At 36.1% G+C, this 57,671-nt stretch carries 51 protein-coding genes and 1 tRNA gene (1 of these 52 only partly in view); 14 read left to right on the top strand and 38 right to left on the bottom strand.

The annotated features are described in order from the left end of the window. Positions 1-20 precede the first annotated feature (20 nt). The 9 genes from HF964_RS03795 to HF964_RS03755 all read right to left on the bottom strand — a co-directional run bounded on the left by HF964_RS03795 (position 21) and on the right by HF964_RS03755 (position 8,492). Positions 21-446: a type II toxin-antitoxin system PemK/MazF family toxin gene (locus HF964_RS03795; protein WP_168721732.1), complete on the bottom strand. Its 426-nt coding sequence runs from the start codon at positions 444-446 to the stop codon at positions 21-23. A gap of 1 nt (position 447) precedes the next feature. Beyond that, positions 448-1,569: an alanine racemase gene (gene alr / locus HF964_RS03790; protein WP_168721731.1), complete on the bottom strand. Its 1,122-nt coding sequence runs from the start codon at positions 1,567-1,569 to the stop codon at positions 448-450. A 25-nt stretch (positions 1,570-1,594) separates the two neighbouring features. Further along, complete coding sequence (gene acpS / locus HF964_RS03785; RefSeq protein WP_168721730.1) at positions 1,595-1,951, bottom strand: holo-ACP synthase; 357 nt, start codon at positions 1,949-1,951, stop codon at positions 1,595-1,597. Positions 1,952-2,266: 315 nt separating this feature from the next. Continuing rightward, on the bottom strand, positions 2,267-3,868 hold the full coding sequence (gene cshA, locus HF964_RS03780; protein WP_168721729.1) for a degradosome RNA helicase CshA: 1,602 nt from the start codon (positions 3,866-3,868) through the stop codon (positions 2,267-2,269). A 419-nt stretch (positions 3,869-4,287) separates the two neighbouring features. Further along, complete coding sequence (locus tag HF964_RS03775; protein ID WP_168721728.1) at positions 4,288-4,818, bottom strand: phosphatidylglycerophosphatase A family protein; 531 nt, start codon at positions 4,816-4,818, stop codon at positions 4,288-4,290. A 60-nt stretch (positions 4,819-4,878) separates the two neighbouring features. Then, the gene (locus HF964_RS03770; protein WP_168721727.1) at positions 4,879-6,120 is read right to left on the bottom strand and encodes a sensor histidine kinase; all 1,242 of its coding nucleotides are present in this window, start codon (positions 6,118-6,120) and stop codon (positions 4,879-4,881) included. Then, entirely contained in the window at positions 6,113-6,802 is a 690-nt protein-coding gene (locus tag HF964_RS03765) for a response regulator transcription factor (protein WP_168721726.1), read from the bottom strand. The genes HF964_RS03770 and HF964_RS03765 overlap by 8 nt, the downstream gene beginning before the upstream one ends. Before the next feature lie 145 nt (positions 6,803-6,947). Continuing rightward, positions 6,948-7,886 (bottom strand): nucleoside hydrolase, encoded by a 939-nt coding sequence (locus tag HF964_RS03760; RefSeq protein ID WP_168721725.1) that lies wholly within the window; start codon positions 7,884-7,886, stop codon positions 6,948-6,950. A 102-nt stretch (positions 7,887-7,988) separates the two neighbouring features. Then, positions 7,989-8,492, bottom strand: coding sequence for a TetR/AcrR family transcriptional regulator (locus HF964_RS03755; protein WP_168721724.1), 504 nt, complete (start codon positions 8,490-8,492; stop codon positions 7,989-7,991). Positions 8,493-8,600: 108 nt separating this feature from the next. Between HF964_RS03755 and HF964_RS03750 the strand changes: the two genes are divergently transcribed. Next, a complete protein-coding gene (locus HF964_RS03750) occupies positions 8,601-9,338 on the top strand; it encodes an RND transporter family protein (protein WP_168721723.1) in 738 nt (245 codons plus the stop codon). Next, a complete protein-coding gene (locus HF964_RS03745; protein ID WP_168721722.1) occupies positions 9,311-11,203 on the top strand; it encodes an efflux RND transporter permease subunit in 1,893 nt (630 codons plus the stop codon). Before HF964_RS03750 ends, HF964_RS03745 begins: the two co-directional genes overlap by 28 nt. A 255-nt stretch (positions 11,204-11,458) precedes the next feature. Here the strand turns inward: HF964_RS03745 and HF964_RS03740 are convergent. The 4 genes from HF964_RS03740 to HF964_RS03725 all read right to left on the bottom strand — a co-directional run bounded on the left by HF964_RS03740 (position 11,459) and on the right by HF964_RS03725 (position 16,493). After that, positions 11,459-11,542, bottom strand: a tRNA-Leu gene (locus HF964_RS03740). 83 nt (positions 11,543-11,625) lie between these two features. Then, on the bottom strand, positions 11,626-12,075 hold the full coding sequence (locus HF964_RS03735) for a SprT family protein (RefSeq protein WP_168721721.1): 450 nt from the start codon (positions 12,073-12,075) through the stop codon (positions 11,626-11,628). Continuing rightward, complete coding sequence (locus HF964_RS03730) at positions 12,068-14,227, bottom strand: Tex family protein (protein WP_168721720.1); 2,160 nt, start codon at positions 14,225-14,227, stop codon at positions 12,068-12,070. Before HF964_RS03730 ends, HF964_RS03735 begins: the two co-directional genes overlap by 8 nt. A gap of 88 nt (positions 14,228-14,315) precedes the next feature. After that, positions 14,316-16,493 carry an LTA synthase family protein gene (locus HF964_RS03725; RefSeq protein ID WP_168721719.1) on the bottom strand — a complete coding sequence of 726 codons (2,178 nt, stop codon included), beginning with the start codon at positions 16,491-16,493 and terminating at the stop codon, positions 14,316-14,318. A 97-nt stretch (positions 16,494-16,590) separates the two neighbouring features. Here HF964_RS03725 and HF964_RS03720 point away from each other — a divergent pair, with 97 nt between their 5' ends. The 3 genes from HF964_RS03720 to HF964_RS03710 all read left to right on the top strand — a co-directional run bounded on the left by HF964_RS03720 (position 16,591) and on the right by HF964_RS03710 (position 19,738). Continuing rightward, a complete protein-coding gene (locus HF964_RS03720) occupies positions 16,591-17,022 on the top strand; it encodes a GNAT family N-acetyltransferase (RefSeq protein WP_168721718.1) in 432 nt (143 codons plus the stop codon). A gap of 62 nt (positions 17,023-17,084) precedes the next feature. Next, positions 17,085-18,761: an adenine deaminase gene (ade, locus tag HF964_RS03715; protein ID WP_168721717.1), complete on the top strand. Its 1,677-nt coding sequence runs from the start codon at positions 17,085-17,087 to the stop codon at positions 18,759-18,761. A gap of 104 nt (positions 18,762-18,865) precedes the next feature. Further along, a complete protein-coding gene (locus tag HF964_RS03710; RefSeq protein WP_168721716.1) occupies positions 18,866-19,738 on the top strand; it encodes an NAD(P)-dependent oxidoreductase in 873 nt (290 codons plus the stop codon). A 56-nt stretch (positions 19,739-19,794) separates the two neighbouring features. On the opposite strand, the gene HF964_RS03705 is transcribed toward HF964_RS03710, so the two are convergent. Then, positions 19,795-20,640, bottom strand: a complete 846-nt coding sequence (locus tag HF964_RS03705; protein WP_168721715.1) for an undecaprenyl-diphosphate phosphatase — start codon at positions 20,638-20,640, stop codon at positions 19,795-19,797. 228 nt (positions 20,641-20,868) lie between these two features. Between HF964_RS03705 and HF964_RS03700 the strand changes: the two genes are divergently transcribed. Next, positions 20,869-22,227, top strand: coding sequence for a hemolysin family protein (locus HF964_RS03700; protein WP_168721714.1), 1,359 nt, complete (start codon positions 20,869-20,871; stop codon positions 22,225-22,227). A gap of 268 nt (positions 22,228-22,495) precedes the next feature. Here HF964_RS03700 and gnd read toward each other — a convergent pair whose 3' ends face one another. After that, positions 22,496-23,401 (bottom strand): phosphogluconate dehydrogenase (NAD(+)-dependent, decarboxylating), encoded by a 906-nt coding sequence (gnd, locus tag HF964_RS03695; protein ID WP_168721713.1) that lies wholly within the window; start codon positions 23,399-23,401, stop codon positions 22,496-22,498. 166 nt (positions 23,402-23,567) lie between these two features. Between gnd and HF964_RS03690 the strand changes: the two genes are divergently transcribed. Further along, positions 23,568-24,416 carry a MurR/RpiR family transcriptional regulator gene (locus HF964_RS03690; RefSeq protein ID WP_168721712.1) on the top strand — a complete coding sequence of 283 codons (849 nt, stop codon included), beginning with the start codon at positions 23,568-23,570 and terminating at the stop codon, positions 24,414-24,416. 170 nt (positions 24,417-24,586) lie between these two features. On the opposite strand, the gene HF964_RS03685 is transcribed toward HF964_RS03690, so the two are convergent. The 5 genes from HF964_RS03685 to HF964_RS03665 all read right to left on the bottom strand — a co-directional run bounded on the left by HF964_RS03685 (position 24,587) and on the right by HF964_RS03665 (position 29,578). Then, on the bottom strand, positions 24,587-24,829 hold the full coding sequence (locus HF964_RS03685; RefSeq protein WP_168721711.1) for a type B 50S ribosomal protein L31: 243 nt from the start codon (positions 24,827-24,829) through the stop codon (positions 24,587-24,589). Positions 24,830-24,955: 126 nt separating this feature from the next. Further along, positions 24,956-26,230, bottom strand: a complete 1,275-nt coding sequence (locus HF964_RS03680; RefSeq protein ID WP_168721710.1) for a UDP-N-acetylglucosamine 1-carboxyvinyltransferase — start codon at positions 26,228-26,230, stop codon at positions 24,956-24,958. A 470-nt stretch (positions 26,231-26,700) separates the two neighbouring features. After that, positions 26,701-28,314, bottom strand: a complete 1,614-nt coding sequence (locus HF964_RS03675) for a CTP synthase (RefSeq protein WP_168721709.1) — start codon at positions 28,312-28,314, stop codon at positions 26,701-26,703. A 184-nt stretch (positions 28,315-28,498) separates the two neighbouring features. After that, positions 28,499-29,095 carry a DNA-directed RNA polymerase subunit delta gene (gene rpoE, locus HF964_RS03670; protein ID WP_168721708.1) on the bottom strand — a complete coding sequence of 199 codons (597 nt, stop codon included), beginning with the start codon at positions 29,093-29,095 and terminating at the stop codon, positions 28,499-28,501. Between the two features lie 48 nt (positions 29,096-29,143). Then, positions 29,144-29,578 (bottom strand): YwiB family protein, encoded by a 435-nt coding sequence (locus HF964_RS03665; RefSeq protein WP_168721707.1) that lies wholly within the window; start codon positions 29,576-29,578, stop codon positions 29,144-29,146. Positions 29,579-29,690: 112 nt separating this feature from the next. Here HF964_RS03665 and HF964_RS03660 point away from each other — a divergent pair, with 112 nt between their 5' ends. The 4 genes from HF964_RS03660 (at position 29,691) to HF964_RS03645 (ending at position 34,632) form a co-directional block, all read left to right on the top strand. Next, positions 29,691-30,518: a lipoate--protein ligase family protein gene (locus HF964_RS03660; protein WP_168721706.1), complete on the top strand. Its 828-nt coding sequence runs from the start codon at positions 29,691-29,693 to the stop codon at positions 30,516-30,518. Continuing rightward, a complete protein-coding gene (locus HF964_RS03655; RefSeq protein WP_168721705.1) occupies positions 30,503-31,870 on the top strand; it encodes an HD domain-containing protein in 1,368 nt (455 codons plus the stop codon). The genes HF964_RS03660 and HF964_RS03655 overlap by 16 nt, the downstream gene beginning before the upstream one ends. 14 nt (positions 31,871-31,884) lie before the next feature. Further along, complete coding sequence (gene yidA, locus HF964_RS03650) at positions 31,885-32,688, top strand: sugar-phosphatase (protein WP_168721704.1); 804 nt, start codon at positions 31,885-31,887, stop codon at positions 32,686-32,688. A 270-nt stretch (positions 32,689-32,958) separates the two neighbouring features. After that, positions 32,959-34,632, top strand: a complete 1,674-nt coding sequence (locus tag HF964_RS03645; protein WP_168721703.1) for a glycosyltransferase family protein — start codon at positions 32,959-32,961, stop codon at positions 34,630-34,632. A gap of 186 nt (positions 34,633-34,818) precedes the next feature. On the opposite strand, the gene HF964_RS03640 is transcribed toward HF964_RS03645, so the two are convergent. Beyond that, the gene (locus HF964_RS03640) at positions 34,819-35,982 is read right to left on the bottom strand and encodes an AI-2E family transporter (RefSeq protein WP_168721702.1); all 1,164 of its coding nucleotides are present in this window, start codon (positions 35,980-35,982) and stop codon (positions 34,819-34,821) included. Positions 35,983-36,239: 257 nt separating this feature from the next. Next, positions 36,240-38,804, bottom strand: a complete 2,565-nt coding sequence (locus HF964_RS03635) for a YhgE/Pip domain-containing protein (RefSeq protein ID WP_168721701.1) — start codon at positions 38,802-38,804, stop codon at positions 36,240-36,242. Positions 38,805-38,946: 142 nt separating this feature from the next. Here HF964_RS03635 and HF964_RS03630 point away from each other — a divergent pair, with 142 nt between their 5' ends. Further along, positions 38,947-39,564, top strand: a complete 618-nt coding sequence (locus HF964_RS03630) for a TetR/AcrR family transcriptional regulator (protein WP_168721700.1) — start codon at positions 38,947-38,949, stop codon at positions 39,562-39,564. 244 nt (positions 39,565-39,808) lie between these two features. Here HF964_RS03630 and HF964_RS03625 read toward each other — a convergent pair whose 3' ends face one another. The 9 genes from HF964_RS03625 to HF964_RS03585 all read right to left on the bottom strand — a co-directional run bounded on the left by HF964_RS03625 (position 39,809) and on the right by HF964_RS03585 (position 48,649). Beyond that, a complete protein-coding gene (locus HF964_RS03625; protein WP_168721699.1) occupies positions 39,809-40,660 on the bottom strand; it encodes a metallophosphoesterase family protein in 852 nt (283 codons plus the stop codon). A 17-nt stretch (positions 40,661-40,677) separates the two neighbouring features. Then, on the bottom strand, positions 40,678-41,547 hold the full coding sequence (gene hisJ, locus HF964_RS03620) for a histidinol-phosphatase HisJ (RefSeq protein ID WP_168721698.1): 870 nt from the start codon (positions 41,545-41,547) through the stop codon (positions 40,678-40,680). 3 nt (positions 41,548-41,550) lie between these two features. Beyond that, on the bottom strand, positions 41,551-42,573 hold the full coding sequence (locus tag HF964_RS03615) for an ABC transporter ATP-binding protein (protein ID WP_168721697.1): 1,023 nt from the start codon (positions 42,571-42,573) through the stop codon (positions 41,551-41,553). A gap of 9 nt (positions 42,574-42,582) precedes the next feature. After that, positions 42,583-43,380 carry an ABC transporter permease gene (locus tag HF964_RS03610; protein ID WP_168721696.1) on the bottom strand — a complete coding sequence of 266 codons (798 nt, stop codon included), beginning with the start codon at positions 43,378-43,380 and terminating at the stop codon, positions 42,583-42,585. A gap of 1 nt (position 43,381) precedes the next feature. After that, entirely contained in the window at positions 43,382-44,203 is an 822-nt protein-coding gene (locus HF964_RS03605; RefSeq protein WP_168721695.1) for an ABC transporter permease, read from the bottom strand. A 17-nt stretch (positions 44,204-44,220) separates the two neighbouring features. Further along, complete coding sequence (locus tag HF964_RS03600) at positions 44,221-45,312, bottom strand: ABC transporter substrate-binding protein (protein WP_168721694.1); 1,092 nt, start codon at positions 45,310-45,312, stop codon at positions 44,221-44,223. Positions 45,313-45,694: 382 nt separating this feature from the next. Then, the gene (locus HF964_RS03595; RefSeq protein WP_168721693.1) at positions 45,695-46,396 is read right to left on the bottom strand and encodes an NAD-dependent protein deacylase; all 702 of its coding nucleotides are present in this window, start codon (positions 46,394-46,396) and stop codon (positions 45,695-45,697) included. A 19-nt stretch (positions 46,397-46,415) separates the two neighbouring features. Next, entirely contained in the window at positions 46,416-47,411 is a 996-nt protein-coding gene (locus tag HF964_RS03590; RefSeq protein ID WP_168721692.1) for an IpaB/EvcA family protein, read from the bottom strand. Beyond that, positions 47,411-48,649 (bottom strand): hydroxymethylglutaryl-CoA reductase, degradative, encoded by a 1,239-nt coding sequence (locus tag HF964_RS03585; RefSeq protein WP_168721691.1) that lies wholly within the window; start codon positions 48,647-48,649, stop codon positions 47,411-47,413. The genes HF964_RS03590 and HF964_RS03585 overlap by 1 nt, the downstream gene beginning before the upstream one ends. Before the next feature lie 142 nt (positions 48,650-48,791). Between HF964_RS03585 and HF964_RS03580 the strand changes: the two genes are divergently transcribed. Beyond that, the gene (locus HF964_RS03580) at positions 48,792-50,720 is read left to right on the top strand and encodes an elongation factor G (protein ID WP_168721690.1); all 1,929 of its coding nucleotides are present in this window, start codon (positions 48,792-48,794) and stop codon (positions 50,718-50,720) included. A 306-nt stretch (positions 50,721-51,026) separates the two neighbouring features. On the opposite strand, the gene HF964_RS03575 is transcribed toward HF964_RS03580, so the two are convergent. The 5 genes from HF964_RS03575 to HF964_RS03555 all read right to left on the bottom strand — a co-directional run bounded on the left by HF964_RS03575 (position 51,027) and on the right by HF964_RS03555 (position 54,933). Next, positions 51,027-51,563, bottom strand: a complete 537-nt coding sequence (locus tag HF964_RS03575; protein ID WP_168721689.1) for a hypothetical protein — start codon at positions 51,561-51,563, stop codon at positions 51,027-51,029. A gap of 168 nt (positions 51,564-51,731) precedes the next feature. Next, on the bottom strand, positions 51,732-52,421 hold the full coding sequence (locus HF964_RS03570) for a hypothetical protein (protein WP_168721688.1): 690 nt from the start codon (positions 52,419-52,421) through the stop codon (positions 51,732-51,734). A 157-nt stretch (positions 52,422-52,578) separates the two neighbouring features. Beyond that, positions 52,579-53,634, bottom strand: a complete 1,056-nt coding sequence (adhP, locus tag HF964_RS03565; RefSeq protein WP_168721687.1) for an alcohol dehydrogenase AdhP — start codon at positions 53,632-53,634, stop codon at positions 52,579-52,581. A 150-nt stretch (positions 53,635-53,784) separates the two neighbouring features. Further along, positions 53,785-54,543 (bottom strand): tyrosine-protein phosphatase, encoded by a 759-nt coding sequence (locus tag HF964_RS03560; RefSeq protein ID WP_168721686.1) that lies wholly within the window; start codon positions 54,541-54,543, stop codon positions 53,785-53,787. A gap of 12 nt (positions 54,544-54,555) precedes the next feature. Beyond that, entirely contained in the window at positions 54,556-54,933 is a 378-nt protein-coding gene (locus tag HF964_RS03555; RefSeq protein WP_168721685.1) for a hypothetical protein, read from the bottom strand. A 215-nt stretch (positions 54,934-55,148) separates the two neighbouring features. On the opposite strand from HF964_RS03555, the gene HF964_RS03550 reads away from it, so the two are divergent. Then, complete coding sequence (locus tag HF964_RS03550; RefSeq protein WP_168721684.1) at positions 55,149-55,976, top strand: metallophosphoesterase family protein; 828 nt, start codon at positions 55,149-55,151, stop codon at positions 55,974-55,976. Between the two features lie 412 nt (positions 55,977-56,388). Here HF964_RS03550 and HF964_RS03545 read toward each other — a convergent pair whose 3' ends face one another. Together HF964_RS03545 and HF964_RS03540 are read right to left on the bottom strand one after the other, a co-directional pair. Next, on the bottom strand, positions 56,389-57,024 hold the full coding sequence (locus HF964_RS03545) for a FadR/GntR family transcriptional regulator (protein ID WP_168721683.1): 636 nt from the start codon (positions 57,022-57,024) through the stop codon (positions 56,389-56,391). 272 nt (positions 57,025-57,296) lie between these two features. After that, positions 57,297-57,671: the 3' portion of a 2,3-diphosphoglycerate-dependent phosphoglycerate mutase gene (locus HF964_RS03540; protein ID WP_168721682.1), read on the bottom strand. The gene runs 321 nt beyond the window's last position; 375 of the gene's 696 nt are visible here — the last part of the coding sequence; the start codon falls outside the window, past its right edge; the stop codon is at positions 57,297-57,299.

Genomic DNA, 57,671 nt, shown 5'->3' with positions numbered 1-57,671 from the left:
TAACTATGGAGTTTAGTGATTTATTTATTATCTGGTGTGTCAACCATTTCTAAATGTTCGTTAGATTGATTGACTTCCTCATATGTGCGACTGTCTGGTACTAAGCCTAAACTAATTGCCAAACCAACATCAACTTTAGTCATCACTTCAGTATCTAAATGTGAAACTCGATCCTTAAGGCGGCTTTTATCAATTGTTCGCAACTGTTCTAGCAAAATGACTGAATCTTTAGCGATTCCTTCTTCTGTCGGTAATAGAATGTGCGTTGGTAATTTAGATTTTGATGCTTTAGCTGTAATAGCTGCTACAATTACCGTTGGTGAATAATAATTTCCCATGTTATTTTGCACAATCACAACCGGACGTGTTCCGCCTTGCTCAGAACCAGTTACTGGTGAAAGGTCAGCATAATAAATATCGCCGCGTTTGATTTCAGTCTTTGCCATCCTATTTTACCTCACGCTTAATTCTTGTTGAAAGATTCGTTACGATTTCATAGGGAATAGTATTAGCATATGTTGCTAATTCTACGAGTGATAATTGTTGATCCCCACTTTGACCAACGATTGTTACCTTAGTACCAACAGGATATTTTTTAGGTAGCCGAATCATCATCTGATCCATTGTAACTCGCCCAATAATCTCAGCTGGTTGACCGTCTACTAACACGTGATAACCTTGCATTCGGCGTAAAAAACCATCAGCATAACCAATCGGCAGGGTAGCAATCCATTCATTTTCGCTAGTATGATATGTAGCACCGTAGCTAACTGACTTCCCCTTAGCCAATTGCTTAACAAATACCACTTCTGTAGTTAATGATAACACGGGTTTTAACATTGGTGCATCTAAATCTGTACCTGATGGATTAAACCCATACATTCCAGCACCTAAACGTAAAACATTAGTTTGTATTGCATTAGGATGCCAAATAGTTGCTGCTGAATTAGCTGCGTGGACATATTTTGGTAAAGGATTAACAGCTGCAATAGCTGCGTCCCAATTAGCCACTTGGGTCTCAAAATAATCCGTAGTTGGTGCATCTGCTGTTGCAAAATGCGTAAACATTCCTTCAAAATTAAACTCACGCGTGTGCTCACGTAAGAATTTAACCATATCCTTTAAATCGGCTGGTGTTTGGACACCTATTCGTCCCATCCCAGTATCAACTGCAATATGTACTCTTAACGGTGGAATTTCTTCACTATCTAGGATTGGTTGGGCTGCTTTAAGCCATTCCAAGTAACCAACGGTTAATGAGATGCCATTAATCGCAGCATCTACAATATATTCAATTGATGTAATACCTAACACTAAAACTGGTTCTTTTTCATAACCAAGTTCACGTACTTCAAGTGCTTCGTCTAAAATTGCTACTGCAAACCCAGTTACTCCAGCTTGTTTAGCCATTTGTGTAATTTCACGTATTCCATGACCATATGCATTAGCTTTAACAACTGCAAAAATATTAATATCATCTGCAAATGGTGCTTTCGCAACATTGATGTTGTGAACTAATGCATCTCTATCTAATGTAATTTTGGTTGGCCGATGAATCCCAATTGCCATGTCTTTATTTCACCTCTATTTATTACTACACTTGTTCTAAAATAACTTCTGTCATTACTAATTTATTTGTATGTGTAATCGACACATGTACGCGTCCTGCAAACGGATGCTTTGTAAATTCTGGTCGTCCAGCAGCATTATTAATCAATTCAAGGTCTAAAAAACTCAATTCATGCCCAATACCAGTACCATAAGCTTTACTATAAGCTTCTTTGGCCGACCAGCGTCCTGCAACAAATTCAGCCGCATGTATACCTTTGAATTTGGTCAGTTCACTTTGTTCACGAGGAGTTAAAAACTTAGCAATAAATTCTGGTTTACGAACTGCTAAATCCCATACACGATCAATATCTGCTAAATCAATTCCCAATCCATAAATCATGGTTACTCCAACATCATTATATCTTTATTTTTTAATATCAGTTTATTATACCAAACATCAAAACTATAACATAATATTAACCTAAATTTTATCATTCAATATCTTTTCTAAAAAGAACGTACGTCAAAAAGCAGATAATATTGAGAATATCCTAGCAAAAAATCCCAGGAAAAATGAATTTTCCCTGGGATTTATATATATTTTTTTGAATATAGTAGGTTTTGAGACCCTTTGCAGTTACAAATTACTACTAAAAAATAGTTATATCACAACATCTTTTAAATATTCATTATCAATTAACGCAGATAAATTTAATTAGTCGTTGTTATTTTCGTGAATAGTGAATGGACGACGACCGTGTGATCCGTTACCGTTACCACGGAATCCACCACGTTTTTCGCCATCGCGACCACCACGGTAGCCGCCTTCACGACGGTCACCACGTCCACCTTCACGACGATCTCCACCACGACGTTCGCCATCGCGACCACCTTCACGGCGACCACGGTAGCCACCTTCGCGACGATCTCCACCGCGACGGTCTCCGCCACCACGACGGTTACCACCACGGTAACCACCGCCGCCATTCCCCTTCTTACGAGGCAATGGACGTTCTGGAGTAATCTTAACTGGGACAGCTTCTGAATCTGGACGGGCTGCTGCAGTCAATAAAGCAGCGGCCAATGTTTCAGAATCGTATTGGTTAACCAAGTTAGCGATTTGTTCTTCAATACCTTCAGTCTTAGTACGACCAATGATATTTTCAACTTCACCAAGTGCAGTTGCGATACGACCAGCTAAAGCTTCTTCCTTAGTAGGTGGCTTCAATGGTAGCATCCGCTTCTTAGTTAACTTTTCAATATCACGTAAGTAATCAATTTCACTTGGTGATACGAAAGTCAATGAAGTTCCGTGAGCACCCGCACGACCAGTACGGCCAATACGGTGAACATAGCTTTCTGGATCTTGAGGAATATCGTAGTTGTAAACGTGAGTAACATCCTTGATATCCAAACCACGAGCAGCCACATCAGTTGCTACAAGGATGTCAAGTTCGCCACCCTTGAATTGACGAAGAACCTTCATCCGCATTTGTTGTGATAAGTCACCGTGGATTCCAGCTGCACGGTAACCGCGCGCTTCAAGACCCTTAGCCAATTCGTCAACACGACGCTTAGTACGACCGAAGATGATTGTTAAGTTAGGGTTTTGAACGTCGAATAAACGTGTCATCACATCAAACTTTTCAAATTCTTTTGTCTTAACGTAGTATTGATCAACTAAGTCAGTAGTTAATTCTTTTGCTTCAATTTTAATGTGCTTAGGATCTTGCATAAATTGCACACCGATGCGTTTGATAGCAGGTGGCATTGTAGCTGAGAACAACATTGTTTGACGTTCTGCAGGTACAGCTTTCAAGATTGATTCAATATCATCTAAGAATCCCATGTCAAGCATTTCATCGGCTTCATCAAGAACCAAGTTCTTAATTGAGTCAAGCTTAACTGTCTTACGGTTCAAGTGGTCAAGTAAACGACCAGGAGTACCAACTAAGATGTTGGGGTGGTTTTTCAAACCATTGATTTGTTTACGGATGTCAGAACCACCGTAAACTACTTGTACTTTAACCCGCTTATCGCGACCAAGTTGGTACAATTCTTCTTGTGTTTGAATAGCCAATTCACGAGTTGGTGAAATGATTAAGGCTTGCAAACCACCTTGTGGATCGATGTTTTCTAAGATTGGTAACCCAAAGGCAGCTGTTTTACCAGTACCAGTTTGGGCTTGTCCAATCACATCGATTCCTTGTAAAGTCAACGGAATTGTTTGTTCTTGGATTGGGGTTGCTTCAACATAGCCATGTTTTTCGATGGCTGTTAACAGGTCTTGTGTAAGACCAAGTTCTGAAAATTTCAAAATATTTCCTCCATATACATGAAGCTTGCATTACTAACTGGCTACGAAAAATCCGTTCCGCTTAAAGCGCACAGCAGCTGAGCTTGCTTCAACTTACAACATATAACTTATCAAGTATACTTTTGTTTACGACAGATAGCAAGAAATTAAAATTATTTGTTAATAATTATTAATTTTTACTGCCTACGTTCATTTTACAATTTAGGCCAATTTAAATGCGAATATTTTAAATCAAAATAAACATATAGCTGATATTTATAATCAAGTAACCTTTATAATTGTAACCAAAACGTGCGACACCCCCTCAAAATACTGCACCTACCACCACATAGCATTAGATGCATAACCCGCATCATACGCTATGTGTCAGTAGTGCTCGCATTTTCCCGAGGGGGTGTCGCACTCTGCACTCTGCACTCTTATTCTTTTATCCCAAAATTATCATGCACTTCCTGTGGATGTGCATGGGCAATTCGTGCTGCTGCAGCTGCCGCAATTGCACCAACTAAATCATCAGCAAACGTATTGACTCGGCCACCTTTATGTTGGTTAAGTCGCCCAATTAATTTAGGTTTAACCTTATCAAGATAGCCATAATTAGTAATCCCAATTGATCCATAAACCGACGTAATTCCCATTGCGATTTGTTCATCAATCCCATACAAACCTTCATCGTTTTCAACAATCGTTTGTAATGGCTCTGGTAATAACTTGTCATTGGCTAGCGTATCTAACGCCAAGCCCGTTAAAATTGCATTTTGAACTTCCCGCTTTGCTAATACATGTTCAACTGCCTCAGTTGCAATTACTGGTGTTAACTGTAAAATATAATCTTTTTGCAAATCATATACAATTTCACCAATTTCACTAGGTGTAATATCATGGAGTGCCAATTGTTGAATTACATGATCATGCAATTCTAAATATGGTTTAGTTTCAGTTTTATTCATTAAATACATCCTTTCATTGTAATAAAATTGGACTGCCAATATAAAAAATTTTTAGGAAGTCTACTTTATTGGCAGTACCACTTTAAACGTTGTTCCTTGTGGTTTGAAATCTTCTACTGTGATTTTACCTTTATGGATATCAACAATCCATTGTGCAATTGTTAATCCTAAGCCAGTCCCACCAGTTGCTCGTGATCCTGATTTATCTTCACGATAGAAACGATCAAAGACGTGTTTTTTAGCTTGGTCAGAAATTCCTCGACCAGTATCGTTAACCATAATAATTAACTGCTTATTTTTAATCATAGTATCTAGGCTAATTGCTTGACCAGACTCAGTATATTTTAATGCATTATCTAGCAAAATTACTAATAATTGGTGAATACGTTGCCGATCAATTAATACTATTCCAGTGGCCATCAAATTAGTTGTAAATTGCTTGCTATCTAGTTCAGCAATTTCACTATAGGGCTCAATTACTTGATTAATAAACTCCGATAATTCAACTGGCTCACGATTAATCACGGCCATATTTGAATGTGCTTTTGCTAAAGTTAGCATATCAGCAGATAATGAATTTAATCGTCTAATTTCCGATAAAGCCATGATTACCCCATCATATTGATCTTTAATTTGTGCATTGGGCTTGGTTAATAGAAGCTCTAATTTATTTTGAATAATTGTTAATGGGGTTTTTAATTCATGAGCAGCACTATTAACAAAGTCTTGTTGCTGTTGCCAAGCTTTTAATACCGGTCGCATGTAACGTTGTGATAATTTCCAACTAGCAAAAATTGTTAGAGTTGTAAAAGCTAAAAAGGCGATAAATAAAACCTTAGCAAAGCTTGAAACACTCTGGCGCTCGCTCGTAATATTTTCCATCAGTAGCGCATAAGTAGCTGTCTGAAGTCCATCGGTTACTGGACTAGGTAACTTAACTAAAACTGAACGAAAATACACAGACCCATTGAGCCGAATATTATGAATTTCATTAACACCATCTTTATCCATCCGAATTTTGGCTAATGGCGTACTACGATCACCTAATGCATTGAAGTTCACAATATTACCTTGATCGTTAAAAAGTAAGGATAATGTTTTAAAATTGGCCGGATTTGGTAGTATATGTTCAGTCCGTAGATTATACGCAGCACTCCTTAAATCATTATCAGCCGTTCGATATAACATTTGTCGAAAGGTTAATAAAACAATCATCCCTAGCACGGCAAAAATCATTGAAAATATTACTGCTTCACTGATAAACATTCTTAAACGTTGCTTATTATTAACTAGTTCACTCATCATTTTCCTCAAGAATAAATCCGATATTGCGTAATGTTTTAATCAAATGTTCTTCACCAACTGACTCTAATTTACGCCGCAAATTATTAATATAAATATTTACTACGTTCATTGTGGTATCCGAATCAATCCCCCAAATACGGTCAAATATTTGTTCACGGGTAACTATTATATTCTTATTTTGAATAAGGTAAGCTAAAATATCAAATTCTTTTCCGACTAGCTTCAAATTTTCGTTAGCAACCGTCACGCTTCGATTTTCAAGGTTCATCTCTACGCGTCCTGTTCGTAACTGATGATCATCTGAGTACACTCCTGCACGTCTTAATAGCGCCTGTACACGCACAATTAATTCTTCACGATGAAATGGTTTAGTTAAATAATCATCAGCACCAATATTAAAGCCTGTAATTTTATCATCTAAACTATCTTTAGCTGTCAAAATCAACACGGGCGTTGAAAGTTCACGTGAGCGAATTTGTTTGATTACATCTAACCCATTTTGAAGTGGCAACATTAAATCACAAATAATTAAATCATACGGTACTTCAAGTGCTTGATATTCACCTTCTTCACCATCAAAGGCTTGGTCAATATCAGCAAAATCACCTAACATTGCCTTAATATCATTTGATAAATCATGTTCATCCTCAATTAGTAATATTTTGATTGCTTGCTTCATTTTATCTCCTACTCCAATTCTGTGATTACTATTCATATTTTACCGTATCTATTAATAAAAAACTGTCTTTATATATATTGTTTTAAGGGTACGGTGATTAAATTAAAGGAATATAAAAAAACATGCATGTATGCATGTTTTTTTATTATTTAGCTCTTTTAATCACACTTTCTAGAAATGCAAAAAAAGCATCATGATCAACATCATATACAAAATTAACTGGTCGACCCGTTGGAGTCATAAATGTTCGACCACGACTTTGGCCAGTCGTAATAACATCGCAGTTAACAACTTTAGTTTTAGTTAGTGTTGGATTTAACATGTGTGCAGTTGTAAGGACATCCCACAAGAAATATGTTGAATTAGTTTCAAAGTGTGTCAAAGTCGGAACAATTGCATATCCTTGTCCAATAAAATCAAGCCCTATATATTGCCGTTGTTTAGCCCAACGTAAACGATCAGCATTAGTCAATGGAACCTGATGGGTACTTTCAAGTGCAACCATATCAATTTCTATATTTGTATCCCATACACGCTTAACTGCTTGAGGATCCCAAAAGGCATTCCATTCAGCTGTATTGTCTTGTTCTGGCTCAGCGATATTTCCAACACCAAACGTCCCGCCCATCCAATATAGCCGGGCAATTTTAGCTTCAATAGCGGGATTTACATCTAATGCTGCTGCTAAGTCACTTAACGGACCCGTAAATAGCAATGTTACAGGTTCCTCAGCTAGTAATAACTTATCAACTAAGTCCAAATGTGCTGCTTTGGGTGCTATTTGGACCTCACCAATCCCAAATTCATTTAAAATTGGTAACGCATCAACTGTAAAAGAGTCCATTCTCCATTCTTTTGGAAAAGGGTCATTAGTCTTAGCTGATGAGGCGGCAACTGTAATTTGTTTGTCATTACCGAATCTATTAATTATTTTTTGACTCGCTGCTATCCCCGGTTCAAGGTAAGAATCGGCTGGTACATCCCCAACACCAATTAATTTAATTTCTGGCGACTCTAATAACATCAAAAGTGACACTAAATCATCCACACCCGCATCGTGATTGAAATAAACGGATTTAAGCATTAAAATTAGACCTCTTTTTTCATTTTAAGGTTAATTATACTTTAAACACTAACTTTTATCCACAAAACAAGAATAAAGTTCGTTTATATTACAATTTTGATATTACGCCAAATAATACTTCTGTGCAAATGTAATAACATCTTGTTTAGTAATAGAGTTTGAATTTTCTAACCATGTACTAAACATTGCTACCACTGCACAGTACAACAATTCTGTTTCCGCCGAATTGTTTAAATTAATATTTTTAAATTTAGCTAAGCCAATATAGCGTATTCGTTCAACTAAAAGATTTTGAAATAAGTATTTAAAATTGTCTACGTGCATGATGATATGTTGAAATAATTTATAATTATCTTCAATTACACTTACAATATGCTCCAACTCATCCATCGGATTATTGGGTACAGCATTGATAGCCTGTAATTTTCTTTCAACAATTTCAACAATTAAATTTTGATATGTTGGAAAGTGACGGTAAAAGGTGCTGCGATTAATACCTACGTAACTAGTAATTTTCTCAACACTAACTGTTGTCATCACGTTATTTGTTAATAAGTATTCTGCTGCTTGAATTATCTTTTGATGGGTTTGCTCATATTTTTTCATCTCCATATACCATAAAATGCAACAAATGTCGCATTTTGTTGCTTACATCCTTCCTTTTTTACTATTAAACTATTTATTATTAATTTTAAATTAGGAGCGTTTTTTATTGTGATTCATAAAATATTTAAACAATGTGCTAACAAATTGATGCACTATCCCAAGTCAATTATTGCTATTGTGGCAATAATTACTATAATATTAGGCCTTGGATTACCTAATATTCAAATTAAAATGGGCAATGATGTCTTCGTTAATCCACATTCAACAGTCTATAAAAATACTGAAAAAGCACAAAAAGCTTTTGGTGGTGATAACGCTTATGTTCTATTCAGTGCTAAAGATACTGATATTATTAACCACAGCACATTTGCTAAAATTGCCGAAGTAGAAAAAAGCATTCAAAGTAATGACCACGTTATTCGTACTACTAGTGTAATTAGCCTCTTAAATCAACAACTAAAATCAACCGGTGTTGAAAAATTAATGGGTGACCAGCAACTATCTACTAAAAGGCAACAATCTTTACAAGTAGATATTATGGCAAATTTAAACACTAAAGCCAAATCAGCTATTCAGCAAGCTACACTAACTAGTCTTTCAGATACTCAAAAGCAACAAATTCAAACATATATATTAAGTATCTTAACTGATCAACAAAAACTAGCGTTAGCTAAAAATAATGCAACAACGAATTTGAATAGTATTCTAACAAATGACCAACAAGATAAAGTTAATCAGTATACTCAAAGTATTTTAACAGTCTCACAACAGCGTAACTTAGCTAAATTAATGTTACAAAATTTACCGAGCGTTGAAAAATGTCTACAGCTCTTCTTCGTGATTTGATTCTAGAAAATGGGCATGTTAATAAGAATATCGCTACTTTATTACCAAAAGATGGTCGCCACTTATTGTTATTAGTTACCATCGATAAAGCCGATATGGATACGGATGTTAAACTAGTCCATGATTTAAAAACTACAATTAATAATCACCCAATTAAAGGTGTCAATATCCGTGTAGCAGGTCAACCAGCTATTTTAGGGAATATCTCTGGTGAAGTAATGACTACTATGGCAATCATGCTTTCCTTAGCTGTGATTATGATGATTATTATTTTAGCCCTAGTCTTTCATGTTCGCCGCCGTTTATTATCATTACTTTTTGTATTAATTGGTCTCGTCTGGTCATTTGGGATTATGGGATGGTTAAATATCTCATTAACCTTAGCAACCATGGCAACTTTACCAATCTTAATAGGTTTAGGAACTGATTTTGGTGTTCAATTCCAAAATCGTTATGAGGAAGAATACCGTAAGCATGCTAATGTAATGACTGCAATTCAACAAGCAGTTATCACAATGGGCCCAGGTATTGGAAGTGCCTTAGTAGTCATGATTTTTACTTTTCTAACGATGTTTCTTTCAAAAGCCCCACTAATGCAACAATTTGGTTTAACATTAGCGATCGGTGTATTTGCCGTATATATTGTTGAATTCTTATTAATGTTTGCTACACTGCGACTTCTTGATCGTAATAATCATCCGATTAAACAAGTTCATCAAAATAATTTTATTGGTAATCTTTTAGGTAAATATGCACGTTTTGTAATTAAACACGCGAAATTAATTGCTGTGTTTGGAATTATTATTGGTTTAGCTGGTTTTACAGTAGAACATAAAGTACCTATTGAAACTGACTTAATGAATATGATTCCTAAAAACATGCCAGCACTTAAAGATACAAAATATTTACAAAAACAAGTTGGCTCAACTAATTATTTAACCTATTTAGTTGAAGCCCCAAATGTTACTAAGAAACCAATTTTAATTGCAACTGATAAACTTGCACATAAGATTGATAGCAAATATGATAATGTTGTTGATTACACTACAATTACAAGTGCCTATACACAAATGTTTGGTTCCCTAGCTAATGCTTCGCAACAACAAATCAATCAAAATATTAGCACCTTACCAAGTGCATTACGTGAACAAATGCTTAGCAATAACAAGCAATATGCGATGATTCAGTTTAAAATCAATGAACGGTTATCATCTGATGAGCAAAACAAACTAATGAAACAAATTAATCACGATGTTAAACAAGCAACAATCGGGCACGACTATCAAATTGTTCCTGCCGGACCACAAGTCTTAATGCTAGTTGGATTGGATAACATCGCTTCTAATCGTATGCTTATGATGATTGCTGGTATTATGGCGATTATTATCTTGTTGACTTTGCTATATCGTCGTTTAAGCCATGCTCTTTTACCAGCTTTCCCAATTGTCATTGTGTTAGGTATTTCACCATTGACGCTATATCTTTTAGGTCAATCATACAATCCACTTACATTAGGCTTAAGTGCCTTAGTACTTGGTATTGGTACTGAGTTTACAATCTTGATCATTGAACGTTATCGTGAGGAAGTAATGAACGGTCATACTGTCCAAGAGGCTGTTGTCCAATCTGTTCAATCTGTTGGTCAGGCAATCACTGTTTCTGGTTTGACCGTTGTGGGGGGCTTCTTTGCAATCATTTTCGTAAGCTTCCCAGTATTGAGTTCATTTGGTTTAATTACTGTGCTTGACACCGCCTTTTCATTGATTGCTGCTTTAACTTTATTACCAGCAATCATTGTCCTTACTCAAGGTAAAATCGATAATCGATTACGGCAAAAAGGTGTTATGAGTAAAGCCAAGCCTTAATATAAGTCAAAGTATAGTAACTTCAAGTAAAACACCACATCCATGAGCTGTCCTATAACTATTTTTAGTAGTAATTTATAGCCAAAAGGTGTTTCAAAAGTCCGCTATATTCTAATATGAAAATACCACCCTGAAGAAAATTCTTCAGGGTGGTATTTTAGTTATATTATCAATACCGCTATCGTTTGGCTTTTGTCATAATCACCAGTTAGAAATAAAAAACACCAACCTTTTTAGGTTGGTGTTTTTTTATGATGCGGGTGAGAGGGTTCGAACCTCCACGGTATTTCTACCACAGGATCCTTAGTCCTGCGCGTCTGCCAATTCCGCCACACCCGCATGTTGCGTAGCTAAGTTGTTATGTTTTAACAACATATATAAATGTACCAGACGTACTTAAACTATGCAACACTTTTTTTAAATTAAATTGCAATTAATTGCAATTTTCCTTGGCATTGACCACACACATACTTTTTTAGATTAATTTGGCGTTGCCGATAATAATCCATCGCACACTTTTGACAGGTGTAATGATACTTATAGACCTTAGCATTTACTGCATTCCGCGGAGCAAATCTTAAACCACCGACTTGTTTTAGCAATTGTTTAAATGTCGGACTGCCATGTTGATATGGTTGCCCACTTAAATGCAGATGATAATGTACAAGCTCATGTTTAATAACACCAACTAACGTGACCATATCATGTTCAGTCAGCATTTTAGGATTAATATCAATATTATGGTCTTGTAACCGATATCGGCCCCCGGTCGTCTGTAAGCGGGCATTAAAGGTTACGTGGTGTAAAAATGGTTCATTAAAATGATGCAATGAGATTACTTCAACTAGCGCTTGTAATTCCTCATTAGTCATCAACTACCTCCAATGGTAGTAGCGACAAGCCAATTCGATCACGCTTTAAATCAATATCAACTACCCATACTTTAACAACATCCCCCACTGCTAACAATGCACTTGGGTGCTTAATTCGTTGCCTACTCATTCTTGAAATATGCACTAAGCCATCGTGTTTTACGCCAAGATCGATAAATGCACCAAAGTCAGTCACATTTCGAACAGTCCCTTCTAGTTCCATCCCCGGTTTTAAATCTTCAATGTGTAAAACATCTGAACGTAAAATAACTCCTGGTAGATCATCACGAACATCACGTCCAGGTTTTAATAAACTAGCAATAACATCAGCAACCGTTTGTTCCCCGGCTGCTAATTGATTTGCCAATTGTTTAGTATCAATAGTCGTTAATTTTTGTATCGTTGGCGTATTAATATCTGCCACCGTCAAATTAGCTGCTGCTAAAATTGCTTTAGCTAATGGGTAACTTTCAGGATGAATATCCGTATTATCAAATAAATTCTTTCCTTCAATAATTCTTAAGAAACCAGCTGCTTGTTCATACGCTTTGGCTCCTAAGCGTGGAACTTTCTTTAATTTGCTACGTAAATTAAATTCACCATTTTCATCACGATAAGTCACAATGTTTTGCGCTATTGTTTTATTCAAACCAGAAATATGTGTTAGTAAAGCAGCACTAGCGGTATTTAAATTAACCCCAATTTGGTTAACTGCTGTTTCAATAACCGTTCCTACCGCCATATCAAGCTCTTTAGTCGGTAAATCATGTTGATATTGACCAACACCAATCGCTTTAGCATCAATTTTGATTAATTCTGCTAATGGATCTTGTAATCGCCGACCAATAGAAACTGCTGATCGCTCTTCAACATGAAATTCTGGAAATTCTTGGCGGGCTTCCTCACTAGCTGAATAAACTGAAGCTCCTGCTTCATTTACGATTACATAATGAACACCTTTTGGGATATTAGTAGCTACAAATTCTTCTGATTCGCGACTCGCCGTGCCATTCCCAATCGCAATTAATTTGACGTTATTATCAGCAATTAATTGTTTGAAATTTTCCCCAGCAGCTGCACGCTCTTTGGCATTAGCTGGTTTATGCGGATAAATAACCGTTTTCGCTAAAAATTTACCATTAGCATCAATAACAGCTAACTTACATCCTGTCCGAAAGCCTGGATCAAAGCCCATTACTACTTGACCCTTAATTGGTGTTTGCATTAATAAATGATATAAATTTTCTCCAAAGACATCAATCGCTTGCTGACTTGCATCATTGGTTAAACTAGTACGAATCTCACGTTCGATTGCCGGGCCAATAAAGCGTTTGTATGCCTCTTGAATCGCATTATCAACGATTTGCCCAGCTTCATTTCTTATTGTTCCAATTTCTTTAAAACGTAAACGATTTAAAATATCATCAGTATTAATTACAACCGCAACTTTTAATATTTTTTCGCGTTCGCCACGATTCAATGCTAAAATCTGATATCCGTTCAAAGCTTTTAAAGGAGCCCCAAATGCATAATATTGTTGATAAACGCCTTTACCATCAAGGTCTTCACCCCCAGACTTAAGGGTACTTTCTAAACGTCCTTGCTTCCAAGTTAAATTTCGAATCCAATCGCGATGATGGGCATTCTCACTGACTTGCTCGGCAATAATTTCAATGGCACCAGCTAATACATCTTGTATTGTTGGTAATTGTGTATTCAGATACTTTTGAGCAACAATTGAAACATCCTCATCTGATAACTTAAGGAGCCATTGTGCAAAAGGTTCTAAGCCTTGTTCTTTAGCAATCATAGCTTTGGTACGGCGTTTTTGCTTATATGGCAAATACAAATCTTCAACAGCTTGCATTGTCCTTGCCGTTTTAATAGCTTTATCTAAAGTAGGTGTCAACGCCCCTTGTTCCGTAATTGCTTTAAGTATTGCTGTTTTACGCATGTTTAAATCATTTAAAGTCTTAGCAATATTCTCAATATCACGAATTGCAACTTCATCAAGATTTTGTGTGCGTTCTTTTCGGTAACGGGCAATAAAAGGTACTGTATTCCCTTCAGATAGCATTGTCAAAACATTATTTACTTGGCTAAGTTTTAAATTAAGTTGTTGTGCCACTTGGGCATTAATTTCCGTATCCATAATAGCTCCTTAATTAGTTTGGTACTCTGATTATACCATTAAAAAAAAGCCGAATGGCCAATAGGCCCATTCAGCTTTTTTCATTGTGTTAATTTGAATTATCATTTGTCGAACTAGAACTTGCACCACCATCATTTGTATCTGTTCGGCGTGTTTGTTGAATTCGTGAACCACTCATATCTTTGTGGTTAAGTTCAGGTGCGTTTGTCTGATATAATCCAACGGTTGATTGATTATGATTTTGTGAAAAAATACTTGTTGATTTCAGATGAAGTTTAGCTTCAATTTTATCAGCCTGTTTAATCCCCATCGGGAAGACATAATTGTAATTATCAGGATTGATTTTAGGCAATCCTGCTGGCTGATAGAATCTTAATAAGTTTTTCTCATTTAACGAATCTGATAGACTCAAAGCTTCTTTAACCTTAGCATCCCAATCATTAATCTTCTTCATTAAATCATCGGTTTGATTTAAGACATTACCCGTTTTAGTATCATACACCGTTCCATTAATATAGTTATACCATGGCGAGACAAAGTCCCCATTACGGAATGCTACAATTTGACTATGCTGTGGTGACATTAAGTCTTGTCCAAATTGAACATATTCCCGATTATCAATACCTAATAAATGTTCAAGCGTTGGTAATACATCAATTTCACCACCATATTGATTTTGTACCCCACCATCTTTAAGCCCAGGAATATGAATAATCAATGGTACGCGTTGCAATTCGGCATTATCATTATCATTCCAATCAGTAGCAGTTTTACCTAATACCGGTGCTAAGCTTGGATTTTCACTATCAGAAATACCATAGTGATCACCATATAGAAGGACTACTGAATTATTATATAATCCTGATTTTTTCAAGTAATCAAAAAATTCTCGAACCGAATCATCAAGATAACGATTAGTTATAAAGTAATTATTAACTAAATTCGAATCAGTAGTAGTCGTTTTAAATCCTTTATCTAAATCTTCGCTATCCAATGAATATGGGAAGTGATTCGTAACAGTAATGTACTTTGTATAAAATGGTTGTTGTAAATGTTCTAAATATTGAATTGAATCATGGAATAACAATTTATCTTTTAATCCATAACCAGTTGCCCGATCACCAGTAGTGTCATAATAACTGGCATCATAGAAGTAATTATACCCCATATTTTTGTAGGTATTATTCCGATTCCAAAACGCAGCATTATTACCGTGGAAGACCGCTGATGTATAATCACCATGCTGCTTTAAAATATCAGGCGCTGCTTGAAAGGTTTCATCACTACCTAGTTGCGCAAATAACGAACCTTGTGGCAAACCAAATGTTGATGTTTCTAACATATTCTCAGCATCAGACGTCTTCCCTTGCCCAACTTGATTAAAGAAGTTTGCAAACGACAGGCTCGATTTTGAATTATATAAAGAATTTAAAAACGGTGTGATTTCCTTACCATCAATTTTACGATTAATGACAAATTGTTGGAAACTCTCCAAGTGAATTACAATCACATTTCGTCCTTTAGCAATACCATAAAACTTAGGATTACCTGGTACATAATGACTGTGGACATATTTTAATACACCCGTAATTTCTGAACTCTTAGCATTTTTGCGAAGCTCAGCTGTTTTACGTGAATTAATCGCATCATAAGTAGTGAAGGCATCTAGCCCGAGATATTTAACCATATAGGTGCGATCAAATTGGCGAGTTAATAATTGTGGGCGGCTCATATCTGCTAAAGCAATATTAAATAACACTAACACGCCAGCACCAGTTATTGCAGCTAACCCTGCCCAACGACTAGGCCGTTGCTTATCAAATTTAATTTTGCGGATAAGCATTAAAGCAATAACTACTATAATATCTAACCAAAAGAAAATATCATGAAATGATGTCAACTCATAACCGGCACCACCAAGGCCTTGATTAACTTTGTTATAGCCTAAAATAACATTAACTGTTACAAAATCAGTAAACTCACGGAAATAAATAACATTAAGATATAATAATACTGTATTTAGTATATAGGCTAAACCCAACCAAGCATAAAAAAACTTGGCTGAGCGAAAGAACCATGCAATTCCTAGGAGCAAAATTGTGGTTGCAAAGGGGTTAATTAGCATTATGAAGACTTGAAACGGGGTTTCTACCCCTAATGAGCCAAAATCAACAATATATGCTAGGAGGGTCTTAGCCCAAAAAAGTAATACTAAGCACCAGAAAAATCCTTTTCGTGTACTTAACATTCGAAATAATTTTTGCATTCGAGAAAATCCTTTAATTATTTTATTCATGTCTTATCAATTCTACCATTAATAGTATAAAATGTTTTTTAAATCAATATTAAGGAAAAATTTTATCATGAAAATCAACGTCCAATTTGGTGCCAATACTCGAACTAGCCAAGATGCTTTAAAAATTCGAAAAGCCGTCTTTGTCACCGAGCAAGGTATCAGTCTCACCGATGAGCTTGATCAACTTGATGATCAAGCATGGCATTATGTTGCTTATCTTAAGCAGCAACCAGTTGCCACTGCCCGCGTAATCGCAGAATCACCTGCAAAATGGCATATTCAACGTGTCGCAACTGTCGCAGCTGCTCGTCACCAAGGCTTAGCTAGCGCCATCATGAACAAAATTAGTGCTGATGCAACTGCACATAATATTAACAGTTTAACTCTTGGAGCACAAATTACTGCACAAGAATTTTATGAAACTTTGGGATTTAATACTTATGGTAATGAATTTATTGATGCTGGTATTTTACATATTAATATGATTAAAAAGCTTTAAAGGTTTTTGTTTTTAACATTAATTAAGTTATAATAATAAACTAAAAACCAGAGGGGATTTCCATGCCTGCAGAAACCATTACCGTTGATCAAAAAATTATTAATGCTCAAATTTTAGATGTCTTTAACCAAGCTTTTATCTCAACTACAGTTTGGATTTTAGCAGATAGAGTGTATGCGCTTGGTGAGCAACCAAATTTGGTTGCTCAACAAACTTTTGATGCAAATGGTAAAACTATCGTGCCTGGTTTTATCGATGCACATATGCATATTGAAAGTTCGTTATTAAATCCCGTTGAATTTGGTAAATTAGCTATTAAACGTGGTATTACGACTGTGTTTGCCGATCCACATGAAATTGCTAATGTTCAAGGAACTGATGGCTTAGATTATTTTCTAGCTGAAGGTCTTAAAAGCCCCATTGATATTCAATTTATGTTACCATCTTCTGTTCCTGCCGTTAACTTTGAAAATGCTGGCGCCAAATTAACTGCTGCTGATTTAAAACCATACTATCAACAACCTAATGTTGGTGGTTTAGCTGAAGTAATGGATTTTCCTGCCTTAGCTAATGCCGATGCCGATATGCTTACCAAAATTGCCGATGCACAAGCTGCTGGTAAACAAATCGATGGCCATACAGCAGGATTACAAGGAGCACAATTAAATATTTACCGTAAATATGGTATTGCAACTGATCATGAAGCCCGAACAGCCAATGAAGCCTTAGAACGAGTAGCAGCAGGCTTTTATGTTTATCTACGTGAAGGTACGGTTGAACGGGATTTGGAAAAGCTCCTCCCGGCTGTCACCGCTAATAATTATCACCGCTTTGCCTTTTGTACTGATGATAAAACAGTTGTTGATATGGTTACTGAAGGCGGTGTTGATTATAATATCCAAAAAGCCATTGCTTTAGGTATGTATCCAGCAATGGCGTACACACTAGCTTCATTTAATGGTGCACAATCACACGCCATTAATGACCTTGGGGCCATTGCACCAGGTTTTAAAGCTGATTTAGTCGTCTTAGAAGATGTTGAATCAGTAGCTATCAATCGCGTCATGAAAGCTGGGGTTTGGCAAAATGAAAGTAATTCCCAAGCCACCCATTGGCCTTACACTTCAATGAATTATACAATTGGTGACCTAACATTACCGATTGCAACTGGCCGTGCTCGTGTAATCGGTATTATCCCGGATCATATCGATACAGAACACTTAATCTTAGATGTTCCCACCGAAAATGGTAATTTTATTGCTGACTTTGACCAAGATTTGGCTAAAATTGTGGTCATTGAACGTCACAATAATTTACCTAATACCGGTGTTGGCATTGTTAAAGGTTTCCAATTTAAAGCTGGTCAACATGGGGCCATTGCTAGTTCGGTGGCTCATGATTCTCACAACTTAATTGCAGCGGGAACTGATGATCACTTAATCACCAAAGCTATTGATGCAATTGGCACTATTGGTGGTGGCTTTGCTGTCGTTAATGCGGCTGGTGAAGTTACATGTTTACCATTGCCTATTGGCGGCTTAGTTTCAAGCGATAGCTATCAAAATGTTTGGCAGCAGTATCATGGTATTCTTGGAGCCTTTAATCAAATTAGTACTGCTGAATTTGATCCATTTATTACTTTATCCTTCTTAGCACTTCCAGTTATTCCTGCCTTAAAAATAACCGATCAAGGATTATTTGATTTTGATACCTTTAGCTTCGTCAGCTGTGAAGTTTAATGCTTAGCAATTATAAATACTAAAAAGGCGATGACATCGTCTTTTTTAGTAACAAGCGTTATAATCAAGGTAGTATCTACTACTAATCGAAAAGAGGTGTGAATATGCAAAAAATTGGTTTTATTGGCACTGGGGTCATGGGAGCTGCCATGATTACTAACTTACTTAACGCTGGTTATCCTGTAACTGTTTATAACCGAACAAAAGCTAAAGCGACTGATGTCTTGGCCCATGGTGCTACTTGGGCTGATACGCCCGCTGAAGTCACACGCCAAGCCGATGTCATCATTACAATTGTTGGCTATCCAAAAGATGTTGAAGAAGTCTACTTTGGCACTGATGGCATTTTTAGTACCGCCCAACCAAAGCAAATCGTTATCGATATGACCACTTCAACCCCGACCCTTGCAAAAAAAATTAGTGACTATGCCACTGAACATGGGATTGGTGCCCTTGATGCACCGGTTTCTGGCGGTGATATTGGGGCCAAAAACGCTAGCTTAACTATTATGGTTGGGGGCTCTGAAGCAACATATACCGCTGTCACCCCCATTTTTGAAGTTTTAGGTCATCAAATCAATCGCTTTGGTGCAGCTGGGGCCGGGCAACATACTAAAATGGCTAACCAAATTATGATTGCTGCGACAATGATTGGTTTGAGTGAAATGCTTGTCTATGCTAAAGCAGCCAAGCTTGATCTCCAAAAAGTTCTTGAAACTTTGAGTAGTGGTGGAGCCGATAATTGGAGTATGGATGCTTATGTCCCTCGAATTCTAAAGGGTGATTTCCAACCTGGCTTCTATGCCAAACATTTATTAAAAGATTTACGAATTGCACTTGATGGTGCTAAAGCAATGCAGCTTGATTTACCTGGAACGCAATTAGCTGAACAATTGTATACCAAACTCAGCGAAGAAATGCATTTAGGTGATGAAGGAACCCAAGCACTAGTTAAGTTATGGGCTTCATTTCAATAATAGGTAATAAAAAAATGGTTGAATTTTAAAATTCAACCATTTTTTTATTACACATATTAACTTAAGTTACCTTGTAATACACCCATCAAACCAAGAATAATGAAAACAATCCCGGCAACAATTCGGTAATATCCAAAGGCTTTAAAGTCGTGTGTTTTAATGAAACCAAGGAAGGTCTTAATTGCAATGATGGCCACGATAAATGAAACCAACGTCCCAACAAAGAGCACCATTGTTTCGGCCCCACTAAAAGTGTTCCCTTCTAACAAGAACTTACCAACCTTCAAGATTGTAACCCCAATCATCGTTGGAATCGCCAAGAAGAATGAAAATTCAGAAGCCACAAAGCGTGATGCACCGACCAGAATACCCCCAAGAATCGTCGCACCTGAGCGTGAAGTCCCTGGAACAATACTTAATACTTGGAATAAACCAACGAATAATGCCGTTTTCCAAGGTAATGTGTATAAATTAGTGTGGCGTGGTGTTTGCTTTTCATTGTGTTTTTCAACAAAAATAAAAATAACCCCGTAAATAATAAAGAAGGCTGAAACCACTTGCCAAGTCATTAAGTGTGCATCCATCCAGTCATTCAAGGCCAAACCGGCAATTACTGATGGGATAACCGCAACAATAACTTTAAACCATAAAATCCATGTTTGTTTCTTTTCTTCAGCGTCTTTTTTCCCTGAAAATGGGTTTAATTTATTAAAGTATAAAACAATAACCGCTAAAATAGCACCAAACTGAATAACATAATTAAACATATCCATAAATTGCTTAGATTCACGCATGTGCACAAATTGTTCAGCAATAATGATATGACCAGTTGATGAAACAGGTAAGAATTCAGTCAATCCTTCCACAATCCCAATGATTGCAGCTTTAATAAGTTCTAACATATTTTCTCCTTTTACTTTACGCATTCACATTACGTACCTATGTAGTATATCAAAAAGCACTTAATAACGGATAAATAGGACTAATATTTTAAAAAATTATTCATCTCAGTTTACAAATTACTTATTGATTATTTACAATTAACTTTGAAGACATTCAATAGCCTATTAATTAAATTCTATGTATAATATTAATTAGGCCAAAAAAGGCTTAGAAATGAGGATATGATATTGGATAGTAGTCATATAATTACCAATTTGATTGTTATTGTTATCGTGCTATTGTTAGCTACATTATTTGTTGCCAGTGAATTTGCACTCGTAAAAATTCGGATTAGTGCCCTTGAAGATGCTCAAAATAAGCTCCCTAAACCTTCAAAAAAGATTGCGCGTGCTATTCACATGGTTAATAATTTAAACGAATACCTATCAACCACTCAGGTAGGAATTACGTTAGCAGGTTTAATCTTAGGATGGCTTGGAGAGTCAACAATTTCTGCAATTTTATTAGATCTTGGCTTTATTGCCCATCTTTCTGATGGACCAACGACCAAGATTATTGCATCAATTGTTGCTTTAGTACTTTTAACTTATATTGAAGTTGTCTTCACGGAACTAGTTCCTAAAAACGTTGCTATTGATATGCCTATGAAGGTTCTAATGTTTGTTACTGGTCCCCTCCACTTCTTCCACGTAATTTTCTACCCATTCGTATGGTTCTTAAATACTTCAGCCAATCACACCGTTAAATTATTTGGATTAAAACCAGCTGATGATAACGATGAAACTTTCTCGGAAGCTGAAATTTTATCCCTTTCACGCAATGCGGTTCATGGTGGCCAGTTAGCAGAAGAAGATTTTGTCTTTATGCAACGCGCCTTTCAAATGAATGATAAAGTTGCCGTTGATATTATGATTGATCGGACCCAACTTGAAGTTTTAGATATTACTACCACTGTTAAAGAAGCACTTGCCTTTTATCTGCAAGAACAATTCTCGCGTTTCCCGGTAGTAGCTAATAATGACAAAGATAAAATTCTTGGTTACGTTTATGCTTTTGATTTAGTTCGTCAAAGTCAAGTTGATGGTTCCATCTTAATTTCTAAACTAATTCGTAATATCGAAGCCGTCCCTGAAAACATGCCATTGCAAGCTATTTTAAAAAAGATGATTGAAAAGCGAACACCAATTGTCGTCGTAGCAGATGAATATGGTGGGACATCAGGAATTATTACTGATAAAGATATTTATGAAGAATTATTTGGAACAGTGCGTGATGAAATCGATGATGTTGCCGAAGATTTAGTTCAAAAAACTGGTGATAATACGTACATTGTTCCAGGTAAGATGACTATGTATGACTTTGAACGTTTCTTCCAAGTTAACGTACCCCAATTCCAAGACTCGGAAATGGTCACATTATCAGGTTTTATGATTGACGAAAACAAGAGTATTAAAGTTAATCAAGTTATCAATATTAATAACTTTGACTTTAAAGTTCTTGATTATGCGGATGCCTTTATTAATAATTTTGAAGTTACCGTTAATCCAATCGATGAAGATGACGAGGATGATGACAGTATTTTTTAATACTTAATCTTTTTTAAGAATAATCTTCATACTTTTTTCATAAATAATAGATAAACTTAGAAAGTTCACATTCTGAACAATTCATTAACTTCCCCAAAGTAATGAATTTTTATTAGCCCCCTATATTGTGCTAATTTTCTAATCATCTTGATTAGACTAACCACCGTCGCACCCCCCTCTTGCACGGTGGTTTTTTTGTACCATTTTTTCAAAAAAAAGCCCGATCGCATAAATGCAACCAGACTTTCGAATAATATTTAATTAAATATTACTTAGTTTCAACGGCGTGACCACCGAATTCGTTACGCAAGGCAGCAACAACTTTACCAGTGAAAGTGTCATCTTGCATTGAACGGTAACGCATCATCAATGAAAGAGCAATAACTGGAGTTGGTACTTGTAAATCAAGTCCTTCTTCAATAGTCCATTGACCTTCACCTGAAGCATGCATACGACCAGCTAATTTTTCAAGCTTAGGATCCTTAGAGAAGGCATCTTCCATAAGTTCCATCAACCATCCACGGATAACTGAACCATGGTTCCAAAGCTTAGCAACAGCTTCGTAATCGTAGTCAAATTGTGAGGCTTCAAGAACTTCAAAACCTTCAGCAATTGCTTGCATTTGACCGTATTCGATACCGTTGTGAACCATCTTCAAGTAGTGACCTGAACCAAGCTTACCAGTGTAAAGGTAACCATCTTCAAGGGCGATTGACTTGAATAAAGGTTCAATAGTCTTCCAAGCTTCAGCATCATCTCCACCGATCATGAAGTTACCACCGTTACGGGCACCTTCCATACCACCTGAAGTACCAGCATCAAAGAACTTGATACCAGCAGCAGTTGTGCGGATGTTTTGTTCAAGGTTGTCCTTGTAATTTGAGTTACCACCATCGATGATGATATCGCCTTCGTCCATCTTTTCAATCAAAGTATCGATTGTTGAGTTAGTAGGCACACCAGCTGGAACCATTACCCAAACAACTTTTGGTGATGGTAATTGAGCAAGCATATCGTCGATATCAGTAGCAGCAGATACTAATTCTGAGTATGCGTCAGCTTCCTTAACGAAGTCTGCGTTCAAGTCAAAAGCAACAACTTCGTGCTTGTTGTCAGCAGCGTTTTTAACAAGGTTAAGGCCCATTTTACCTAAACCGATCATAGCGAATTTCATGAAGAAACACCTCTTAATTTATTTTTTACTACACTGATATTGTATGAAAATTTTTTTCAAAAATCAAGCAATTTGTTGTAAAAACTTTTCATATTTGTCTTATAATTATTGTAACGATAAAAATCAATGAGCAAAATGCTGAATTAAGCATTATTTGGAGGGTTCCATGACACAAACCGCAATTAGTAGTATCAAAACAAACTATCAACATTTAAATAATACTGAGCAACGTATTGCTGATAGCATTCTTGCAAACCCGACCGTTGCTCATGATTTTACCATTCAAGAACTAGCTGTTATTTCTGGGGTTTCAAGTGCCTCAGTCTCACGATTTGTTAAACATATTGGGTGGGAATCTTTCCGAGAATTCAGTCTGGCCTTAGCGGCTAATGATAGTGATGACACTTTTTTTGGTGAAATTGAGGATACTGATAGTACCGATGATATTATCCGTAAAGTTTTCAGTGGAGCAGATAATGCCTTGAATGCAACCTTAGAACGGCTTGATACCAATGATTTTGATGTTGCCATTGATTTAATCTGCAATGCTAAATTAGTGACTTTATTTGGCATTGGAGGGTCATCGATTGTCGCCTTTAACGGTTATCATAAGTTATTGCGGACACCATTAAATGTCCAACAACATCCTGATTATGATATTCAATTAATGCAAGCCGTCCGAATGGATAAAAAAGATTGTGCCATTGTGATCTCTCATTCAGGGCGTAACCATGACACGTTGACGATTGCCGAAAAGCTAAAAGCCAACGGAGTACCAATCATTGTTATCACAGCTTTTGCCACTTCTCCACTTGCCAAACTAGCCGATGTTTGCTTTGTATCACTCGCCGAAGAAGTTAATTTTCGGGCTGAATCAATGAGTTCCTTAATCGCCCAGCTAACAATTATCGATTCCCTCTTCACCTTAGTTGGTTTCCATTTAGGTAAAGATTCCCATCATGTCCTCGATAATGTCCGACAAGCAATTGAAGCTACCCGAGTTCCTAATAAATAACTTATCCACCGGTGGATATCTTTTACAAATACCACTTTATCCACAAGCCATAAGTTATGGCATAACATTATAAAATAAGGGCCACTAAATGAAATGTAAAATTTCGTTTAGTGGCCCTTATAAATATAATCAAAAGAAAAAAGCATGCGAAACTCGCATGCTTTTGGGTCTTACTTGAGACCGTATTTCTTGTTGAACTTGTCGACTGCACCGTCGGCTTGAGTGAACTTTTGCTTACCAGTGTAGAATGGGTGTGAATCTGAAGTGATTTCAACACGAATCATTGGGTAAGTAGCACCTTCAAACTCAACAGTTTGATCAGTAGTCTTAGTTGAACCTGACTTAAACATGAAGCCAGTAACTGAATCAACAAACACAACTTCGTGGTATTCTGGGTGAATTCCTTGTTTCATAAATTTGCTCTCCTTAATGCCCTGATTCATGCGCTGAACCAGAGTCAGTCTCGATGTTATAACATTAACTCTAACATATTACCATATTCCGATATTTTCGACAACCATTTAAACTATCGAAAATCATTAATCTTCATCTTCAACAATCTCAACATCTGCTGTCAATTGAGTTAACTTCCAAACAACCCGATCATAACCACGTAAAATATGGTCAGCTCCATGAATAACGGTTTGACCATCGGCTAATAAACCAGCAATCATCAATGCAGCACCGGCGCGAATTTCAGCAGCTTTAACTGAGCCACCAACTAAATTACGGCTTTCATTAATAGTAATTTCACCTTCAACTTCCGATGCAATATCAGCCCCTAAGCGCCGTAATTCAACGATGTGTTTAACCCGTTTTGGATAAATAGTATCGATAATTTTACTTTCACCACCAGCTAGTAATAATGCAGCTGTTAGTGGTTGTTGTAAATCAGTGGCAAAACCTGGATATGGGGAGGTCTTAACGCTGATTGGTGTAAGTACTTCTGTTTTTGGCACATAAATTTGATCTTCATCAATTTTAAGTTCGACACCCATCTCAATCATCTTTGAAGTAAATGATTCTAAGTGTTCTGGAATAATATTGTGAATTGTGATGCCATCGCCAACAGCAGCAGCCAATGATAAATAAGTACCAGCTTCAATTCGGTCAGGAATAATGGTATGTGTTGCACGAGATGCCAAATAAGGTACCCCTTCAATCCGGATTACATCAGTCCCAGCCCCCCGAATTTTGGCCCCCATATTATTTAGAAAAGTTGCAATATCAATAATTTCTGGTTCCCGAGCAGCATTTTCAATAATTGTTTGGCCAGGTGCTTTAACCGCCGCCAAGATAATATTAATAGTTGCACCCACGGAAACTAAATCAAGGAAAATCCGTGCTCCATGAAGGCCTTCCGGACCAGTTGTAATAAAAATCGTATCATCTTTTTCTTCTACGTTCGCCCCTAAAGCTTTAAAGCCTTTAATATGTTGATCAATTGGCCGTGGACCAATGTTATCTCCACCTGGGAAAGTTACTGTTGCCCGACCAAAACGGCCAAGCAAGGCCCCCATAAAGTAATATGAAGCCCGCAAGCTCTTGATTGCTGTACTTGGTAGTGCGGCTTCTTGAATTTGCGTAGGATTAATATCTAAAACACTATGTTCAAACTTAGAATCAACATTCATTGAATCCAAAATAATTTGTAAATTGTAAACATCGGCAATATCCGGCACACTATCAAATTGTACCGGTGTATCTGCCAAAATCGCCGCTGGAATCAAGGCCACAGTAGAGTTTTTAGCGCCACCAATTGTGACATCCCCTACTAACCGGTGACCACCGTTAATAATCATTTTTTTAGTCATTTTATTTGTACACCTTTAAAAGCTAATTATTGTGTGTTGATTGATTTTATACACACCATCCGTATTATATGCGTGGCTACATATATTAATAAATTTTACATATATTTTCTTAAAATAACAACTAGCAAGTAAACATTCTCATGATAATGCCATATTTTTTAAGCTTTTACGAAATCGATTGATGAAACAACAAAGATAATCAATGATTTTTTCATTATTCTTAAATTATTATAGCTACTCTTTAACTTTTCCTTGTTAATCAAATATAACTTTAAATACCTGCCCCAATAAAAAAGGGCATAAGATAAAATGCATCCAGATAACGAATAAAGTCAGAAAAAAAGACCGAATTTGTAAAAAACTCGGTCTTTTTTGGATTTTATTAAATTAGTTGTCTTTTGAAGCGGATTATAGTAGCAACTTACTCCTATAAAAGAGTTATGTCACAACCTTTTTATGCTATTTAATGCTTATTTTGCTTCGTGTTGCTTTAAAGCAGTTGCTACAAAGGCTGCAAATAGTGGTGCTGGCCGTTGTGGCCGTGACAAGAATTCTGGGTGGTATTGAGCAGCCACAAAGTAATCTTTATCAGGAAGTTCAATTACTTCCATCAAGCGGTTATCTGGTGACACTCCTGAAAATACCATACCAGCATCTTCAAATTCTTGACGATAGGCATTATTAAATTCCCAACGGTGACGGTGACGTTCTTGAATTTCTTCAACATTACCGTAAGCGGCTGCAGTTTTTGTACCAGCTTTTAATACGGCTGGGTAAAGGCCTAAACGTAAAGTCCCACCAAGATTTTCAACATCTTCTTGGTCTGCCATCAAGCTAATGATTGGGGCATCCGTTTCTGGATCAAGTTCAGTTGAGTTAGCGTTAGTGTGTCCAAGCACATTACGCGCAAATTCAACTGAGGCAAGTTGCATTCCTAAACAAACCCCCAAGAAGGCCACGTTGTTTTCACGGGCATACTTGATTGCCAAGATTTTACCTTCAATCCCACGCGGACCAAATCCACCTGGTACAATAATCCCATCAGCATCACTAAGTAACTCTTCGTAGTTATCTGCATTAACGGTTTCAGCATTGATGTGCTTAATGTTAACATCCGCATCAACTGCGTAACCACTGTGCTTCAAAGCTTCGTTAACTGAGATATAAGCATCTTGCAAGTCAGCATACTTACCAACAAGGGTAATGTTAACTGTTTTGTGCAAGTTTTTAACATGATCAACAAGAGCTTTCCATTCCGTCATGTCAGCTTCTGCTACATCTAGACCTAATTTAGCTAACACCACATCGTCCATCTTTTGACGTTGTAAGTTCAATGGAATTTCATATAATGAGTCCACGTCCATTGATTCAATAACAGCTTCTGGCTTAACATCAGTAAACAAGGCTAACTTTTCACGCATATCATCTGAAATTGGTTGTTCAGTCCGTAAAACAAGCATATCTGGTTGAATACCAAGTGACCGTAATTGTTGCACTGATTGTTGGGTTGGTTTAGTCTTCATTTCACCAGCCGCCTTCAAGAAAGGTACTAATGAAGTGTGGATATAGAAGACGTTTTCTGAACCAACTTCAGACTTCATTTGACGCAATGCTTCCATGAATGGCATTGATTCAATATCACCAACTGTACCACCAACTTCAGTAATCACGATATCAGCATCAGTTGTTTGAGCCGCCCGCATCATCTTTTCTTTCAATGCACCAGTGATATGTGGAATAACTTGAACCGTTGCTCCTTGGTAATCACCACGACGTTCTTTAGCCAAAACTTCTGAATAAATTCGACCAGTTGTAACGTTTGAATATTTGTTTAAGTTAATATCAATAAAACGTTCGTAGTGACCTAAGTCAAGGTCAGTTTCCAAACCATCATCAGTAACAAAAGTTTCACCGTGTTGGTATGGGCTCATAGTACCAGGGTCAACATTAATGTATGGATCAAACTTTTGGACCGCAATTTTAAATCCGCGATTCTTCAAAAGTCGTCCAAGTGATGCTGCGACAATTCCTTTTCCAAGTGATGACACCACACCACCGGTAACAAAAATGTACTTAGTTGCCATAAAATAAAAATCCTCCTCTGGTTCCCATGAAAACAATATACTAAAAAATAAAAAAGCTCCCAACTCAAGTTGAATTGGGAGCTAGTTAATAACTATCTGAACAGCCCTTACATTAGTAAGGAGCCCTAAAATATACTACACAAGTCATTACTGATAGTCAAGTAATTAACTCTATTTTATGTGATTATTTTTCGTCGTCGGAAAACTCATCGTCTTCATCTTCGTCATCACTTAATTCAGACAATTGACCTTCAATACCGTCTGCTAACATGTCTTCATCTTCGTCATCAACGTCGTCAAAGTCATTAGCAGCCTTTAATTCTTCATCATCATCGTCGTCATCGTCAACATCAACGTCGTCTTCATCGATGTCACCAAAATCATCATCTTCTGGATCATCATCGTTGTAGTCGATAACATCATCATCGTCAGCTGAATCGTCAAGGAAGGCATTAACCTTCTTACGCTTCTTCTTACGTGTTGGTGCATCATCTTCATCATCTAAGTGGACGGCTTCATCAATTGAGTCAATCGCATACCATGAACGAAGTCCCCACATATTATCTCCAAGGGAAATAAAACTACCATCGACATTCAAATCAGTATAAAACTGTGACAACCGTTCACGAATCTCTTCATCACTCTTGCCTAAAAATTGTTGAACCTCATTTACCAAGTCAGCAAAGCCTAACTTTTCGCCATGATCGGCTAAGATTGCATGAGCAACCTCGATCAATGAGAGTTCTTCTTTATTTTGGCCATCAAATTTTGTAAGTTCCAAAATTAGCACGTCCTTTCAGTGTCTTAATATCTTTGCTATTTTACCTTTTTATTCAGTAAAATGCAATCGAATCTTGTATTGTCCAACAACTTCTTCACCAGTAATCAATTCATAATCAATTTGTGCTCCTCCATTAAGTGGTGCATCTTGATATGTAAAGTTTACCATTTTCGTCCGCGTAGTAATATCCATTAATCCAGCTGGTGTCGAATATTTAGTTGTTACAGGCTCATTGGGATTAAATACTAAACGCAAATCGGAACTAGCATGGCGGCGAATTTGAGCAGTTCCATCCCCTGCTAATTTCATTGTTACCGGAATTTTACCAATCGGATTGGTTTCTTGATAACGGATATAAACAGTATCCCCCATCTTGAAGTATTGGCCAGTTTCATTGAATGAAAATGATTCAGCTTTACCGTCTTGCTCAATATGTGTCTTTATTTCTACTTTAACCGGAATACCGGCACTTTTTTCAACCATTTACGCACTCCTTTCACTAATGTCTATTTTATTATATACGAAATATTCGTTATAATGTACTTTAGAGAAACTAATATTTCACTAATAAATCGAAAGCCGTTGGAGGTCCCAAATGCAAGTTCCTTTCTCAGCTATTACATATTTAAAAAACAACTTCACTACCGAGGTACCTTTTATGAGTAGTGTTTATAATCATTGTTTATACTCACATGTCGATGCTGATAATGCCATCTTGCACATCTGGACAACTCCTAAACAAGTCGCTTTAGGCCCCCGAGATAAACAATTGCCCGATTCCCCAGCTGCCATCGCTTGGCTAGCTGCCAATGATTATACCATGTATAACCGCAATGCCGGTGGATTAGCTGTGATTGGTGATAGTGATATCTTAAATGCAAGCTTAATTTTCCAGCAACCAGATAAACCACTGTCGATTGATGCTGCCTATCAGCTAGTTGTGACCTTGTTACAAAAAGCATTGCCAACTTTAACCTTAACGACTGGTGAGGTAGCCACCTCATATTGTCCTGGGGCATATGACATTAGCGTTAATGGGCAAAAAATTGCTGGGTTGGCCCAACACCGTTATCAAAATAAAATCGCAATCTCATTTTATTTGAGCATTGCTGGGAATCAAGCCACGCGCTGTGCAATCATTAAACAGATGTATTTAATCGGTCTTAACAGTGATATTATCACTCCACCATACCCTAATGTTAATGCCAATTCGATGACTACATTAGCCGCTTTAGATACTAATTATTCAATGGAACAGGTTATTAATAATTTAACTATCAACTGGTTACCTATGTTGCCATTTAATCGTAGCTTAATTAGTACTACTACACTTAACCATCAGATTGAACGGCTGCAACTTCGTCAATCACCATTAATTACTGCACTTAATATTAGAAAGGCTACCAAATGGAGCAATATTTAACTCAAAAATTACGAAAAGAAACTGTTTTACGTGATCCCATTCACACCTATGTATATGTTCATCATCAAATCATTTTAGATTTGATTAACACAGCCGAGTTTCAGCGTTTACGTCGAATTAAACAGTTAGGCATTGCTAGTTTGGTTTTTCCAGGTGCTGAACATTCACGGTTTACACATTCACTTGGAGTTTATGAAATTGCTCGCCAAATCACTAATTACCTTGCACAAACTTATCCTAGTCAAATTGCCGGTGATGGATTATGGGATGGCAATGAGCAAATGATCACTTTAATTGCGGCTCTTTTACATGACCTCGGCCATGGGCCCTATTCGCATACATTTGAGCACATTTTCAAGACTGACCATGAACGTTATACCCAAATGATCATTACGACACCAGGAACGGGTATTAACACCGTTTTAAGACGAGTTTCACCTAATTTCCCACGTCAAGTGGCTGCTGTAATTAATAAAACCTATCCAAATCCACAGGTTGTTCAAATTATTTCTAGCCAAATTGATGCTGATCGAATGGATTATTTATTACGCGATGCCTATTTTACTGGTGCTAGTTATGGTTCCTTTGATCTTTCTCGTATCATGCGCTTAATCAAGCCTTACAAGAATGGAATTGCTTTTTCAATTACGGGGATGCATGCAATTGAAGATTATGTTGTTAGTCGCTATCAAATGTACCAGCAAGTTTATTTTCATCCTGTTAGTCGGGCGATGGAAGTTATCTTAACGAGTTTACTTCATCGAGCAAAGGACCTTTATACCAAATCCTTAACCGATAAAGCAGTTGATAGTTCCTTTATTCCAGCAACTTTATTACCATTTTTTAGTGGTCAAAGTACCCTTAATGACTACTTAATGCTTGATGATGGTACGTTAATGACATATTTTAATGCTTGGCAATATGTCGATGATCCAATTTTAAGTGATTTAGCCAGCCGTTTTTTGAATCGTAAACCATTAAAATCAGTCCTTTTAACATCGGAATCAAATAAATATATTCCTATCGTTAAGGACTTAATTCAAACATCTGGTTTCAATACTAATTACTATACTGCCGAAAATGATAGCTTTGATATGGCCTATGCAATATATCAACCAAATGCCAAGAAACCATATACGCAAATCGAGTTAATTAATCCCGATGGAACCACAGTAGAACTATCAAGTCTAAGCCATTTAATCCAAGTATTAGCTGATAAACAAGCTGGTGATCGCCGCTTTTTCTTCCCAAAAGAAATGTTATCTAACCCTGCTGATGATTTATTTAGTGGGATATACGTTGACTTTCAACAATACTTAAATAATAATTACCTTAAAGCACCAAAACTTTAAATTAGGAGATTTTTATGAGCATTAAATTAGTTGCAATTGATATTGACGGAACCCTTTTAAATGAGAAAAATGAATTAACTCAACGAACAATTGATGCAATTCAAGCAGCCACAGCAAAGGGTGTCAAAGTAGTGTTAACAACCGGTCGTCCCTTAACTGGTGTAACACCTTACTTAAAAGCCCTTGGCTTAGCTGGGGATGATCAATATGTCATCACTTTTAATGGTGCATTAGCCCAAACAGTGAGTGGTAAAGTATTAACTAAGGAAACAATTAGTTATACTGATTACCGTGATATTGAAGCATTAAGTAATGAATTAGATGTTAAATTCCACGTTGAAGATGAAGAATTAATTTACACTGCTCACCAATTAATTCCTAAGTATTCTATTGCGGAGTCATTTTTAGTTCTCATGCAAATTAAATACATGCCTGTTGCTGATATGATTGAAAAAGATTATTCAAAAGCTATGATGATTGACGAAAAAGAAGTTATTGATCGTGTTCAAAATGCTGTGCCAGCTGAATTCCATGATCGTTTTTATATCGTTCGTTCAACCCCATTCTTCTTAGAATTTATGAATAAGAACGCTTCTAAAGGTAATGCTTTGGCTGCCTTGAGTGAAAAACTTGGTATTAAACAAGAGGAAGTAATGTCTTTAGGTGATCAAGGGAATGATATGACCATGATTAAGTGGGCTGGTTTAGGTGTTGCAATGGGTAATGCCATTGATGATATCAAAGCCGCTGCTAATGAAATTACTGCACCTAACTCTGAGGATGGAGTTGCACAAGCAATTGAAAAGTACGTTTTATAGAGTGCAAGCACAACCGATAAATATCGAGTACTAACAAAAAATAATAAAATACCTCCCCAAGAATTTTTCTTCAGGGAGGTATTTTATTGTATTTTTCAATATTGCTATTGCTCGCCTTCAATTATGACTCCACCTGATTGCTTTTCTCAAATTAAATTTAAATTCATACAACTAATTTTGCTAAAAAATCAGTTTAACCAAAATAATTGAGGCACACCAATTAATAATTATGATATATTTATTAGATATATGAAAGGAGAACTATTTTGCGTGATTAATATCTTTAATTTTCAAGTATTCAAAAATAGATATCACTTAACAAATTTTTTGATACTCTTATGTCTTGCACTCATAGCATCGTATGTCCCATTTTTAGGCCATTTTGTTAATATTTCGCACGATGGAGTTTACCATTTAGCACGATTTCAACAAATAACAGAGGCTTTTAAGGCGGGGGAAATCCCTCAAGTCCTAAATTTTAAATACGTATCGCCGTCTTCTTATAGCGGTGTCGCCATTAATTCATTCTATCCATGGATAACTGGTTTAATATTTATTATTCCAAATCTTATTTTTCATAATCCATTGTGGGCCATAGCGTGTGGTTATGTTATTTTAAACTTCATAACCCTTTTATCAATACACCAACTACTAACCTATCTTAAGGTAAATGGCTTAGCTTTGTACACTGGAATTATCATCTATGAGTTTAACAATTTCCATATGTTAGATTTATATTCTCGCATGGCAATTGGTGAAGTGATAGCTTATGCATTTTTTCCTTTAGTCATTCTAGGTTTACTGATGATTGAGCACCATAACAAATATGTTTATTTATTCTTAGGCTTAAGTTTAGGATTAATTATTAACACCCATATTCTTAGTTTTATAATTGCACTTATCTTGGTTGTAATCTATGGACTAATTATTATATTTAAACGTACAGATTTTAAATATAAATTTATACAACTTATCAAAGCTGGGATTACTAGCTTTATTTTAGGTTTTTACGTTATTTATAACATCATTTTTATATCTATGAATAACGGATTTTTGTCGCCACCTAAATATATAACTCCATTAAATCCAGACAATACTTTACAAGCAATATTAAGTAACAGTTTAGCTGAACAACAAAGTGCTGCTTGGAACTTAGGAGCACCGGTAACTATTCTACTACTATCTCTTTTTATACTAAGTTTATTTAAAAGTGCTACTGCTTGGAAAAGATGGATTATTGCATCAGCCATATTATTTTTTATTATTTTCTCATGGTTACCGTACAATCTTATTGCTACTAGTCCGATTGGATTGATTCAATTTACCGCACGTCTTTTGGCAATAGTAGTCCTATTAATGGCAATTGGTTCTAGTTTATTTATTCAAAAGGGCTACCTGCGTTGGAGCTCTATTACCATCATTAATATCTTTATTATTGCTGTTTCACTAACGGCTACCTACAATTTTCATTATAACTATTTGTACCAAAATACTGGTGGTCACGTAAAATTAAGTTCAAGTAATTACTATCAAACACTTGAAACCACACATACTTTTACAGATTATCTGCCAACAAAGAATAAACAAAGTAAGATAGTTGCCTTAAATGGCGTTGATTTTAACAAAGCCACAATTGTTTCAAAGACGACAACAATCGACTCTGTTTCCTTTAAGATTAATTCAAAATCAAACCAAACTATTACTTTACCTGTTGCCTTATATAAAGATTTGCATTATGTAATTTATACTAACGGAAATAAAATGAGCGTTTCAAAGTCAAATATTGCAGCAGTAAAAGTTAAAACAGGTACTAATAAGATTGTCGTTAAATCAATTGGTAACTATCACCTATTTGCTCTTATAATCTCATTATTTAGTCTGATTGGATTACTACTTTATATCTTTTGGAGTTATATTAAAAATTATAATGAAATAATGCTATAAAAATTTGATTGATCAAAGTTTCGGATTAGTTTTTTAATACTATCTAAGTACTACTAAAGCTTGATATTTTCTTTTAATCAATATAAAAAAGGCTACTAATGAAATATTAAATTTCATTAGTAGCCTTTTATTTATAGTCAATAAAAGTTATATCACAATCTCTTTAGTAACTTTCTCGATACTGCTCTATTTACGACTACGCGGTTGCAATACTTCAACTTCAATATCTTTAAAATCATTTGGTGATGCATGATTATTTTGCACTAGCCATAGATGCCAACCAAATTCAACAATTGTCCGCACAATTGCATAAAATGGAATTGCTAAAATCATCCCCGGAATGCCGGCAATATTTCCTGCCGCCAATAAAATAATAATAATGGTTAATGGATGAATTTTAAGTGTTTTCCCGATTATATTAGGGTAAATAACATTTCCATCGACTTGTTGGACAATAATTACAATCACAATTACCCAGATAATTTGCCAAGTCCCCATCGTAAGTGCAACTAATAACGATGGAAAAATCCCTAAATACGGACCAACATATGGAATAATATTGGCAATTCCAGCAACAATCCCCAATAATAAGGCATATGGTTGGCCAATTATAAAGTATCCAATAGTTGTAAAGACTGCCACAAATAGACACTCAATAACTTGCCCATCAATATATTGCGAAATTGTCTTTGACATTTTTTTCAACAAGTCTTCAATTGCATCTGCTTTACTTGGTTGAAAAAATTTCTTGATACTTGGTAAAAATTTATGACCATCGTTTAACATATAAAAAACCATCACAGGGACTGTAATCGCGGTAATTGTAATACTCGTTACCATTGAAACAATGGTACCAATCCCATTAGCAGTCCCTAATAAGAAGCCTTTAGTATACTTACTAACTTGGCCTTCTAATGATTTGGTACTTACATTTAAATCTAAGTGTTTAATCCAGCGTGAATGCGAAAAATCATTAACTTGATCTTGTAACGCATTCGTAAATGCAGGAATATTAGCTAATAATTTAGATACCTGACTAATTAATTGCGGAATCACTAACATCAGTATTCCAGTAATTAGTAGCAATACCGCTAACATAACTATTAAAACTGCTACAGTATGCGGTAATTTATGTTGCTTGAAATGGATTTTTTCAACTAACTCAACAATTGGATTAAGTACATAAAAACAAAAACCTGATAGAATTAGTGGCACAAAAATTGTGCTTATAAATATTCCCAGTGGTTCAAATAAAAATGAAATGCGGGTACACATAAAAACAATTAGCACTAATACCAATAATTCAAGCGACCAAAATAACAGCTTAGAATTACGTAATTTATCAAACATAGCTTTCCCCTTATAAATATCTTACTACTAGATTATCAGAGATGCTCAGTATATACCAGTGAACTACTCATCGATAAATAACTTTTTGCTAGTAGTAATTTACTACTAGCAACGTACTTCAACCAGCAGATAGTTTTGTAAAATATAAAAAAAGACCGAATTTATTTTTATAAATTCAGTCTTTTTTGTTATCCAGGCGTCTTTGCTCGCACACCTTAATTTAATATACTGCTCACTATTATAATAAATATTATTTATTATGCTTTAGCAGCATCTTTTTCTTTTTTAATTTCTTGTTCTGCCCAATTACCAGCTAAGTTTTTCTTTTGTAAGTGATTCATGCCAAGCCATAATAAACCTAAGCTGACAATCATTACGCTAATAAGGAAGACTGATGATTGAACAATTTGAATACCGCCAAGACCACTTGTTAAGGATTCACGTAAACCTAAAACAGAATAAGTCATTGGTAGTAATGGACTAACAAATTTGTAAAACTCACTTTGAACTTGAACTGGGAATGTTCCACCAGCCCCACCAAGTTGAATCATTAATAGCACCATTGCTAAGAAACGACCTGGATTATCAAATGTCATCGCAAGGAACATAACTAAGTACATTGCCGCTAATGCAAAGAGACAAGCCATAAAGAATGTTTCAAATAAATGATCAGGGTGAATACCACCAACATACATTAAGGCTACTTCAATCACTCCCATTGCAATCGCTACTATACCACCAATAGTAATCTTACTTGCAAACCAACCAGTTGTAGTACCACCAAGTTCATAACGACGTCGAATTGGGTAAATAAAGTTAAATACCAATGCTCCAACGTATAAAGCTAATGAAAGAACATATGGTGCTAATGCATGACCATAATTAGGCACATAACTGTAACGTTTGTGGTCTAATTGCGTTGGTGTAGCAAACATTTTGGCTGTTTTATTAGTGAAGGTTACATTATTGATTTGCTTAGCACCATCTTTTAATGCCAATGTTAATTTACCAGAACCGTCTGATAATTGGTTAGCTCCTGCAAGTAACTTACCAGAATTGGCAGTCAATTGGTTAGCTCCATTGGCTAATTGATTCACTCCATTGGCCAATGTTGGTACTTTACTATTCAATTGACCAAGGCCACCATTTAATTGGTTAGCTCCACCAGCTAATTGGTTCACTCCATTAGCCAACGCTGGTACTTTGCTATTCAATTGACCAAGGCCACCATTTAATTGGTTAGCACCATTGGCTAATTGGTTCACTCCACCAGCTAAGGCTGGAATTTTACCATTTAATTGGTTCGTACCTGCTAATAATTGTTGACTACCAGGTGCTAATTTAGCAACACCATTTTTAGCTTCTGCAAGGCCTGCATTTAACTCACTTGCCCCATTGTTTAATTTAGTTAAGCCACCATTAACTTGGGTCAATAAGCTAGCTTGACCGGTGCCTACTTGATTAATTCCAGCACCTAATTTATCGATTCCATTTTTTAAAGCACCTAATTGTGTTGGCAATGTATCAAGCGTTGGTTTTATAATCGCCATGTCTTCCTGAACTTTTGCATTCATTTTCGCAAATTCAGGCTGCAATGCTTGCATTAAAGCTTTAGTTTGCTCATCAGAAATACCAACTGCTTTAGCTGCACTTTGGATGGCAGCTGCTAACCCGTTAACTGCTGTAATTTGTTTTTGTAAATCAGCAATTGCACCTTGTTGTGCATCAGTTAAAGTTGCTCCTGCAAGACCAGCTTGTAATTGCTTAACGCCAGCTTGTAGTCCAGCAATTCCATCAGTAAGGGTTGGGGCTTTAGGATTATTTGATGATACTTGTTGTGCTTTAATTGCATTTTGAAGTTGTGCTAATCCTTGTTGTAATCGTGCACTACCGTTATATGCTTCTGGTAAACGATTATTCAACTGACTTAAACCACCTGCTAATTGACTAGCACCTGAGTTTAACTTACCAACGCCAACTTGAAGTGGTTCAACATTTTGTTGTAATTGACCTAAGCCATTAACTAATTGACCAGAACCATTTGCTAATTGACCAACACCCGCTTGAAGCGGCCCAACGTTTTGTTGTAATTGGCCTAAACCATTAGCAAGTTGACCAGCACCACCAGCAAGCTGATTAACACCACTTGATAATGGGCCAACCCCTTGTTGTAATTGGTTGACACCAGAACCAATTTGGCCAACACCACCAGTATATGTTTTCAGTCCGTTATTTAATTGATTAGCACCATCAGCTAACTTACCTGAACCGTCAGCAGCCTTTTGGAAGCCTGCACCGGCTTTTTCGACTTGTGCAAACATTGCCTTAGCATATGCCTCAGTAATGGCACTCTTAATTTTGTCGTTAACTGCTTTGGCACCTTGTTCAGAGATGACGCTTCCAATATAGTTCAATGAATCATTAGTTTCATAAGTTAGATTCATCTTCTTAGGATTTTTGTCCAATAACGTCGTGGCGTTTTTAGAAAAATCCTCAGGAATAGTAATAATAGAATAGTACTTTTTATCCTTTATTCCTTCTGCTGCCTGTTTTTCAGAAACAAATTCCCATTTAAGGTTTTTGTTATGTTTTAGCTGATCAACTAATTGTTGTCCAGCTGAAATTTCTTGTCCATTAAACTTTGCAGTTCGGTCCTCATTTACGACCGCGACTGGCAAGTTTCCTGTACTGCCATATGGATCCCACACTGAACGTAGGAAGAAAATACAGTACAAAAATGGAATAAACGAAATTGCCATCAAAGAAATCATTAACACACGATTACTCTTAATCGCGGCAAATTCACTCTTAATCATCTTCATCTCAATGCCATCCTTTATTTAATCTATGCAATAGTTTATAATAAATCATAAATGAACGCAATATACAATATTTAACATAATGTACAATAGTTATTAAAACTAACTTTATCTTGTGTTTCAATACTTGAAAGGATACAATGCTATGCGACAAAACCAACGAGTACTTCAAACCAAACAAAAACTAAAAGATGCCTTCATTACTTTATGCGAGCAAGAAGGTATCACCAATGTTACTATTAGTAATTTAGTTAAAGAAGCTAATCTTAGTCGTGGAACCTTCTATGTCAACTATAAAGATATCAATGCACTTCTAGAAGAGCTCCAAGCTGAATTATTTGCTAATATTTTAAGTGAATTCCAAACAAAAATCAGCGATAACTCAATATATAACGAAATATTTGTTCAAAACAGTTCTAATGACAATGTCTATCTATCATTTTCAAACGTTCTAAATTATATTTACAATAACATTCGTATGATTCGTGTCCTTGTCCTTAACGCTGAAAACCATGAAATTTTAACTAAGATAAAAAGTTTGATTGAAAAGTATTTCATTGAAAGTGTCCGTAATAACAATGGTCATATGACTGATGAGCTACCTGAAGATTATGCTCGGCAGCTATTAGTTGATTGCCTTTTTAGTATTGTTATTCACTGGATTAGAAAGCGTGAACCTGAATCACCAGAAGAAGTAGCACGTATTATTGCTGCTAGTCGACGCCTTGCACCACAAAATTTAGTAGTTAATACTACTGCCTAATATTTAACAAATACCTTAACTATGTCCATTATACTTAACTTTACATGAATCTGATAATAAAATGACCTTTAAGGCTATGCTGCATCTAATTTTTAATGGTAATTTACAGCTTAAACGGGTTTCAAAAGGCTGATATATACAAAATATACACAAAAATCCCAGGAAAAATAAATTTTTTCTTGGGATTTTTTACTAGTATTTATCAATATTGGCTGACTTTACACGTATTTGCCGTTTTTACATTTTAAAAATTGATAATTTGCGTTTCGTAATGATCCGCATAAAGCTCAATTTTACGGATACCACGATCCAATTCTCCATAGGTATTATACCCAGCTACATTACCATAGCTAAGTTCGATACCATCAAGAGTACTCCGATAATTATTTTCATGATCATGTCCAACAAACATTGCTTTAATATTTTGTTGTTTCATTAATGCATAGAAGAGACCTGAACTATACCAACCAGAACAAATCTTTTCACCCTTTATACCTTCAAGAATGTTGGTTTCAGCCAAGTAGTATTCAAACAATGGAATGTGCATAAACGCCAAATCAGTCGCATTAGCATCGCGTTCAATTGCACAATCATTAAACCATTCCACTTGTGCGGGTTCTAAGGTCGCGTAGCCTTCTTTAACGGCGGAATTAAAGTAATCACCAGAATCCCAAACAAAAATCCGGTTACGAACTTGATCATCTTGGTAAACATCAAGCGTGTAATTTTCACGATCGTTAATCACGAATGCATTTTCCTTAGTGGCTGGATTAGCCAACATATTTTCGTAGTTACGCAAATCAGCGCGACTGAAGTTACCTTCTGTATCGTGGTTACCATACGTTAAGGCAACTGGGACCCCGCTACGGTTTAATACTTTAAATAATTCCGCTAATGATTCTTGGGGGGATTCATTGATTTTACCCCAGATTAAATCTCCAGTAACCATAATCAAATCAAAATCATTAGCAGTTAATACTTGTTCAATCCCAGCTAAAGTTCGTTCGTCTTCTTCCTTTAATGGAAATGTTCCTAAGTGAATATCAGTAATTTGACAAATCTTAAAAGCAGCATCTGCCGGTACAGTTAACTTCATGTTTCGTTCCTCAACTATTATAAATACATTTCTTGATCGAGATAGACATTGTAACCTTGATCAACAGCAGCTACAGCGTGGGCATCAGCCCCATAAACCATTGGAATGCCTAACGCAAGTGCTTCGCAAATAATGTCAAAAGTTGGGGATGGCTCGGTTTGTGTTGCACGTGGAATCCCCGACATATTGCAATCTAACATCACGCCTTGGGCTTTAACTAGTTGCAAGATTTCAGTTACTAAGGCACTCGTTTGGGCATCACACCATGTTGTTTCATTTGGAAATTCATTACGCCATTTACGATACAACGTAATGTGGCCAATCCGCCCTGGCTTATTCTCAACTTGCCATTCAATCGCTTCCTTAATCGTTTTCAAGTAAGCATTAGCAACTTCAAGGGGACTACCATATTCCGCTAAGACCCCGTCAACAAAGTCTTCAGCACTGTCATCAACAGCGCGTAAACCATCTTTAGTTGGTAAGAAGTGCACTGATAAAATCGCATCATCGATTTGATCAGCATATTGAGTAAGCGCGGCTGCCGTATATTCGCGACCAAGCTTCAAGTAATCAAACTCAAAACCCGTTAAAATCGTAATTTGATCAGCATACTTAGCCTTCAAAGCGGCTAATTCAGCAAAATATGCAGGTAAGTCTTCCGGCTTCATACATGCCGTTGTGATGGCGTGTTCCGCGCCTGTTACATTAGCATAAAATTCTGGGGCCATCGGAAAATGTTCCGTCACTGTATACGTCTTAAAGCCTGCTTCAATCGCTTTTTGAATAAACAGCTCCACATTCTCACTAGACCCATGTGGACAAAATTCAGTATGTGTATGACCGTTCCAAGTCCGGCGATCAATTTGTAAAAGACGTTCTAAATCCATGCTTTAACCAACTTTCTTGATTTCTGCAACTTTGAGATAGACTTTGATATGATCATTAATCGTAAAGTTAATGTTTTGGTTCATGCATTCCGCTTTAACAATGTGTCCAGTCGCCGTCTTCAAACTGTATTCAACGCGGTTACCTAAGACGGCCAGCTCAACAACTTGTCCTTCAATTGCTGCATAACCGTTTAAATTAGCTGGCATCACGTGTTCCAAAAGTTCTGGGCGAATAATATATTGGCCGTCTGTTTGATTAGCAACTAAACCAAGCTTACTTAAATCAGTGGCCGTTAAAACATTATGGTTACCGATAAAGTCCGCTACAAACATTGTTTTGGGATTAGCGTAAATATCCATTGCTGAACCTTGTTGTTCTAATTCACCTGCACTCATGATTAAAACATCATCGGAAATCGCCATTGCTTCCGTTTGGTCGTGCGTCACAAAGATCATCGTAATCCCAAGTTCTTGTTGGTAACGTTTAATCTGATTACGTAATTCAACTCGCGTCTTAGCATCAAGGGCACTTAAAGGTTCGTCCAACAATAATAATTTCGGTTCTAAAACCATTGACCGAGCAATTGCCACTCGTTGACGTTGACCACCTGATAAATTAGCAGGATAGTAATCACGACGTTGCGTTAAACCAATCACAGCTAACATATCCGTAACAGCTTTTTCAATTTCAGCCTTTGACTTCTTTTGCACCCGCAAACCATAAGCGATATTATCAAACACCGTTAAGTTAGGGAACAAAGCATACGATTGGAAAATCATGCCAATATTTCGTTGGTTAGGTTGTAAGTTCGCAATATCTTGGCCATCGAGCATAATTTGACCCGCAAACGTTTGGTTCAAACCCGCGATTGCCCGCAATACGGTCGTCTTACCACTCCCACTAGGTCCTAAAAACGATGTTAAAGTCCCTTTCTTAATATTAAAACTCAAATCCTTAATCACCGTGTTGCCATTAAAGCTAATATTCAAATGACTGACACTTAAAAAGTTGTCCGTGTTAACCATAACTTGTTATTACTCCTTTACAGACCGTTTTTGACTTGAAACGATCTTAATTAAGATAAATGCAATGATACCAAGGAAAATGAAGAAAATAATTGTTAGCACACTCGCTGCGTTTCCGTTGGTGTTCATTAAGCGATACATGTAAATCTTCAATGTTTCGTATTGACCCGTTAAGAAAATGTTGGTAATGACGTACTCCGTAAAGGCTGTTGTAAATGTTAATAATAAACCAACCATTAAACCCGCCCGAATATTTGGCAAGACCACTCGTACAAAAGCACCCAGCTTACTATCACCGAGTAATTGGGCTTGTTCAAACATCCCCTGGAAGTCATCCCCCATAAAGGCGTTGTTCAAACTTTGATAGAAGGCTGGTAAACAAATTGCGGAAATTGTCAAAATCAAAATTAATAATTTAGGTACTGGTAAACTACCATACAATTGCACTAACCCAGTTACCAAGACAATGCCCGGAATTGAATACGGCAAAATTGAAAGGTAGCGTAACTTTTCTTTTAATTTGGGATTGTAAACGTTGGCATAAAAAATCACCGGCAAGAAGACCAACATCGTGATCAAGACAACCGCCACTGCCAAAATTAATGAGCGTAAGGTTGATGGAATAAAATCCGGATCCGCCGTTAACACGCCATACCACTTAAACGTCAATCCACTTGGTAAAATTGTTTTAACCCAAACGGTTGAAATTGAATAGATAAATGTCGCCACAATAGGCCCAAGTAAGAATATCGCAATCAAAATAATAATTAATCGCGGTAGCCATTTATCGACACTGTGTGCTCTCATACTACTTCCTCTTTCTGTTGATGATTCGATTACCAACTAATACTAGGATTGCCATCACTGCTGCAAAGATTGTTGCTAAAGCACAGGCAAGTGGTACGTTGGCATTAAGTGAACCATCAATTAACGACCCAATTACGATTGGAATTGAAATAAAATTATTCCCGGTTAAGGCATACATTGTTTCGTATGTCCCCATCGCATTGGCAAATAAGATAATAAATGTCTCAATAATATTTGGTAGCAAGATTGGTAAAATAATAGTCTTAATAAAGAAAGAGCGGTTTGCGCCCAAGACTACTGCAGCTTCAAACCACTCTTTCTTGATTTCTTTCATCGGTGCATAGAGGAACAAAATTCCCAGTGGCACCTCAAAGAAGGTGTAGGCCAAAATTAAACCTTGTAGAGAATAAATACTGAAATTACCTAAAAACCCGATATGCAATGCATGTGCTAATGCTTTTGCAATTCCAGCATTCCCAAAAACAATAATCAATGAAAATGCTAAGGGAATCCCTGCAAAACTTGCTGCCAAGTTAAACAAAATAATTAAAATGTTTTGTGTCCGTTCAGCTAAACGCGTAATCGCCCAAGCTCCCAAGATAGAAATTACTAACCCAATTATTCCGGCAATTAATGAAATCCATAAACTATTGAAAATCGCCATTCGATAGTAGTTCTGTGTGAAAATGGTCGTGTAATTACTTAATGTAAAACCACCATCCATACCTTGAAAACCCGCAATCACCATGACGATAACTGGTAAAATCAACCCAATTAACATCACCAAGCTAAACGGAAAAAATAACTTGACCTTTGAACCCATGTTTTACGCTCCTAAGCTTACTTACCAAGTACTTCTGATTGCCACAATTGAGCTAACTTAAGCGTTGTTGCATTCCAAGCATCACCATCTTTTACGTGGTAAACATCTTTATAGTCACTCTCAGGTAATAATTGGGCAGCTACATCAGCTGGTAATTTAACGTCTGTTCGAATTGGACGGGCAAATCCTTTGGCCAAATTGATTTGACCAGCATCTGACAAGATATAATTGCGCGCTAATTTGGCAGCATTGGGATGGGCGGCATTTTTGTTGATAATTTCAGCATATCCACTCATTACTGATCCATCAGTAGGAATCGTAATCTTGTAACGACTGTTATCACCGATCAACTTACGGTAGTTAAGGGCGTTAAAGTCCCACACAATGGCCACTTGAGTTTCACCTTTTTGAAGGTTTTGCACCGTCAAGTTGTTAGTTGATAGGCGATGTTCTTTTTGTAATTTTTGGAAGAACTTAATACCAGGTTGAATGTCTTTTTCATTACCACCATTAGCAACTGCCGCCGCAAGGACTGCATATTGTGATTGGGCCGCTGAGGTTACATCCCCTAAATCAACGTTATATTTACCATCGGCCAGTTGCTTCCATGAAGTTGGTGCATCACTTGCCTTAACGTTTTTAGTATCCGTAATGAATGCAATTGTTCCTGTGTACCCTGCTGACCAATAACCCTTTGAGTCTTTCGCCCAAGTAGGAATTTGATCCCAGTATTTAGTTTTATATGCCATTAAAAGATTTTGTTTAACTGCAGTTGGTGCAACATTAATCCCAATATCACCTAAATCAGCTGCTTTGTCAGTTTTACCGGCTGATTTAAAGTTTTGTAATTCTTGTGCACTCGACATATCGGTATCTTGGTGTTTTAAATTGTATTTATCTTTCAAATCATTCCAAGTACCAATCCAGTTAGCCCAAGTATCTGGCATCCCCACTGAACGGATCATGCCTTCCTTTTTCGCATTTTTAGTAATATCATTCAAATTATCAGAAGTAGCTGAGTCGCTAGCCTTTGTTGAACAACCTGCTAATAAAGTACCTGTTAGAGCCAAACTTAAAACTAAAATTCCAGATTTCTTGCCAAATTGCATCAGAAAATCCCCTTTCATTCATTACCCTAACTATAACGAGATGCGCCTTTAATTTTAAGCAAGAGATTGTAAAAGTTTGTATCTTTTTGTTTGCCTATTTTTTACTTTAAAAGCCATTTTTTATTGGCTATTATTCTATAAAATATTGATTCTAATAAGGGTTATCCAATATTTTCAAGCTTTTAAACATCCTTTTTATTGTAATTTTTGTATCAATTATTTACCCAATGATTACGATGGGGGATTAAAATTAGTGCTGTTAAAGGATATACAAAAAACCTCCAAATTGACAAATGAAATAATACATTTGTTAATTTGGAGGCTACCATAGCAATCAAACACGTGCTCATGGCAAAAAAATCATACTGCTTATTACCACGAATTATTTTATTTTGAGCTCATTAAATACGTTTACTGCATCACCTAGCATTTGCTTAACAAAGTTGGGAGCGGGAATTCGTTCAAGATTAATTGCTACAACTTTCGCATTAGGCTGTGCATATTCCAACAAACCTGCAAAAGGATAAACAACAAAACTGGTCCCAACTATAACAATTAAATCAGCATCGTTAACCCATTGCATAGCTTCATCAACCCTAAATGGAATCTCACCATACAATGTAATGTTTGGCCGTAGTAATGCCCCATCTTCACGCAACATATTAGCCTGATATGCTTGATAGTCAACGTGTTGATTGTCAAGTGGTGCATAAATATCATAAATATTACCGTGAAATTCGATAACATTTTCTGGTATAGCCCCGGCTTTTAAGTGTAAGCCATCAACATTTTGGGTAATAATTTTAGCTTTATCTTGGTGTGTTAAAGCTGCCATCTTATCGTGAATAACATTCGGTTGGGCTTGTGGATAAAACATATTAGCCATTATAAACTGATACATTGCCGCTGGTTCATCACGTAAAGCATCCGTACTTAATAAATATTCCGGCCGAAGAGTTTGATTATGATATAACCCGTTTTTAGAACGATAATCAGGAATTCCTGAGGCTGTTGATACACCTGCTCCCGTCATAAACACAATGTGCTTTGCTTCATTAATCAGTGCTTGTAAATCAACTTCCATCAAATTCTCCTTCTATCTATTAGTCATTCTTAATTTCAGTGGTTTCTTCTTCACGTAATGTATATGGCATTGCAATACTATCAAATAATTCTTCAACTGTCATATCATAAAGTTGTTTAAACCATTCCGTTGAGCCGCCAGTAACCTCTTCTGGTACTGAAATTACAAATCCATTTTGGCGATCTAAACGATTCAAACCAACAAAAGCTCGTTCACCTGTCTTTTTATCGAGCATTTCGGAATGGAACACTTCAAAAATTTGGCGAACTTGCATCCCAGCTTGCCGTTTAGATAATACGCTTGTTAAGGTAGCATATTCTGTTGCATGTAATTCTGGCATATGCCACATTGCCATTTGTTCATCAAATGCCTTGAACAATTTAACGATTGCGCGGCGCATGCTAAATGGTGAATTAATTGGTTTTTTGGTAATCACAGCGTTAATATTTTTAGCTGCTTCGTACGCTATTGGATAATCTTTGCGGAAACGTGCCATGTACTTACGCTTATCATCTTCTTCACTGTAGAAAGCAAAGGCATCTAATAAGGTTAGTAAACGTAACGCCGCTTCATCATCATTTTTAGCACCTTCAACAGTTAGGGTTGCTGTTACACCAGCCGCATAGGCTTCAGCTACTTGAGTAGTCAATAAACCATGCTTACGTTGTTCTTGAACAATAATTTGATGTGCAACAACATCGTATAATCGGGTTGTTAAACTCATCATTTGTTCATTTAATTCTTGATCATCAAATTTCAAGTCAAACATAACCTGTGGAAAACCAGTTAGTGACATTAAAATATGCATTAATTCATGTGTTGCTGTGTAATCAGGTGCCGTTACATCATTTACCTGAATTAAAAGTCGGCTTCCCATCATATCCCGGCTGGCTTGATTATAAGTAATTTGGCCACTCTTTTGCGTACCTAACCGTACCATAATTTCACCTGGAAAAATATCATTAATTTGCTTTAAAAGCTGTTGTGTTGCCTGTCCTAAACGTGCATCTGTCATTATTTTTCTCTCATTTCTGTTAATAATTGCTGAGCTGTTTGCATATCTGCATGGGTAGCTTGCTGTAATTTATTTACTAACGTTGGCACTTCATCAATCGTAGCTCCAACAGCTAATGCCAATGATTTTAACTGAAGTTGCATATGGCCGGCTTGAATACCACTAGTCACTAAGGCCCTTAATGCCGATAAGTTCTGCGCCAAACCAACTGCTGCAATTATTGCTGCTAATTCATTAGCTGAATGGACTTGTAGTATTTTATGATTAGCTTTTACAAGTGGCACGATTCCAATTGATCCACCAACGACTCCAACAGGCAATGGTACTGTAATCTCACCATATAACGTTGTTTCATCGTGTGTCCATGTAACTAAATTTCGATACTGGCCTTCTCGACTTGCAAAGGCATGAATTCCTGCACTAATTGCGCGCCAATCATTACCACTAGCCATGACTACAGCATCAATACCATTCATTACACCTTTATTTTCTGTCGTAGCCCGATATGGGTCACGTTGGCTAAATTGATTAGCCAGTACAATTCGTTGTGCAATATCATTTGCATTAAATCCAGCCTTAGCTAATACTTTAAATGGTAGTGCTACTCTAGCAGTTACCAACGACTCAGTGGCTAAATTAGATAAAATAGCCATGACAATATTCCCAACATTTTGGCCTCTTAAATAATTAGCTACGGCTTCACTAATTGTATTAACAACATTTGCCCCCATGGCTGCTTGTGTATCAATATGCAAATCAACTGAAACAAAGCCATCTCCCAAATCACGCGTTGTAATACGCTTTAGCCCACCACCTCGTTGAAGCATTGAAGGATGAGCGGCATTACCAATACTAATTAATGTGGTTTGTTGCTGATTAACCAGTTCATGGACCGCTGTAAAATGTGCTTCGTTAATTAAAACTTGGCCCAACATTTCACGTGAAGTACTGGTCACTTTGACCCCACCACCCATATTAATCATTCGTGCTCCATTAGATGCCGCCGCTATTACAGATGGTTCTTCTGTTACCATGGGAACCTGATATTGTTGATTATTAACTACAATATTGGGTAATATCCCTTCTGGTAGGGTAAAGCTGGTAAGGTAATTTTCAACCATTTGCTCATTGATCGCTGAATAGTTGTTGATAAATAAATCTTTTTCACTAGCCTCAAGGTTTGCAGTTGTTTCAATTGCTGCCAAGCGTTGTTGCCAGTTCATCTGATGAAATTTCATATTATGCCTCTCTTTTGTCGATATATATTCTATCATGTTTATTAGCTTGTAAGCCACCGTAAAAGGTAGCTGTTGTAACTAGTTTTTTATTAGATAACTTGTTACAATTATTTAAATATTATTTAAATTTTTAGGAGACACGATGAAAATAACAATTGGCGTATATGCCCACGTAGATGCTGGAAAAACTACTTTTAGTGAAGCTTTATTGTATGAATGTAAAACCATCACTGCAGTTGGCCGTGTTGATAAACAAAATACGTTACTTGATTATCATGACATCGAACGTAATAAAGGAATTACTGTCTTTAGTGATACTTCTCATTTTAGTTATCAACAACAAGCATATCAATTACTTGATACTCCTGGGCATACTGATTTAATTGCTGAAATGGAACAAACTTTACCAGTTGTTGATATTGCAATCTTGGTCATTAATGGAAATGACGGTGTCCAAAGTCATACACTAACTTTATATCGAATGCTAAAGCGTCGAAATATTCCTACCTATATTTTTATTAACAAATTAGATAGTCAAACTAGTGATCTACAAAACTGCTTAAATGGTATTAATGATTATTTGACCACTGATACTTATTATTTAGAAAATCTTACTGACTTAACTTCACCGCAATATTTAGATTGGTTAGTCAACTATGACGAATCAATTTTAGAAGCAGTTTTAGAAGAAAGTGTTACCGCAGAATTAGCCTTAGCGGCTACTCAGCGCGTCATTCAAACTGGCAATGCACACTTAATCATGGGTGGTAGTGCATTGAAGCAAACTGGAATCACAGATTTTATGGCCCTCATCTATCAAACTTTTAAACCAAATACGGCGGCGGTTAATGCTAATTTTGGAGCTTATGTTTATAAAATTATCTATAATGAGAAAAACGAACGAATTACATTATTAAAACTGATGACTGGTCAATTAGAACCACGGACAAGCCTTAATATTGCAGAAAACATTGAAAAAATTAATGAACTCCGTGTTTATTCAGGTGCTAATTATCAGCAAATTAATCATGCTAGTGCTGGTGACATTATTGGTGTTACAGGGCTAAAAACCTCTACAATTGGTATGGGGCTTGGGCAATATCAGTCTGATTTTGCATTAACAAAAAAGCCCATGCTTCGGGCTACAATCACCTCTGATACACCATTTGATAATAATTTTTATCAAGTTATCCAACGAATTCAAGAGCAAATGCCTTTAATTCAATTGCACTTTCCTAAAGATACATCGATGATTTACATTGATTTTGTTGGTAAAATTCAATTAGAGGTTTTTGAAGATTTACTTCGTCAAACCTCTGATTACAATGTTAACTTTTCAGAATATACGGTGCTATATAAAGAAACTATCACCGATGAAGTTCTTGGTTATGGCCATTATGAACCATTAGGCCACTACGCAGATATCCGTTTAAGACTAAGTCCAAGCGACCAACCTGGTTTAACTTTTAGTAGTGAAGTTCCTTTAGAAACATTATCCAAGCAAGCTCAAAATATTATTGAAGATAGTTTATATGCTCGACCTCAATTAGGTGTTTTAACCGGATCACCATTAACTAAAGTCCATATTACTTTACTTGATGGCAAGCTTAGCCTCATTCATACTAGTAAAGGTGATGAACGGGCTGCGACTTGGCGGGCTATTCGGCAAGGTCTTGAACAGGCTAAATCACAAGTCTTAGAACCATGGTATACATTTGAAATTATCGTTCCAACTGATTACATCGGGCGAATTTTATCTGATATTCCTAAACTACACGGCCGCTTTAATCCACCAATAATTAACGGTGATGTGTGCACAATTACAGGCGAAGGACCAGTTAGCGATTTTGCTCAATATCCTGAAGCCCTTGCTTCATTATCAAAGGGAAAAGGAAGTATTCAATTTGATTTTTATGATTACTTACCTTGCTATGATGAAGCTGCTGTTATCGAAAAAATAGGCTACGAAAAAGATCGTGATTTAGACTATACTTCCAGTTCAATTTTATTTAAAAAAGGTGCTGGTTACGAAGTTAAGTGGGATGAAGTCCTTGCAATGCACCAAAAGTAATTAAAATTTAGTAGTAATTTGCTTATAGAACGTGTGTCAAAAAAGTAAATACTAGCGTGAAATAAGAAAATCCCGACCGAAATTATTTAAATTCAGTCGGGATTTTTTATTTTTATATAAAAAAAAGAACCAACCAAACGGCCAGTCCCACATACCTATACTACATATCAAATATATCTTATACACTTATTGTACGCTTTTTTATTCAGTTGTGAAGCAAAAAAAATCAAATTTCAAGAAAATTATTACAAAACATTCTAAAATAATTATTTTTTAATAAATGAAGTATTAATAATTTTTAAATTATTAATACTCATCTATAACGTCATTTTCAATTAGGGCCAATCCAAATTCAAGATTATTAGCGAACATACCTAACATATGTATATCTAAGCCTAATTTATTGGGCTCCATTTGCGCAATAACTTCCTCAATTAGGGCCACTGTGTTCGCCAATAGATTATTCGGGCGCATTACTAAGAAATTTTTCAAACGTAATAATTCATTAACTACTCGCAATAATAATAGCTCTGCACTTGCTTGCGGATTTTTTAAATCCCACTCAAATTGTTCAGCGTATGGTAATTCGATAATCGTTGGCACAATTTCATCGATTGTTCTATCAAGTAGTTGACTAAGTCCATCGTTACCAATACTTTCAAGTGTATACCGGCCTTGAATATCAACTGTTAAATACTTATTAATAAAATCATATGCTTGACTACCTGCAAGTTTGTCAGTTGGTACTAGTCTAATCGGGAAATAGCCTTGTAACTGTAATTGTTCCGCCTTGCGTGTTAACATCTCACGATTATTAAAACGCCGATACATTGCATCTTCCACAAAAGCTTCTTCTACTTTATCCGTAACTATCTTTTTTACTTTAAAATCGACAATACTCAAAATTGAACGTGCAAGATAACTAAATGTACCATCAGCGTTATCACTAACCCAAATAATTCGATCATCTGGACTTTGTAAATATGTCTTATCAAAACCGACAACATGTAATTATTGCAATTTGTAATCCGTGACCTGTAATCGTGCCATATGTATGCTTGCTTGATAACGATATAACGTTGGTAAATCTAAATAGCGCTCTTCATCTTGAGCTAGTCGTAGGTCTGTTTCAATTTTTTCAACTAATGCTAATATCGTTTTAATGTGACAAGTAGCTAACTGATTTTTTAAGAGTAATAATTCATTAATTACCTCAGCTGTGACTTCTTCTGGATCATTAATAAAGACACCAACAGTTGCATTTTGCTCTAATAAGCCATACATTAATTTTTTATTTTTTTGTGGATTTAACGTATTTTCAATTGTATATGGTCCCTGAGTTACTGGCACTAAATAATCAGTTAAGGAATACGTAAAGCTATGGGAACCTGCTTTTGCTAAATTAGCCTGATCACTAATTATTAACGGTTCAAATCCTAAATCAATCAACCCTAAATATAAATCATCTTCATTCGTTAACTTAGGGGCCATCATAGTATCACTATTCTCTACAAAAGCTTGGCGAATATCTTTGGATACCAAATAATTTATTTGCCCAGTAATAATATCGATTGTAGCAAAAGTGACAAATAATTGTTCAGCTTGTGTTTGCTGAGTCCAAACAATTGATTGTTTTGTTGAGATTGCCTCAATTGCGGCATCTAATATCTGTAACGATAATTTTTCGTGCTCCTTTGGCATCGTACTCCTTTCATCAGCGGCATGTCCACGCATAATTAATTAATTAATTAATTTACTTCCATTATACAAGTATATGTAGAAAAGGTAACACTAAATTAAACAAAAAAAAAGACTAGTTATTACACTAATCTCTTTTAAATTTTAGTCATTATTACTTTTATAAGCGCGTAAAGTCAATTACCTTACGACCAACAATTTTCCCATCGAGCATTTCTTGAATAGCGTCATTTAAATCAGCAATATCAATAGTTTCAACAATTGGTTTTACTTTGCCATCAGCCCCAAATTGGAGGGCTTCTTTCAAGTCACCACGAGTTCCAACTAATGAACCGTGAACTTGAATACCATCAAGAACGGTCTTAGCAATGTTTAACGCCATGTCACCTTGAGGTAAGGCAACTGCAACTAATTTACCCATTGGTCGTAATGCATCAATTGCTTGATTGAATGCAATTGGATTAACGGCTGCAACTTGGGCATTATGAACCCCACCAGTTAAGCGTTGAATTTCACCAGCAACATCTTTGGTCTTCATAAAGTTAACTGCTAACTCAGCACCATAACCTTTAGCTGCTTCCAGCTTTTCATCAGTTCCATCAACAGCAACAACGTGTGCACCGAAAACGTTATGTGCATATTGCACACCTAAGTTACCTAAACCACCAACTCCATGAACTGAAACCCATTGACCTGGCTTAGTATCTGCCACCTTTAATGCCTTATACATTGTGACCCCAGCACATGTGATTGATGATGCTTCAACTGGATCTAAGTTTTCAGGAACCTTAACCGCATATTTTGCGTTAACAACTACTTGTTGGGCCATGGCACCATCAACGGTAAAACCAGCGTTACGAACATTGCGACAGAACGTTTCATTACCTGAAACACAATAGTCACAAACTCCACAAGCATCATAGAACCAAGCAATTGATACTCGATCACCAACTTTTAAATAATCTGATGCCCCGTCAGCTAACTTAGCTACTCGCCCAATCCCTTCATGGCCAATAACACGTCGAAATTGGCCATTACGAGTGCCGATTTCATTTGGATTACCAAAATCACCATTTGCACAGTGAATATCAGTATGACATAATCCACAATATTCCACATCAACTAGTGCTTCACCAAACTGTAAAGCACGTGGTTGCCAATCATCAATAATATCTACAAATCCATTTGGAACTTCACGTACAACTGCTGCTTTCATATTTTTCATCCTCTTTTTATTAATCTAACATGTATTATCAAGACTATACAGAGATTGTACACCTTTTCACATAATAATAAAAGAATCTAGCTCAATATTCGTAAAAAAAAACTAACTACTTAATTCTATAAGTAATTAGTTTTTGCTTTATTAAACTAAATATTGATGCCGTAATGCTGTAATGACATCACTTGATAGTCCTAAACCATCATTTGCTTTGAAATAATGCGCAATTGAACCAAAGTTATCTTCAATTGTAGCAAAACTATGTTCTAAGTAGTCTTGCTTTACGTATAACATTGTCTCAATAACGGCAAGGGCTTTCTCATCTAAGCCGTTCGCCCGATAGTTTGCAAGTATTGCATCGTTAGCTATTTTACGTGCTGGATTTGTAGCTAAATAATCTCGCATAATTTGGTCAGGTGTAACTTGTAAACTTGCCAATAATAACGCAGCTGCAACTCCAGTCCGATCTTTACCTGCAAAGCAATGAAATATTGCTGGTCCTTCAGAGGTGACCAAGCTATTCATAAAATTGTGCAATCCTTCACGGCCACTTGCGGATAATACAATATCTTGATACATATCTTTCATCACATCATCTGCTTTTTGGCCATCAAAATTTGAAGCAAATACTTCTAACGATGCCGTATGTCCACCTGCATCACGCATTAAATCAATATGATGATATGCAACCCCAGTAAAATCATCATCAGGTTTTTCAGTTACTTCTTTGCTACTTCGAAAATCATAAATTTGTTTAATATTAAACTTTTCAAATAACATTGCACGTTCTTGCGCAGCAATATTCACTAATTCACCACTACGAAAAATCATATTAGCTTGCATTTTTCGATTGTTAACCGTAGTAAAGTCATTCAAGCCACGAAAATTAACTAAAGTTTCCATTCTATTATCCTCTTAATCTTGAGCAGTCGCTTCGTATGTTTCCACAAGATCATTAATCTTAGTAATAAGTGGTTCATCAAAAATTGGATAATCTTCAATCAAACCAAGTAAATCAGCAATATTATCTCCAGCAATAGTATCATAGTACGTAATTTCATTAATTAATTGTTTATTACTTTTATCGTCATCATTAATTTGCATATACTGTGCTACTTTAGCTTGGTATGCTGCCATTGCTGTATCATTTACTAATGGTGTTGCCAGCTCACCACCTCGCTCAATGATTGTATTTTCCATAACCTTTAACGCATTTTGCAAGGTTTCAATTGTTGCCCCAGCTAAAGCTTGGCGTGCGTTACGATATGCAAGTGTTGCTTGTTTATCCATCATTATAACCTCATTTTTTCTATATCATTAAATTATAACGTGAATTATCGTGAAATTATCAATAGATTCTAATTACCTTGTCGTACACACCTAACATTTACACTTTTTTACGTATTTATTACCAAATTGATATTAATAATAATGTGCTACAATAGTATGATAAACATCAGATGTTTATCCAATTTATTATATGATACATGTAAAAGGAATATTTAGCTATGAAAAAAATTATTCAAATTTCTGATCTTCATTTAACTTCTGAGGGTCAACCTGATGCCTATAACCAAAAAACTAGTCCCTATACCAAACTTGAATTAATTTTTAATGATATTGCTTTAAAGTATCCCGATGTCGAGTTTATTGCTATCACAGGAGATCTCGTTCATGAAGGGGTAGCTGCTGATTACAAAGTTCTAAACGATATTATTAATACTCAAAAGGCCAAATTAGGTATCGATATTCATGTTATTTTGGGTAATCATGATCGTACGGCCGCTTTCTTTAAAGGTTATTTAAAACAAGCAGCTAAAGATGAATATTATTATGTAATTAATGATGGCACAACTAAATATTTCTTTCTTGATACAAAATATGATGATAAAGAACAAGGGAGCCTTTCTACTGAACAATTAACTTGGCTAGCAGATGAAGTTAATGCTGATGTTAATATCCCTAAAATTTTATTTACTCATCACCCCATCTATGGGTTATCAATTATTCATCGCAACGATAGCTTAATTTCAAATAGTGCACGTCTTTATGAAATTATCGCAAATAAGAATGTATTAGGCATTCTTTCTGGACACTTACACTTCACTTCAACTAATTACTATAACCATATTTTAAGTGTTACTGCTGATTCAAGTGCCTATCATATTGATTTAACTAATCCACGTTATGCATCTTTTACAGATGCGGTTAGTTACAATGTAATTAGTTTTGATGAGCAGCATTTAGGTGTTGAAAATGTATATCTACGCTATGACAACGAAATTCGTTTGCAATACGATTTTGTCGCCAATACCTTTACTACTCCTACCGTTTAATTATTTAATTAAACGTCATATCTATTTAAAAAATTCAAGCCAGAAACTTGCTTTAAAGTCGGTTTATTAGGCTTTTTATAGCAAAAAACAATCTTTACAATAACTAAACATCATATCTATTTTACATTTACATTTTACCTGTATAGTTATATTTATCCAGTCATTACGCTTTTAAGTCCTCAGGAGATTACTATGATTACATTAACAACAATCACCGCATTTTTTATTGCCCGTAAATTTAAAAATATTAAAACATTTGTTAAAAGTAAGCTAAACCCCGAAGGTACCTCATTGGAAGAATAATATATTAAAAATCTTATTATGCTTTAGTTCTGTACTTGACTTCATCGCTGATACAAAAAAATAACAATAAAAAAAACTTGAGGTATTCACTCAAGTTTTTTTGCTTATATTAAGCTAAGTTTCTATCATTAGTTTCACGGATTAATTTTTTGGCTGCAGTAACATCTCTATCAACAATTGCTTTAAAAATTTGATTATGCAAATCAGTATTATCAGTAAAATCAGTTGTTTTTAAAACCTGATGTCCAAGATATGTACGGACGTCTTCTAAAATACTATTAAACCATTTAATCAAAAAAGGATTTTGCGTTAAATTAACAATAGTTCGGTGAAATTCTAAATCAGCGTTAACATATTCTAAAAATTTGCCTTTTGCCAATAACTTATTACGTTTAAATAATAATTCTTTTAAATTAAGTAGTTCTTCATTACTAAGTTGGATTTGCGCACACTTAATTACAGCTGTTTCTTCAATCATTGTTCGTGCAAGCATTAATTGACTTGGTGTAAATTCAGTTTTAAATTCCGTTGCATTAATAAATGTTCCTGAACCTTGCTTAACCGTCAAAACATCGGCAAAAGCCAATATCTTAACCGCTTCTCGTAAGGTTGAACGACCAATACCAAGTGCAGTGGCTAAATCAGCCTCTCTTGGTAATTTGTCATTTACCTTCAGTTCTTTTGTTTTTATAAATGCCATAATATCATCAATCGCTTTATTTACTAGGCTACGATCGCTTGCCATATTAATTTCCTCTTATTTTCCGGTCAATATTGCTAACAACGATAATAGCAAAAAATAACTTTTAAAACAATATTGATGCTGTAAAATTCTCTTACTACCCTCATATGTGCCAACCCTATCAGCTAGCTAAGCGTATCAGCAATAGCGTCAAAACGCGTTCCCTCATGGCAAAACTTTGCGCCAATCCAAAAATCCACCCTGATGGTTTCACATCAAGGTGGATTTTCTAATTGTGCTCAAGTTTTTAACGCCTTGAGTCACGCTCTATTAAATTACTTCTTTTCAAGAATCTTCTTATCAGTAACTTCAAGTTCAGTGTTGAAAGTGTAAACAACAGGTTCACCAGTCGCCATTTCGAGGTTCAAGATATCGTCATCAGAAATGTTTTCGATGTACTTGCTCAAGGCACGCAATGAGTTACCGTGGGCAGCGATGATGATGTTCTTGTCATCCTTTAACTTAGGAGCGATTTCGTCTTCCCAGAATGGAATAACACGATCCAAAGTAACCTTCAAGTTTTCACCAGCTGGAACAGTACGTGGGTCAAGGTCTGCATAACGACGGTCGTTAGCAATTGAACCTTCAGCATCAACGTCTTGCATTGGTGGCAATACGTCATATGAACGACGCCAGATGTGCACTTGATC

Source organism: Periweissella fabalis, from assembly GCF_012396505.1.
In the GTDB taxonomy this organism is placed as follows: Bacteria; Bacillota; Bacilli; order Lactobacillales; family Lactobacillaceae; genus Periweissella; species Periweissella fabalis.
Note: the sequence above shows the minus strand (reverse complement) of the source record. Positions and strands in the feature narration are given on the sequence as shown.

What these genes read in the sequence shown, in the direction of transcription:
- HF964_RS03660 (WP_168721706.1), top strand. Translation starts at nt 29,691, where the DNA reads ATGCAAGTTCCTTTCTCAGCTATTACATATTTAAAAAACAACTTCACT.
- gnd (WP_168721713.1), bottom strand. Translation starts at nt 23,401, where the DNA reads ATGAAATTCGCTATGATCGGTTTAGGTAAAATGGGCCTTAACCTTGTT.
- HF964_RS03570 (WP_168721688.1), bottom strand. Translation starts at nt 52,421, where the DNA reads ATGCCAAAGGAGCACGAAAAATTATCGTTACAGATATTAGATGCCGCA.
- HF964_RS03580 (WP_168721690.1), top strand. Translation starts at nt 48,792, where the DNA reads ATGAAAATAACAATTGGCGTATATGCCCACGTAGATGCTGGAAAAACT.
- HF964_RS03730 (WP_168721720.1), bottom strand. Translation starts at nt 14,227, where the DNA reads ATGGATACGGAAATTAATGCCCAAGTGGCACAACAACTTAATTTAAAA.
- HF964_RS03760 (WP_168721725.1), bottom strand. Translation starts at nt 7,886, where the DNA reads ATGCTTAAATCCGTTTATTTCAATCACGATGCGGGTGTGGATGATTTA.
- yidA (WP_168721704.1), top strand. Translation starts at nt 31,885, where the DNA reads ATGAGCATTAAATTAGTTGCAATTGATATTGACGGAACCCTTTTAAAT.
- HF964_RS03775 (WP_168721728.1), bottom strand. Translation starts at nt 4,818, where the DNA reads ATGAATAAAACTGAAACTAAACCATATTTAGAATTGCATGATCATGTA.
- HF964_RS03555 (WP_168721685.1), bottom strand. Translation starts at nt 54,933, where the DNA reads ATGATGGATAAACAAGCAACACTTGCATATCGTAACGCACGCCAAGCT.
- HF964_RS03690 (WP_168721712.1), top strand. Translation starts at nt 23,568, where the DNA reads ATGACACAAACCGCAATTAGTAGTATCAAAACAAACTATCAACATTTA.
- adhP (WP_168721687.1), bottom strand. Translation starts at nt 53,634, where the DNA reads ATGAAAGCAGCAGTTGTACGTGAAGTTCCAAATGGATTTGTAGATATT.
- ade (WP_168721717.1), top strand. Translation starts at nt 17,085, where the DNA reads ATGCCTGCAGAAACCATTACCGTTGATCAAAAAATTATTAATGCTCAA.
- HF964_RS03550 (WP_168721684.1), top strand. Translation starts at nt 55,149, where the DNA reads ATGAAAAAAATTATTCAAATTTCTGATCTTCATTTAACTTCTGAGGGT.
- HF964_RS03560 (WP_168721686.1), bottom strand. Translation starts at nt 54,543, where the DNA reads ATGGAAACTTTAGTTAATTTTCGTGGCTTGAATGACTTTACTACGGTT.
- HF964_RS03710 (WP_168721716.1), top strand. Translation starts at nt 18,866, where the DNA reads ATGCAAAAAATTGGTTTTATTGGCACTGGGGTCATGGGAGCTGCCATG.
- HF964_RS03735 (WP_168721721.1), bottom strand. Translation starts at nt 12,075, where the DNA reads ATGACTAATGAGGAATTACAAGCGCTAGTTGAAGTAATCTCATTGCAT.
- HF964_RS03685 (WP_168721711.1), bottom strand. Translation starts at nt 24,829, where the DNA reads ATGAAACAAGGAATTCACCCAGAATACCACGAAGTTGTGTTTGTTGAT.
- HF964_RS03765 (WP_168721726.1), bottom strand. Translation starts at nt 6,802, where the DNA reads ATGAAGCAAGCAATCAAAATATTACTAATTGAGGATGAACATGATTTA.
- HF964_RS03720 (WP_168721718.1), top strand. Translation starts at nt 16,591, where the DNA reads ATGAAAATCAACGTCCAATTTGGTGCCAATACTCGAACTAGCCAAGAT.
- HF964_RS03655 (WP_168721705.1), top strand. Translation starts at nt 30,503, where the DNA reads ATGGAGCAATATTTAACTCAAAAATTACGAAAAGAAACTGTTTTACGT.
- HF964_RS03675 (WP_168721709.1), bottom strand. Translation starts at nt 28,314, where the DNA reads ATGGCAACTAAGTACATTTTTGTTACCGGTGGTGTGGTGTCATCACTT.
- HF964_RS03595 (WP_168721693.1), bottom strand. Translation starts at nt 46,396, where the DNA reads ATGGAAGTTGATTTACAAGCACTGATTAATGAAGCAAAGCACATTGTG.
- HF964_RS03770 (WP_168721727.1), bottom strand. Translation starts at nt 6,120, where the DNA reads ATGAGTGAACTAGTTAATAATAAGCAACGTTTAAGAATGTTTATCAGT.
- hisJ (WP_168721698.1), bottom strand. Translation starts at nt 41,547, where the DNA reads ATGGATTTAGAACGTCTTTTACAAATTGATCGCCGGACTTGGAACGGT.
- HF964_RS03590 (WP_168721692.1), bottom strand. Translation starts at nt 47,411, where the DNA reads ATGACAGATGCACGTTTAGGACAGGCAACACAACAGCTTTTAAAGCAA.
- HF964_RS03705 (WP_168721715.1), bottom strand. Translation starts at nt 20,640, where the DNA reads ATGTTAGAACTTATTAAAGCTGCAATCATTGGGATTGTGGAAGGATTG.
- HF964_RS03635 (WP_168721701.1), bottom strand. Translation starts at nt 38,804, where the DNA reads ATGAAGATGATTAAGAGTGAATTTGCCGCGATTAAGAGTAATCGTGTG.
- HF964_RS03545 (WP_168721683.1), bottom strand. Translation starts at nt 57,024, where the DNA reads ATGGCAAGCGATCGTAGCCTAGTAAATAAAGCGATTGATGATATTATG.
- HF964_RS03725 (WP_168721719.1), bottom strand. Translation starts at nt 16,493, where the DNA reads ATGCAAAAATTATTTCGAATGTTAAGTACACGAAAAGGATTTTTCTGG.
- HF964_RS03605 (WP_168721695.1), bottom strand. Translation starts at nt 44,203, where the DNA reads ATGGGTTCAAAGGTCAAGTTATTTTTTCCGTTTAGCTTGGTGATGTTA.
- alr (WP_168721731.1), bottom strand. Translation starts at nt 1,569, where the DNA reads ATGGCAATTGGGATTCATCGGCCAACCAAAATTACATTAGATAGAGAT.
- HF964_RS03640 (WP_168721702.1), bottom strand. Translation starts at nt 35,982, where the DNA reads ATGTTTGATAAATTACGTAATTCTAAGCTGTTATTTTGGTCGCTTGAA.
- HF964_RS03615 (WP_168721697.1), bottom strand. Translation starts at nt 42,573, where the DNA reads ATGGTTAACACGGACAACTTTTTAAGTGTCAGTCATTTGAATATTAGC.
- HF964_RS03600 (WP_168721694.1), bottom strand. Translation starts at nt 45,312, where the DNA reads ATGCAATTTGGCAAGAAATCTGGAATTTTAGTTTTAAGTTTGGCTCTA.
- HF964_RS03665 (WP_168721707.1), bottom strand. Translation starts at nt 29,578, where the DNA reads ATGGTTGAAAAAAGTGCCGGTATTCCGGTTAAAGTAGAAATAAAGACA.
- HF964_RS03625 (WP_168721699.1), bottom strand. Translation starts at nt 40,660, where the DNA reads ATGAAGTTAACTGTACCGGCAGATGCTGCTTTTAAGATTTGTCAAATT.
- HF964_RS03795 (WP_168721732.1), bottom strand. Translation starts at nt 446, where the DNA reads ATGGCAAAGACTGAAATCAAACGCGGCGATATTTATTATGCTGACCTT.
- HF964_RS03585 (WP_168721691.1), bottom strand. Translation starts at nt 48,649, where the DNA reads ATGAAATTTCATCAGATGAACTGGCAACAACGCTTGGCAGCAATTGAA.
- acpS (WP_168721730.1), bottom strand. Translation starts at nt 1,951, where the DNA reads ATGATTTATGGATTGGGAATTGATTTAGCAGATATTGATCGTGTATGG.
- HF964_RS03745 (WP_168721722.1), top strand. Translation starts at nt 9,311, where the DNA reads ATGTCTACAGCTCTTCTTCGTGATTTGATTCTAGAAAATGGGCATGTT.
- HF964_RS03755 (WP_168721724.1), bottom strand. Translation starts at nt 8,492, where the DNA reads ATGAAAAAATATGAGCAAACCCATCAAAAGATAATTCAAGCAGCAGAA.
- HF964_RS03610 (WP_168721696.1), bottom strand. Translation starts at nt 43,380, where the DNA reads ATGAGAGCACACAGTGTCGATAAATGGCTACCGCGATTAATTATTATT.
- HF964_RS03680 (WP_168721710.1), bottom strand. Translation starts at nt 26,230, where the DNA reads ATGACTAAAAAAATGATTATTAACGGTGGTCACCGGTTAGTAGGGGAT.
- HF964_RS03630 (WP_168721700.1), top strand. Translation starts at nt 38,947, where the DNA reads ATGCGACAAAACCAACGAGTACTTCAAACCAAACAAAAACTAAAAGAT.